The following is a 57,033-nucleotide window of genomic DNA, read 5'->3' on the forward strand; positions in this document are numbered from 1 at the left end:
GCTGGCATGTAAGAAATCCTCGTTCAGGCGCTTTGGAAACTACTGCGAGTAACGCGCGTGATTCGTCATCTATTCAGGCGCACGCTCTTTTGTCGTGCTTATAAGGCCTGGATTGCGCCCTTGTATGCCGGGTTGGCGGCAGCGGGACGCCTATAGTCGTGAGGAGACCTCAGGAAGTCAATTGCATGTGTTACCGCATTGTTACGTCGGGAGTGTTACCGGCGTTACTGATGCGATTCAGCGGGCCGGCGGGCCTGATTTGCGGAGTTTTTGTCCTACAAGAACGCAAAATACGGGAGCAGGTTTGCTCCCGCATCGGCGGTTTGGGTCAGGCGTGGGAGAGGCGTTCGAGGCCGACGAACGGGCAGGCTGCGAGCAGATCGGCAAGGGTGCGGCCGTCGGCCAGGCGCAGATCTTCGGGGGCCAGTTCGGCCAGGGGATAAAGAACGAACGCGCGCTCCTGCATGTGGTAATGCGGGACTTTCAGGCGCGGCTCATTGATCAGACGGTCACCGAACAGCAGGATGTCCAGGTCCAGCGTGCGCGGGCCCCAGCGTTCCAGGCGCTCGCGACCCTGGCCGTTTTCGATGGCTTGCAGGGCATCGAGCAGTTCCAGCGGGGCGAGTGTGCTGTCGAGTGCCGCAACCGCGTTGGTGTAACGCGGCTGACCCGGCAGCAGCGAGTCGCTCTGGAAAAAGGCAGAGACACCGACCAGTGCTGTACTCGGCAGCTGTGACAATGAGTCGACCGCGCTGCGCAGTTGTTCGGCCGGGTCAGCCAGGTTGCTGCCCATGCCGATGTAGATGCGTTCCATGCCTTATTCGCCCGTAGCGCCCGTAGCGCCCGTAGCGCTCGGTGCGCCGGCGCGTTTGCGCTTGGAACCGCTGCTGCGGCGACGCTTGCGCGGAGCACCGCTGGCGCCGTCTTCCTTGCCGCTGAGGTCGCGGATCATGTCGCGGCGCTCGCTGTCGTTGGCGTCCTGATAGTCGGTCCACCATTCGCCCAGGCCATCGGTCTGCTCGCCGGCGCTTTCACGCAGCAGCAGGAAGTCGTAGCCAGCGCGGAAGCGCGGATTGTCCAGCAACAGGTCGGCGCGTTTGCCGCTGCGGCGTGGCAGGCGTTCCTGCATGTCCCAGATCTCGCGGATCGGCATGGTGAAACGTTTTGGAATCGCAATGCGCTGGCACTGTTCGGCGATCAGCTCGTGGGCGGCTTCCTGCATCGCCGGAATCGGCGGCATGCCACGTTCCTGCAGACGCAACACGCGGGCTGGCAGGGCAGGCCACAACAGGGCGGCAAACAGGAACGCCGGGGTCACCGGTTTGTTCTGCTTGATCCGCAGGTCGGTGTTGGTCAGTGCATCGCTGATCAGCGTGTGAGTGTATTCCGGGTTGTATTCCAGCGCATCGGCGCTGGCCGGGAACAACGGCGCAAACAGTTGCAGGTCGACCAGCATCTCGAAGGTGATGGCGCCATGGCCGGAGAGGAACAGCTTGAGCACTTCCTCGAACAGGCGGGCCGACGGAATTTCGCGCAGCATCGGTGCCAGGTCGCGGATCGGCTGGACGGTGTGTTTTTCGATGCCGAAGTTGAGTTTGGCGGCGAAACGCACGGCCCGCAGCATCCGTACCGGGTCTTCCTGGTAGCGCTGTTTCGGGTCGCCGATCAGGCGGATCAGATGATTGCGGATGTCGTGCACGCCGTTGGCGTAATCGAGAATGCGCTCGCTGACCGGATCGTAATACAGGGCATTGATGGTGAAGTCGCGACGTTGCGCGTCTTCTTCCAGGGTGCCGTAGACGTTGTCGCGCAGAATGCGCCCGCTTTCGTTGCGCGAAGACTGGTTGCTGTCTTCGTCGTCTTCGTTTTGCGGGTGGTTGGCGCGGAAGGTCGCGACCTCGATGATTTCGCGACCGAAATGGATGTGCACCAGCTTGAAGCGGCGGCCGATGATCCGCGCATTGCGGAATTCGGCGCGAACCTGCTCGGGAGTGGCGCTGGTGGCGACGTCGAAGTCTTTGGGCGTGATGCCCAGCAGCATGTCTCGCACGCAGCCGCCAACCAGGTAGGCCTGGTAGCCGGCGCCCTGCAGACGTTCGACGATGTTGACCGCGTATCGGCTGAATTGCGCCTTTTGCAGCGAGTGTTGGCCGCTGTTGAGGACTTCAGGCGTGCTACGGATGTGTTGCGTACGACGCAGGGGAGTTCGGAATGACTGGAACAGCTTCTTCAGCATGGGATGCACTGTTTGAAGGAATGTTCGGCCATACCAGAGAATGACCGCATGATGGGCGGGGATTCTAGCATTTAGTCGAGGGATGGTGTAGGACGCTGCCGATTTGCGCTGCAGGCCGCAGGCTAGAGGGGTGAAGATGCGTCAGGAGGGGAGATTTTCCCGGGAGGGAGAAACTACAAGGGGAGCCGAAGCTCCCCAAGAAGTAGTTGCGTGCTCTTTTTATTATTGATTCGGGCTTCTTGTTTTTGTTGAGCGCCCTCGCCATGAAGCTTTTCCTTCATGACCCTCCCAATCGGGAGCCAAGAGCAAACGGATTGCTTTGGTCGCTGAATTGCAGTGATCTCTCGATCCAACCAGTACAGGCTCTGTCTTAGGACAGTTTTTGTTGTTCTCAGCCTGGTCGTGGGGCAAGCCCCAAATACAACGCCTCTCCAAAAGAATCAGTTAGCTGCGCCTCTCGCCGTCTTGTTTTTATTGTGCGTGAGTCGATTCGTCTTATTTTTATTGTCTTGTGCATTGCTTGTTATTGTTCTTGTACCAAACATATAGCAGGGGCCGTGCCAACTTTTGCGAACCCCAATAAAACAAGGGGTTAGGTCGATATAACCGTTTTCGCGGGGCGAAAAAAAGCCGGGGTTTCGTTACCGATAACCCCGGCTTCTGTTACGTGAAAAGACTGAGGTAACAGTTTTTTCACATCCTCAACCGTTACCCGCACACTCGACAGGTATCGTTCAGCTCTCGCTGGCGACCCCGGTCTTGCGCCGTGGAATCCCCAGACGCTGGCGGCGTTCCCACAGGCATTTGCGGCTGACGCCCAGTTTGCGCGCCAGTTCGGTCTCGGTCATGTGGTCCTGGTGCTCGAGCACGAAATGCTGGAAGTAGTCTTCCAGCGACAGGTCTTCGGTCGGCTCATGGCTGCTGTTGCTGGCGTTACCGGCCGGTTGCGCCGGCAGGCCGATGAACTCGTCGTCCTCCAGATCCCCCAGTTCGATGTCGATGCCCAGCAGGTCGGCGGAAATTTCCGGGCTTTCGCTCAGGATGACGGCGCGCTCGACGGCGTTTTCCAGTTCTCGCACGTTACCCGGCCACGAATAGTGCCGGATCGCCTGTTCGGCATCGGCGGCAAATTTCAGGTCGGTGCGGTTAATGCGTGCGCTCTGGCGAGCGAGGAACGCATTGGCGATTTCGTTGACGTCGGCGCCACGCTCACGCAGGGCCGGGAGTTTCAACGCGATCACGTGGAGGCGGTAATACAAGTCCTCACGGAACTGGCCGATTTTCGCCAGGCTCTTGAGATCACGGTGGGTCGCTGCGATCAGTCGGACATCGACTTTCTGTGACTGCACCGAGCCGACCCGGCGAATTTCGCCTTCCTGCAATACGCGCAACAGGCGGGCCTGGGCTTCCAGAGGCAGTTCGCCAATCTCGTCGAGGAACAGCGTGCCGCCGTCCGCCGCTTCCACCAGACCGGCACGACCGGCGCTGGCACCGGTGAATGCACCTTTCTCGTGACCGAACAGCTCGGACTCGATCAGGCTTTCCGGAATGGCGGCGCAGTTCACCGAGATCATCGGTGCCTTGGCGCGTTTCGACAGATTGTGCAGGGCGCGGGCCACCAGCTCTTTACCGGTGCCGGACTCGCCCTGGATCAGGACATTGGAATCGGTCGGGGCGACTTTGCGGATCTTGCCGTAAAGATCCTGCATCGGTGGGCAGGAGCCGATGATGCCGATCTCGCCGTTGCTGTTGTCTGTGGCGGATTTGCCGTTGCCGTTGGCAGTTTTGCCGGTAACGACTTCACCGGCAGCCGGCGCCGACTGGCGATCACGCAGGATCCGGGCGACGGCCTGAAGCATTTCATCGTGGTCGAAAGGCTTGGCGATGTAATCCACCGCGCCCATCTTCATCGAATCGACCGCCGAACGCAGGCTGGCGTAGCTGGTCATGATCAGCACCGGCGTGCCCTGGCCGAGCTTGATCAGCTCGGTGCCCGGAGCACCCGGCAGACGCAAGTCGCTGACGATCAGATCGAATGTGGGAATACTGAAGCGTTCTTGTGCTTCCTGCACTGAACCGGCTTCGCTGACCTGGTACTGGTTGCGCTCCAGCAGGCGGCGCAAGGCGGAGCGGATAATGGTTTCGTCTTCGACGATCAAAATGTGCGGCATTGATTCGATACTCTCGACGGTCTCAGTTCACAGCGGACGTCGCTTCGACATGACGCGGCAATGTCACCCGGATACGGGTGCCGCGCTGGCTCTGAACATCAGCCGGGCTGTCGATGGTGATTTGTCCATAATGCTCTTCAACGATGGAATAGACCAGTGCAAGGCCCAGACCGGTGCCTTCGCCAGGATCCTTGGTGGTGAAGAAGGGTTCGAACAATCGGTCCATGATGCTCGATGGAATACCGCTGCCTTCGTCCTCGACGATCAGATCGACCGTGTGTTCGCCGGCTTCGCTCTTGACCCGCACCGCACTGCCGGCAGGCGAGGCGTCACGGGCGTTGGAGAGCAGATTGATCAGCACCTGAGCGAGCCGCTGCGGGTCGCCTTCGACCCAGTGATCGGGGTCGCACAGGTTGTAGAACTGGACTTCGAAATTGCGCCGGTTCAGGGCCAGCAGACCAATGGCATCCTGAGCCACCTCCGCCAGACAGACGGGCTCGTCACTGTGCTGATGGCTGCCGGCGTGGGCGAAACTCATCAGCGACTGCACGATGCGTGACACGCGTTTGGTCTGTTCGAGGATCTGGCCGCTGATTTCCGTCAGTTCGCCATCTTCTTCGCGTTCTTCCCGAAGGTTTTGCGCAAGGCAGGCGATGCCGGTGATCGGGTTGCCGATTTCATGGGCCACGCCCGCCGCGAGACGACCGATGCTGGCCAGACGTTCGGAGTGCACCAATTTGTCTTCGAGCATCTGGGTTTCGGTCAGGTCTTCCACCAGCAACACAAGGCCGCTGTTGCCCGGTGCCAGCGGCTCGTCGATGGCCGCTTTGTGCAGGTTCAGCCAGCGGGTCTGGCCGTCGAGGGCCAGGTGCTGTTTGTGCAGGTGCTCGTCGGGCAGGTTGATGAAGCCTTGCAGCAATTCTTTCCAAGGATTGGCGATGGTACTCAGACGCGAGCCGACGACTCGTTGCGCGGCAATCCCGGTCAGCTCTTCCATGGCCTTGTTCCACATCAGGATCTCCTGATCCTTGGCCAGCGAGCAGACGCCCATCGGCAGTTCCTGCAAGGTTTGGCGGTGGTAGCGGCGCAGGGCGTCAAGCTCGGCGGCCAGGCCGGTCAGGCGCGAGTGGTAATCCTCAAGGCGACTTTCAATGAAGTGGATGTCTTCGGTGACGTAATTTTCGCCGCCGGCCTTGTACGGCAGGAAGGTTTCCACCATGTCCTGGGCCACGCTCGGGCCCATCAGACCGGAGAGGTTGGCTTCGATCCGGTCGCGCAGTCGACGCAAGGCGTAAGGGCGGCGTTCATCGAACGGCAGATAGAGGTCGCGCAGGGCCTGTTCGACTTCCTTTTGCGCAGCCTTGGCGCCCAATGGCTTGGCCAGTTGCGTGGCGAATTCCTGGGGCGAGGCGGCGTGCAGTTCGCGGCGTTGCGGACGACGCACGTTATCCACAGCGCAGGCTTCGGCGGCGCTGGCTTCTTCGGGGCTGGCATTGGTGAACAGCGAAATCAAAGTGAACATCAAGACGTTGGCCGCCAGCGAGGCGATGGCCGCCATGTGCCAGCTTGTGTCGTCCAGCACGTAGATCATGTTCAGCAGCGGAATGTAGAAACCCTGCAGATTGCCGACCAGCGGCAGCAGCATGGTCACCACCCACACCAGAATCCCCGCCAGCAGCCCGGCGATGAAGCCCCGGCGATTGGCGGTCGGCCAGTACAGAACCGACAGCACGCCGGGCAGGAATTGCAGGGTCGCGACGAAGGCGACGATGCCGAGGTTGGCCAGATCCTGCTCGGCGCCGAGCATCAGGTAGAAGCAGAAGCCGGCCATGATGATTGCGACGATCAGCGCCCGGCGGGTCCATTTCAGCCAGCGATAGATATTGCCTTCGGCCGGTGGCTGGTAGAGCGGCAGCACCAGGTGGTTCAGGGCCATGCCCGACAACGCCAGCGTGGTGACAATGATCAGGCCGCTGGCCGCCGACAGGCCGCCGACATAGGCAAGCAACGCCAGCGACTTGCTGTTGGCGGCGATGCCGATGCCGAGGGTGAAGTATTCCGGATTGGTGGTCGCGCCGAGTTTCAGGCCGGCCCACAGAATCAGCGGCACCGCCAGGCTCATCAGCAGCAGGAACAGCGGCAGGCCCCAGCTCGCGCTGACCAGCGAGCGCGGGTTGAGGTTTTCGGTGAAGGTCATGTGATACATGTGCGGCATCACGATCGCCGAGGCGAAGAACACCAGCAGCAACGTGCGCCACGGGCCTTCCTGCAGCGGCGTGTGCAGGGCGGCGAGGGCGGTCTGGTTCTGCAGCAGCCACAGTTCAAGTTGTTGCGGGCCGTCGAACACACCGTACAAGGCATAGAGGCCGACGCCGCCGAGAGCGGCCAGTTTGATGACCGATTCGAAGGCAATCGCGAACACCAGACCTTCATGCTTTTCACGGGTGGCGATATGGCGCGAGCCAAAGAAGATCGTGAACAGGATGATCAGCGCACAGAACGCCAGGGCCACACGATTCTGCACCGGCTCGCCGGTGAGGATGCCGATGGAATCGGCCACGGCCTGGATCTGCAACGCCAGCAGCGGCAATACGCCGATCAGCATGAAAATCGTGGTCAGCGCACCGGCCCAGGTGCTGCGGAAGCGGAAGGCGAACAGGTCCGCCAGCGACGACAGTTGATAGGTGCGGGTGATCTTCAGGATCGGATACAGCAACACCGGCGCCAGCAGAAACGCGCCGGACACCCCGAGATAGCTGGACAGAAAGCCGTAGCCGTACTGGTAGGCCAGACCCACCGTGCCATAGAACGCCCACGCACTGGCGTAGACCCCCAGCGACAGCGTGTAAGTCAGCGGATGGCGAATGATCGCCCGCGGGATCATGCCCCGTTCACTGATCCACGCCACGCCGAACAACGCGGCCAGGTAGGCGGCGCTGATCAGCAGCATCTGGGTCAGGCTAAAGCTCATCGGCATCTTTTTGGCTCTGCAGGATGAAGGTCACGACGATCAGGATCAGCCAGAGCAGATAAGGGCGATACCAGGCGCCCGTGGCGTCGATCCACCAATCCATGATGGCGGGAGAAAACAGGTAGATCCCCACGACCAGAAGCAGGACCAAGCGATAGATGTACATCCCGGCCTCTCTTTTTTATGCGCGTGCCCGAAAACGTGCGGCGATGGTAACGGATGGGCGCGCCACTGCAAGTGTCGTCACAGCAGTTGCGCTTCGGGCAGGGTCAGTGTGCGCGGGATTTTCGAGGCATCCCAGTGGGCGCAGCCCCATTTCAGCAGCTCCTGCGGCGAGGCGTGGGCCAGCTCAGGTCCCGGCTCTTGGCCCAACGCACGTAAGGCTCTCAGCAACAATGGCGTGGCCTGATCGGCCTCCAGAGGCGGCGAGCGGTAGGACTTGCCGAGCTTGTTGCCGTCCGGCTGGATAATCAACGGCAGGTGCAGGTAGCGCGGCTGGCGCAGGCCCAGCAGTTCTTGCAGGTAGAGCTGGCGCGGCGTCGAGTCGAGCAGATCGGCGCCGCGCACGATGTCGGTGATGCCCTGCCACGCATCGTCCAGCACCACCGCCAGTTGATAGGCGTAGAGGCCGTCGCGGCGGCGGATCACGAAATCCCCCACGTCGCGTCCCAGGTGCTGACGGTATTCGCCCTGCACCCGGTCAATGAAGTGATATTCCAGCTCCGGCACGCGCAGGCGGATCGCGGCGTCTTCCTGACCATGGCCGGCATTGCGGCACAGTCCCGGATATATGCCGTGATAAGGCTCCAGTTGTTTGCGCGAGCAGGTGCAGGCGTACGCCAGACCGTGATTGAACAGGCTGTCGAGCACCTGGGCGTAGGCTTCGTGTCGATCGCTCTGGCGGACCATTTCGCCGTCCCATTCGAAGCCGTAGCTTTCCAGGGCTTTGAGAATCGCGGCTTGCGCCCCCGGTTCTTCCCGGGGCGGATCGAGATCTTCCATGCGCACCAGCCAGCGGCCGTTCACCGAGCGGGCATCCAGATAAGAGGCCAGCGCCGCTACCAGCGAGCCGAAGTGCAGGTGTCCACTGGGAGTCGGGGCGAAGCGGCCGATGTAGGCGGGGGAAGTGTTGGCAGTCATGAGGGCGATGTTACTTGAAGAGTAAAAAACGGCAGAAACAAAAACGGAGCGTTCGCACGCTCCGTTTCTCGTTCAGGTCGGGATTACTTGCCGACCTGCTTTTCCTTGATTTCCGCAAGGTTCTTGCAGTCGACGCACATGTCGGCGGTCGGACGGGCTTCGAGGCGCTTGACGCCGATCTCGATGCCGCAGGAGTCGCACCAGCCGTACTCTTCGTCTTCGATCAGTTGCAGCGTCTTGTCGATCTTCTTGATCAGTTTGCGCTCGCGGTCGCGGGCACGCAGCTCAAGGGCGAATTCTTCTTCCTGGCTGGCACGGTCGGCCGGATCAGGGAAGTTGGCTGCTTCGTCTTTCATGTGATCAACAGTGCGGTCGACTTCCTGCATCAAGTCCAGTTTCCACTTGGTCAGGATCTTGGTGAAGTGCGCGCGCATGGGCTTGCCCATGTACTCTTCGCCTTCGGCCGGAACGTAAGGTTCGAAACCGCTGATCGCCTGTTGCTGCTGTTGCTTTGCTTGGGTGGGCATGAAATGGACCGCCTCTACTCTTGTAATCCATTGCGCAGGATTGCTCCATCACCGACACCTGCCGGCCCTGCGGCTGCAAGCGGGCGAACTTACCAGATCAATTCGGCCCGCGCTACTCCCGGATGTCGAGCCCGCGGCCGGTGGTGCCTGCAAATGTTTGCCAAGCCATGTCTGGTGGTGCTGGAGACCTGACAATCACTGATTTTAGTCAATCCTGGAGCGTACGTTTGCCTTGTTACAGTCCAGCGTTCTTGAGGCTGTGACCGCTGCGGGTTCTCGCTCGTTCCGGCAGATGGGTAGAATCGTTTCTTTTCACTCGTTGAAGGAAGGCCAATGGCTCAGCCCTACAGTGCGCGCAGTCGTGCGATCGAACCGTTCCATGTGATGGCGTTGCTGGCGCGGGCCAATGAATTGCAGGCCGCCGGCCATGACGTGATCCACCTGGAAATCGGCGAGCCGGACTTCACGACCGCTGAACCGATCATCCGTGCCGGCCAGGCTGCGCTGACGGCGGGGAAAACCCGTTACACCGCTGCCCGTGGCATTCCTGAGTTGCGCGAAGCGATTTCCGGCTTCTATCAGACCCGGTATGGCCTGAATATCGATCCGCGGCGGATTCTGATCACCCCTGGCGGCTCCGGGGCGCTGTTGCTGGCCAGCGCGTTGCTGGTGGACCCGGGCAAACACTGGCTGCTGGCCGATCCCGGTTATCCGTGCAACCGGCACTTTCTGCGGCTGGTCGAGGGCGCGGCGCAGCTCGTTCCTGTCGGACCGGACGTACGCTATCAATTGACGCCTGATCTGGTGGAGCGCCATTGGGATCACGACAGTGTCGGCGCACTGGTCGCGTCACCGGCCAACCCGACCGGCACGATTCTGACCCGCGATGAGCTGGCGGGTTTATCCACAGCCATCAAGGCGCGGCACGGGCATCTGGTGGTGGACGAGATCTACCACGGCCTGACTTATGGCACCGATGCCGCCAGCGTGCTGGAAGTCGACGACAGCGCGTTTGTCCTCAACAGTTTCTCCAAATATTTCGGCATGACCGGTTGGCGTCTTGGCTGGCTGGTGGCGCCGGATGCGGCGGTCAGCGAGCTGGAAAAGCTCGCGCAGAACCTCTACATCAGCGCACCGAGCATGGCCCAGCATGCGGCGCTGGCCTGTTTCGAGCCGGATACCATCGCGATCCTCGAAGAGCGCCGTGCCGAATTCGGCCGCCGCCGCGATTTCCTGCTGCCAGCATTGCGGGAGTTGGGATTCAATATCGCCGTGGAACCGGAAGGCGCGTTCTACTTGTATGCCGATATCAGCAAGTTCGGCGGCGATGCCTTCGCGTTCTGCCGTCACTTCCTCGAAACCGAGCACGTAGCGTTTACTCCGGGGCTGGATTTCGGTCGTTATCAGGCCAGTCATCATGTGCGCTTCGCCTACACGCAAAACCTCCCTCGCCTACAGGAAGCAGTGGGACGCATTGGTCGCGGTTTGAAGAGCTGGCAAGGCTGATGCGCTTTTTTCCTCCTCTTGAAGAAGGCCGGTTGATCCGCCGTTACAAGCGCTTTCTCGCTGACATCGAAACCGTTGGCGGCGAACTGCTGACGATTCATTGCCCGAATACGGGCTCGATGCTCAATTGTCAGGTCGAAGGCGGGCAGGTCTGGTTCAGCCGTTCCAATGATCCCAAGCGCAAGCTGCCCGGCACCTGGGAAATCGGCGAAACCCCGCAGGGGCGGTTTTTCTGCGTGAACACCGGGCGCGCCAATGCGCTGGTCGAAGAGGCTTTGCAGGCCGGTGTCATCAGCGAGTTGAACGGTTTTACCGTGCTGAAACGCGAAGTGGCCTATGGACAGGAAAAAAGCCGTATCGACTTCCGCCTCGAATACCCGACCGGGCCGGCGTACGTGGAAGTGAAAAGTGTCACGCTGGGTTTCGACGGTACGGCGGTGGCGGCCTTTCCCGATGCGGTGACCGAGCGGGGCGCCAAGCATTTGCGTGAGCTGGCGCATCTGGCGCGGGACGGGATCCGGGCAGTGCAGCTGTACTGCGTGAATCTGACCGGTATCGAAGCGGTACGCCCGGCCGTGGAAATCGATTCGGCCTACGCCGATGCCTTGCGTGAGGCAGTGGCGTCCGGGGTCGAGGTGCTGGCTTATGGCGTGCGGTTGAGCCATGAGGAAATGTTGATTGATCGACGACTGGACGTATTGCTCGACGGTTAAACGTCGACCCACAGCCCTTGAGCATCTTCACGGCAATCGATGGCTGTCAGCGATTGCCCGGCGCAAGGGCCAGCCACGCATTCACCGCCCTCGATCAGGAAAAGTGCGCCGTGTGTGGCGCACTGGATCAGGCTGTTGCTCGGGTCGAGAAACTGGTCGGGTTGCCATTCCAGCCCGACGCCCCGGTGCGGGCATCGGTTGAGATAGACGTACGCCTTGCCGGCCCGGCGCACGGCGAACAGTTTGTTGCCGTCGATCTCGAACCCGCGGCTGGTGGCTTCGACCAGATCGACGCCCGTGCACAGAAACTTCATGGCTATCCTCAAGTGTCAGCTCGTGTCCGGATATGTCCGAGCTTGACGTTTAAATGCAAACAATTATCAAATGACCGCCTTCGTCCGCCGCGCGGTGGCCGCTGCCGAGGATACTTGGCCTGCCGCCCCGATGCCCGGGAAAATCCTATAAAGGAAGCTGTCTATGCGCCTGAGTACCCGCGTTGCCGTGCTGTGTGTCGGACTTTTTGTCAGCCACCAGGCTGCAGCGGCCCAATTGCCGCAACGCTGGGTCAGTGCCGGCGGTGCGTTGTCGGAATGGGTGAGTGCGTTGGGCGGTGAGGCGAAACTGGTGGGTGTCGACACCACCAGCCAACATCCCGAGGCCCTCAAGTCGCTGCCTAGCATCGGTTATCAGCGCAGTCTGTCGGCGGAAGGCATCCTCAGCCTGCGCCCGGACATCCTGATCGGCACCGAGGAAATGGGCCCACCACCGGTGATTTCACAGGTTCGCAGTGCCAAGGTGCAGGTGGAGTTGTTCTCCGCTCAGCCGGATCTGCCGACGCTGGAAAAGAACGTCACTCATCTGGGCCGATTGCTGGGCGCCGAGACTCAGGCGACTCAGCTGCTGCAAAGTTATCAACAACAACTCGACGCACAGAAGGCGCGCGTGGTGGCGGTGCAGTCGAAACAGAAAGCGCCGGGTGTGCTGTTGCTGCTCGGGCATGCCGGCGGCAAACCATTGATTGCCGGCAAGGACACCGCTGCCGACTGGATGCTGCAACAGGCGGGCGGACACAACCTGGCCACTCACACCGGTTACAAGCCGTTTTCCGTGGAGTCCCTGGCCGGGCTCGACCCGGAAGTGCTGGTGTTTGCTGACCGCGCACTGACCGGCGAAGCGGCGAAGGCGGCATTGTTCAAGGAAAATCCGATCCTCAATTCCAGCCGCGCAGCCAAATCCGGCCGCGTGCTGGAGCTGGACCCAACGCTGCTGGTCGGCGGTCTCGGGCCGCGTTTGCCTGCTGCGTTGAAAACCCTGTCTGACGGTTTCTACCCGACCCAGAGCGGCCAATGACCACGTTGGTCAAACCCCGTGGCTTGTTCATCGGCCTGATTCTGCTGTGTCTGCTGGCGATCTGGTTGTCGCTGGCTTTGGGGCCGGTCAGCCTGCCGCTGTTCGATACCTTGCGCGCGGCATTGCGCATGATCGGCGTGCCGCTGGCACCGGACGGGCTGGAGCAGGCTGAGCTGATTCTCGGGCAGATTCGGCTGCCTCGGACACTGCTCGGGTTGGCGGTCGGCGGTGTGCTGGCGTTGTCCGGCGTGGCGATGCAGGGCCTGTTTCGCAACCCGTTGGCCGATCCCGGGTTGGTTGGCGTATCCAGTGGCGCTGCTTTAGGCGCGGCGGTGGCGATTGTCGGTGGTTCGTTTTTTGGCGGTCTGCCGGAGTGGTTCGGCCCGTATCTGCTGTCTGTGTGTGCGTTTCTCGGCGGTCTTGGGGTGACGGCGCTGGTCTATCGTCTTGGTCGTCGCAACGGGCAGACCAATGTCGCGACCATGTTGCTGGCAGGCATCGCCCTGACTGCGCTCGCCAGTTCGGCAGTGGGACTTTTTACCTATCTGGCGGACGACGCCACCCTGCGAACCCTGACTTTCTGGAACCTTGGCAGCCTCAACGGTGCGAGTTATGCGCGGCTGTGGCCACTGCTGATCATCAGCGCCGGCGTCGCGTTGTGGCTACCGCGCCGGGCGAAGGCTTTGAATGCGTTGTTGCTTGGGGAATCGGAAGCCGGGCATCTGGGGATCGATGTCGAGCGGCTCAAGCGTGAGCTGGTGTTCTGTACGGCGCTGGGCGTCGGTGCCGCGGTAGCGGCGGCGGGGATGATCGGCTTTGTCGGGCTGGTGGTGCCACATCTGGTGCGTTTGCTCGCCGGGCCGGATCATCGGGTGTTGTTGCCGGCCTCGGTGCTGGCCGGGGCCAGTCTATTGTTGCTGGCGGATCTGGTTGCGCGGCTGGCGCTGGCACCGGCGGAGTTGCCAATCGGTATCGTCACTGCATTCATCGGCGCGCCGTTCTTCCTTTATCTGCTGCTGCGAGGACGTGCCTGATGTTGCGTGCGCACAATCTGCACATCCGTCGTGGCCGCAAGACGGTATTGGCCGACGTCAGTCTGCAATTGGAGCCGGGTGAGGTGCTCGGCGTGCTCGGTCCCAACGGTGCCGGCAAGAGCACGTTGCTCGGGGCGTTGTGCGGTGAACTGAGTGCCAGCGAAGGCAGTGTTCTTCTCGACGGTGAAAACCTTGGCCACTGGAGCGGCACTCAGCGTGCTCAACGACTGGCGGTATTGCCCCAGGTGTCGACGCTGGACTTTGCCTTTCGCGTCGAAGAAGTGGTCGGGATGGGGCGCTTGCCTTATCAGAGCGGAAGAGTGCGCGACGACGAGATTGTTGCCGCCGCGTTATCGGCTGCGGATGCCGGTCACCTGAGCGGGCGCAGTTATCTTGCCTTGTCCGGTGGCGAGCGCCAGCGGGTGCACTTGGCCCGCGTGCTGGCGCAGTTGTGGCCAGGGCAGGCCGGGCAGACCTTGTTGCTGGATGAGCCGACTTCGATGCTCGATCCGTTGCATCAACACACCACGCTGCAAGCCGTGCGCGAGTTTGCCGATCGCGGCGCTGCTGTGATGGTAATCCTACATGATCTGAACCTGGCGGCGCGCTATTGTGATCGCATCTTGCTGCTTGAGGGCGGGCGTCCGGTGGCGCTGGACACGCCGCAGCAGGTGCTGCGTCCGGAGTCGCTCAAGGCTGTATTCGGACTGGAGGTGTTGGTGCAGCCACACCCGGAGCGCGGGCATCCGTTGATCATCGCCCGCTGATTTCATCATCGAGGTGAAAGCATGCGTAGGATTTTTCTGTTTGCGGTGTTGTTGCTTGGCGGTTGCCAGCATGTCGCTCCGCCACCGGTCACTGGCGAGATTCGCGACCTGCGTAGCGGAACACTGATTACCCCACAAGAGTTGCTGACGCGTCTGGCCGAGCCGGCGCGGGTGATCGTCGGTGAGCAGCACGACAATGCTGATCACCATGCTGTGCAATTGTGGCTGTTGCAGAACCTGGGGCAGGAGCGGCCTCAGGGCAGTCTTCTGCTGGAGATGCTCACGCCCGATCAACAAGCGCGGGTCAATGTCGTGCGTCGAGCTCCAAAGGCTCCCACTGATCTTCCGGTCGAGTTGGCGTGGCAGGACGGTTGGGACTGGAATCTGTATGGGCCGATTGTCCGGTTTGCTTTCACGCAACCGTATCCGCTGCTGGCGGCCAATCTCGATAACAGTGAAATTCGTGCGTTCTATCGCCAGCCTCCGGTTCTGCAAGGGGAGCGCAGTAACACCGAGTCGGTGAAAAGCGAGTTGGCCGAGCAGATCGGCGATTCGCACTGTGGCTTGCTGCCCCAATCGCAGATGCCGGCGATGCTGGCGGTGCAGCAGCAACGGGATCGACGGATGGCGACAGGGTTGTTGGCGGCGCCTGCGCCGGCGTTGTTGTTCGCGGGTGCGTTCCATGCGCGCAAGGATGTGGGTGTGCCGCTGCATGTGCTGGATCTGGGCGCGCCCGAAGCGCCGACAGTGTTGATGCTGGCGGAGCAGGGCGGCGAGGTCACGACTGCCATGGCCGATTATGTCTGGTTCACACCGTCCACGCCGAAACCGGATTATTGCGCCGAGATGCGTAAACAGTTCGGCCAATGACTTTCTTGCGGGCAAAAAAAGACCCGGAAAAACCGGGTCAAATAACCGTGATTAGCCTGATGAGGAGATAATCTGAGAGTCCGAACCAAGGGCTTTTCAGAATATCGACTGATCTCGCGACCAGTTGTGATAATCATAGCGATTCTCATTAACAAGTCAACGAGTGTTTTTCCATTTCTTCGGTTTTGTTTGGGGAATGGCTGAAAAGCCCTGAAAACACTGGACTTCAGCTTGGACGGTCAATTGCCGTGAGCTGCTTGTTGAGCTGGTCGATGCGCCGCGCCATGCTTTCGATCAGGCTGTGAGCGATTTTCGGATTGCTGCGGGTCATGCTCAGAAACTGATCGCCGGGAATCAGCATCACGGTGCTCGGTTCGCAGGTAACGACGGTTGCGTTGCGGGGTTCACCGGTGAATATCGCCATGGCGCCGAAAATCTCGTCCTTGGGCACTTCGCCGACCTTGTGCCCGTCGACGAACGCTTGTGCATGACCCTCGATGATCACGAACACGTGATCGGCGGGATCGCCTTCGCGGATCAACACTTCTCCGGCCTCGACCCGTTTAAAGCCATTGGTGCTGCGAAACTCCCGTGGCTTCAGCTCGCCAATCGCATGGGCCAGCAGCGCCATTTGGCCCAACAGATAGTGCAGAAACTGTTCCGAGCGCGCAGGTTCTGAATACACATGCTGGAACAAATCACGTCGACGGAAGGGCAGCAAACTCAATGGGCCGTCGGAGCAAAGAATGCAATCCGCCCAGTCAGGACCCTGCTGAAGGCCAACCAGATCACCTTCTTGCCAATAGAACAGCGCTCGGCCTCCGAAGCGGCCATTGATGACGCCGTCCATCAGTAGAAACAGTTGATCGCCCGGCAACCGTGCCATCAGATCATCCGTGGCTTCCAGCTCCAGCACGGGCCCATACGGTGCAAGGTCCCGCAGAAATTGACCGGGCAGGTTCTGCAAACGGTCGATCATTGCTTCGGCCGTTGCCGATTGTTCCCCGAGCAGATACATGAAGGTGGGTGCCCGTCAGTTCTTGTGGCGAGAGGAAATGGCTTCGAGCTGTTTGTTCAGAGCGTCCTTGCGTTCGGCGGGAATGTCGTTCCAGTGCACATCCATCAACGCCCCCTCGATCGCATACAACAACACCTTCGACGCCCGGAACCCGCGCGTGCGCACGGCCCGATAGGCATCCACGGCGCCCAGGCGACGCAGATCCGAGGCGCTGTGGATGCCCACGGCATGCAGCCATTGCGCCGACGTCTTGCCAAGATTCTTCAGGTGTTGCAGTTCATCATTCATCAAGCCTCCTTGCGACGGCCGAATGGTGCGTGGGCGATCATCTCAGGAGTGTAGCCATCAGTAGGAAAAGCGTGGTTGTTTGGTCGGATTCGACGCAAAAGCTTCTAAGAAACGTCAGGTTTTCACTGAAGGATCAGGATATGGAGGACGCGGGAAAACACAAATAGCACGCAGTCCAGTGCAAAGCGGGGGCACTGGACGGGTTAGCCTTTGGCAGGCTTAACGGGTGCGATAGCGCAGGCGGGTGCCGAAATTCATCGACATCAGGATTTCGTCTGCACTCAGCTCCGGCGGGAAGTAAGCACCGGAAATCTGCGCGTGGGCCAGGCTCGCGCCTTCCAGGGATGCGTTGCGAAAGTCGATGCCGCGCAGGTCAGCGGAACGGAAGTAGGCGTCCCGGAAATCCACGCCATCGGCGTTCAATTCACGCAGGTCGAGGCCACGGAAGTCACCGCCGACCATGTCGATCGGGCCGTCTTTCGGACGTTCTTTGTTGAAACCGGTTATGTCGTCTTTGTGCAGCAAGGCATAAAGCGGGGTGTCGAGAAGTTTCGGCTGGCTCATGTCAGATCACCTGTTGGTTTTATGACGCCAGTATAGTGCCACTATTTGACGGCCGTGAAGCGAGCGAGGGCTTCACGGCCGAAATAGTTTCTTACAGACCTGGCAGGCGCTGGCGGATTTGCGCCACGACGGTATCCAGGGTGCCGGATTCGTTAGTCTGCACGCGTTTGCTGCGCAGGATTTCTTCCGGGGTCAGGGCTTCACGATTGGCCTGCTGGGCTTCGATCACTGCCAGTGTGGCGTCGGACGGATCCTTCTTGTCTGCCTGACGAATCGCCAGCCAGCTCTCGATCACCGCTTGTGGCGCGTTGCAGTCGAGGATCAGGAACGGCGTGCCGGTGGCCTCGGCAACCTTGGCTGCGCTGTCACGTTGTTCGCGCTTGAGGTAAGTGGCATCGATCACCACCGGGAAGCCGGCGTGCAGGATTACTTCGGCGATTTCATGCAGGCGAGCGTAGGTCGCGGTGCTGGCGTCGGCGCTGTAAATCCCGGCCTGAACATCATTGGCGACGGTTTGCTCACCGAACAGACGCTTGCGCTCTACATCGGAGCGCAAGCGAATTGCGCCCAGCGCCTCGACCAGACGCATGGCCACGTGGCTTTTGCCTACAGCCGATACGCCGTGGGTGATCGCCATGAAGCGCGAAGGAATGGTGCTGTAGCTTTCCGCCAGGTTGGCGTAGTTGCGGTACTGGCGCAGGGTGGTGGCGCGCTGCACCGGCGTCGCGTCGGCAGGCATGCTGAACAGCGCAACTTTCGCACGCACCAATGCACGGTAAGCCTTGTAGAAGTTCAACACTTCCAGGCCCTGGTAGTCGCCGGTCAGTTCCAGGTATTGGCTGATGAAGCGACGGGCCAGGGATTTCAGGCCGCGGTCTTCCAGGTCCATCGCCAGGAAACCGGTGTCGGCCCAGACGTCGGTGAAGCGGAACGGCTCGTTGAATTCGATGCAGTCGAAGATCACCACTTTGCCGTCGATCAGCGTGGCGTTGCCCAGGTGAATGTCACCGTGGCATTCGCGGGTGAAGCCTTCAGCCTTGCGCTGGGCGAACAGCGGCTTCAAACGTTCGAAGCTGCTTTCGGCCCAGGCTTGCAGGGCATCCAGTTGCAGCAGGTCGGCTTTGTCGCTGAGGAATGGCAGGATTTGTTCGAAGTTCTGGCGAACCGGCGCCATCACGCTTTCAGGCGTGCCGGCATCGTGCTCGGCCGGGACTTTCGGCGCGCTGAGATGGAAACGGGCAATCTGCTCGGCCATTTCGTCGATGTGCGTAGTGGTCAGCTCGCCGTTGGCCTGCAGGGTGCTCAGCAGGCCGATCTGCGGGAACTGGCGCATTTTCAGCACGTATTCGATGGCCGGGCCTTCGCCACCCAGTTGTGGGGCTTCGACAGTGCCGGTGACTGGAATCACTTCCAGATACAAATCGTCGGTCAGGCGCTGGTTGAGGCGTAGCTCTTCGCCGCAGAAGTGCTCGCGGGATTCGAGGCTGGTGAAGTCGAGAAAGCCGAAGTTCACCGGTTTCTTCACTTTATAAGCGTAAGGACCAGTGAGCAGGACCCACGAGATATGGGTTTCGATGACCTGAAACCCTTCGACAGGGTGCGCAAACAGGGCAGGGTTTTGCAGGGCGGCGATCAGGGACTGGCTCACAGGCGATCCTTCAGAGACTGGGGGAATTCGAGGCCGCCATTATGGCTGCTCGCCAGCCCGACGCAAACCTCGGAGCGCTCCTGTTGAGTATGAATAAAGTGCGTATAATCCGCCGCCATGACTCGTACTCGATCCCCCCGCACTCCTAAAAAACCACCTTCCCGGGGCCTGCGCCCATGGTTGGGCTGGGCCCTTAAACTCAGTCTGGTCGGCCTTGTGGTGCTGGCCGGCTTCGCCGTTTACCTCGATGCCGTGGTGCAGGAGAAGTTCTCCGGCAAGCGCTGGACCATCCCGGCCAAGGTATACGCGCGGCCGCTCGAGCTGTTCGTCGGACAGAAGCTGAGCAAGGACGATTTCCTCACCGAGCTCGATGCCCTGGGCTATCGCCGCGAAGCCGTGAGCAACGGCCCCGGCGCGGCGGCGGTCAACGGTAATACCGTCGATCTGAACACCCGTGGTTTCCAGTTCTATGAAGGCCTCGAGAAACCGCAGCCGGTGCGCGTGCGGTTCTCCGGTGATTACGTGGCCGAACTCTCGGCGACGAACGGTTCGAAGCTATCGGTGGTGCGCCTGGAACCGCTGCTGATCGGCGGGATCTACCCGAAAAATCTTGAAGACCGGATTCTGATCAAGCTCGATCAGGTGCCGCCATACCTGCTGGAAACCCTGGTCGCCGTGGAAGACCGGGATTATTACAGTCACTGGGGCGTGTCGCCGAAGTCGATTGCCCGGGCCATCTGGGTCAACACCTCCGGCGGCAAGATGACCCAGGGCGGCAGTACGCTGACGCAGCAACTGGTCAAGAACTTCTACCTCACCAACGAACGCAGCCTGACCCGCAAGCTCACCGAAGCGATGATGGCGATGCTGCTTGAGCTGCATTACGACAAGAAGGAAATTCTTGAGGCTTACCTCAACGAAGTTTTCGTCGGTCAGGACGGTCAGCGTGCGGTGCATGGTTTCGGCCTGGCCAGCCAGTTCTTCTTCGGTCAGCCATTGTCCGAGCTGAAACTGCATCAGGTCGCGCTGCTGGTCGGCATGGTCAAGGGGCCTTCCTATTACAACCCGCGCCGCAACCCGGAGCGGGCGCTGGAGCGACGTAACCTGGTGCTCGACGTGCTTGAGCAACAGGGTGTCGCCACCGCCGAGCAGGTCGAGGCCGCGAAGAAAATGCCGCTGGGCGTGACCTCGCGCGGCAAGCTGGCCGACAGCTCGTTCCCGGGCTTCATCGATCTGGTCAAGCGCCAGTTGCGTGAAGACTACCGCGACGAAGACTTGACCGAGGAAGGTCTGCGGATCTTCACCAGTTTCGATCCGATCCTGCAGATGAAAGCCGAAGCCTCGGTGAATGACACCTTCAAGCGACTGTCCGGGCGCAAGGGGGCCGACGATGTGGAAGCAGCGATGGTCGTGACCAATCCGGAAACCGGTGAAGTCCAGGCGATGATCGGCAGCCGTCAGGCCAGTTATGCCGGGTTCAACCGGGCACTGGATGCGGTGCGACCGATTGGTTCTCTGGTCAAGCCAGCGGTTTATCTGACCGCACTGGAAAAACCGAGCCAGTACACGCTGACCAGTTGGCTGTCGGATGATCCGCTTTCCATCAAGGGCGCGGACGGTCAGGTCTGGAAACCGCAGAACTATGATCGTCGCTCCCACGGTACGGTGTTCCTCTATCAAGGGCTGGCGCATTCCTACAACCTGTCCACTTCGCGTCTCGGGCTGGCGGTGGGTGTTCCGAATGTCCTCAAGACCATCGGGCGCCTGGGTGTGACCCGTGAGTTCCCGGCGTTCCCGTCGATGTTGCTGGGTGCCGGTGGCATGACGCCGATCGAAGTCGCGACCATGTACCAGACCCTCGCCAACGGCGGCTTCAATACGCCGATGCGCGGGATTCGCAGTGTGCTGACTGCCGAGGGCGAGCCGCTCAAGCGTTATCCTTTCCAGATCGAGCAACGTTTCGATCCGGCGTCGATCTACCTGATCCAGAACGCAATGCAGCGCGTGATGCGTGAAGGTACCGGCAGCTCGGTTTACAACGTATTGCCCAAGACCCTGACACTGGCCGGCAAGACCGGTACCAGTAACGATTCGCGCGATAGCTGGTTCGCCGGTTTCAGCCAGGATCTGCTGGCGGTGGTCTGGCTCGGCCGCGACGATAACGGCAAGACGCCGTTCACCGGTGCCACCGGTGCGTTGCAGGTCTGGACCAGTTTCATGCGCAAGGCCGATCCGCTGCCACTCGACATGCCGCAGCCGGACAACGTGGTGCAGGCGTGGGTTGATTCGCGCACTGGCCAGGGCTCCGATGCCAACTGTCCGGGCGCCGTGCAGATGCCGTATATTCGCGGCAGCGAACCGCCACCCGGCGCCTCCTGCGCGGGCGAAAGCCCGGCCTCGAGCGAGTCGGTGATGGATTGGGTCAAGGGCTGGATGAATTAAGCGAAGAGGGTTTCAAGTGAACAAGTGGTTGATTCCAGCGGTGACCGCCGTGGCTTTGCTCAGCGGCTGCTCCACCGTACAGCGTGGTTCGATTCCGGTTGTGGATTCCGGCACTACCGTGTCCAACAGCGAGCGTCTTTCGGCCAATGGCGGCTTCCGCAAGACGACGGTGAAACGACCTGTGCAGGGTCAGGCGCAATCGCAGGCCATCCCGCAAGGCGATACCGGTGTAGTGGTCATGGTTCCTGGTGGCGCTGCGGCTTCGGCACCGATCAGCAGCTCGCCGATCGTGCCGGGCCCGGCGTCCGGCGGTATCACCGCAGGGCCGTACAACCCTTCGCCGGTCGAATCGGCACCGATCAGTTCCGGCAGCTACAGCATGCCTTCGACGCCGAGCGGCATTCCTTCGGCCAGCAGCGGCGGCGGTCTGTCTGCCGACGAGCAACTGGATGGGCCGGTGCTCGCCTTGCTGAGCACGGCGCAGCAACAGCAGGCCGGCGGCGACCTCAACGGTGCGTCCTCCAGCCTTGAGCGCGCCCAACGCGTAGCTCCGCGTGAGCCGCAAGTGCTTTACCGCCTGGCACAAGTGCGCATGGCGCAAGGCGATGCCCCGCAAGCCGAGCAAACCGCCCGCCGTGCGCTGACCATGGCCAATGGTCGTCCGGACTTGCAGGCCAGCCTGTGGGAACTGATCGCTCAGGCCCGTGAGAAACAAGGTGATTCCGCCGGCGCCGCACTGGCCCGTCAGAAGGCCAAGGTTTCGCTGTGATGGACGCTCGCTTCTCGAAAGTCGCCGATCAACTGTTGTTGATCGAGCGAGAACTGCGTGCCCAGGGCTGGTGGGATGAAGTCCAGCCTTCGACCGAAGCCTTGAGCAGTGTCGAGCCGTTTTCGGTCGACACCCTCGATTTCGAGCAGTGGCTGCAATGGATCTTCCTGCCGCGAATGAAGATGATCCTCGAACAGAACCTGCCATTGCCCAACGCCTCGGGCATTCAGGAAATGGCTGAAATGGTCTTCGCCCAACGCAATCTGCAGGGCAAGGACCGGCAGTTGCAGGTGTTGCTCAAAGAGTTCGACCTGCTGATCACCGCTTCTCGCTGAACGGCCGAAAACTGCCAGTGATCACTGGCAGTTTTCGGCGATCTGTTTCTGTGTCTCTGCGATACGCTCCTGACGTTGCGTATCGCTCAGCCGACGCAACTCCCCCTCGGTTTCTTCCCTCAGGCGCGGATTGTTCTGCAACTGCGCCAGGTTCGTGCGCGCCTGTTCACAGAAGGACTTGAGCTGAGCCTGTTGCTCGGCGACCTGTTTCCTGACCTTGTCGTCGATGGCTTTCTGATCGCCCAGCCCGCCGCTACCGGGCATCGCAGTTGGGCGCGGAGCGGGCGAGGGTGGCGTTTGCAGGGTGGTCGCCGATTGCCCCTGCGGCGGCTGCGCATCGAAGTGCGTGACACCTTGGGCATCGACCCATTTGTAGATCTGACCGGCCATGCACCAGGGGCTGAGGCCGATCAGCAGTATGACGAGGAGCGTTCGCATGCTGATTCCTTGGCAAAATTGCGCAATTGACGCTAACAGAGTAGCGCTTTTCAGGTTTTTTCTTGCGTTCTCATGTGCTTACCCACAATTAAGCACATTGACGGCTTGACTTGGAGAGGGCGAAACAGAAGAATCCAAAGTCCGCTGTACAGGGACTGCCAGAAGCAGACCCTCTCGGCAGATCATGAGGCGCATATCCGCGTCGACCTGTTACACCCGCAACGCGTTACCTCGCGCTGGGTGGGAAAGGCCCGCAACACTTGGGACGATCCCAATACTTGCTCAGTCAGTGCTGACGTAGTCGGCGACCACCGTCGCTCATGCTCTGCCGAGAAGTAAACCTATTAAGACCCGTTCGCCTTTTTGTGGACGGTATTCTGGCGTTTTAGAGGTGAACAACGTGGAGCTTTTATCTGGCGGTGAGATGCTCGTCCGCTTCTTGCGTGACGAAGGCGTCAAATATATCTACGGGTACCCGGGTGGTGCTCTCCTTCATGTTTACGATGCCCTGTTCAAAGAACCGGAAGTGACCCACATCCTGGTTCGTCACGAACAAGCGGCTACCCATATGGCTGACGGCTACGCCCGTGCCACCGGTAAAGCCGGCGTGGTATTGGTGACTTCCGGTCCAGGCGCCACAAACGCCATCACCGGTATTGCCACGGCCTACATGGACTCGATTCCAATGGTGATCATCTCCGGTCAGGTGCCAAGCACCATGGTCGGCACCGATGCGTTTCAGGAAACCGACATGATCGGTATTTCCCGGCCGATCGTGAAGCACAGCTTCATGATCAAGCACGCTTCGGAAATCCCGGAAGTCATGAAGAAAGCCTTCTACCTGGCGCAATCCGGTCGTCCGGGCCCGGTCGTGGTCGATATCCCGAAAGACATGACCAACCCGGCCGAGAAGTTCGAATACATCTTCCCGAAGAAAGCCAAACTGCGTTCCTACAGCCCGGCCGTTCGCGGTCACTCCGGGCAAATCCGCAAGGCGGCAGAAATGCTCCTGGCGGCCAAGCGTCCCGTGCTGTACTCCGGCGGTGGCGTGATTCTGGGCAACGGCTCCGCGCCGCTGACCGAACTGGCGCAAATGCTCAATCTGCCAGTTACCAATACCTTGATGGGCCTGGGCGGCTACCCTGGCACTGACCGTCAGTTCATCGGCATGCTCGGCATGCACGGCAGCTACACCGCCAACCTGGCGATGCACCATGCCGACGTGATCCTGGCAGTCGGTGCGCGTTTCGACGATCGCGTGATCAACGGCGCGCCGAAGTTCTGCCCGAACGCCAAGATCATCCACATCGACATCGACCCGGCTTCGATTTCCAAGACCATCAAGGCCGACGTGCCAATCGTGGGTCCGGTTGAGAGCGTCCTGACCGAAATGGTCGCGATCCTCAAGGAAATCGGCGAAACCCCGAACAAGGAAGCGGTCACCAGCTGGTGGAAACAGGTTGATGAATGGCGCGGTGATCGCGGTCTGTTCCCTTATGACAAGGGCGACGGCAGCAAGATCAAGCCACAGACCGTGATCGAAACCCTGTGCGAAGTGACCAAGGGCGACGCCTTTGTGACCTCCGACGTGGGCCAGCACCAGATGTTCGCTGCGCAGTACTACAAGTTCAACAAGCCGAACCGCTGGATCAACTCCGGTGGCCTGGGCACGATGGGCTTCGGTCTGCCGGCCGCGATGGGCATTGCCTTGAGCTTCCCTGAGTCTGACGTTGCGTGCGTCACCGGTGAAGGCAGCATCCAGATGAACATCCAGGAGCTGTCGACCTGCCTGCAATACGGTTTGCCGGTCAAGATCGTGATCTTGAACAACGGTGTTCTGGGCATGGTGCGTCAGTGGCAGGACATGAGTTACGGCAGCCGTCACTCGCATTCGTACATGGAATCGCTGCCTGATTTCGTCAAGCTGGCCGAAGCCTATGGTCACGTCGGCGTGCGCATCACCGAATCGAAAGATTTGAAGTCGAAGATGGAAGAAGCGTTCGCCCTGAAGGATCGCCTGGTCGTGATCGATATTTCGGTCGACACCAGCGAGCACGTCTACCCGATGCAGATCAAAGACGGCTCGATGCGCGATATGTGGCTGAGCAAGACGGAGCGTACCTAATCATGCGGCACATTATTTCCTTGCTTCTGGAAAACGAACCCGGTGCTTTGTCTCGCGTAGTCGGCCTGTTCTCGCAGCGCAACTACAACATCGAAAGCCTGACCGTGGCGCCAACCGAAGACCCGACCCTGTCGCGTCTGACGCTGACCACTGTCGGCCACGATGAAATCATCGAGCAGATCACCAAAAACCTGAACAAGCTGATCGAAGTGGTCAAGCTGGTGGACCTGTCGGAAAGCGCTCACATCGAGCGCGAGCTGATGCTGGTCAAGGTCAAGGCCACTGGCGCCCAGCGCGCCGAGATCAAACGCACCACCGATATCTACCGTGGACAGATCGTCGACGTCAGCGCCAGCGTGTATACCGTTCAACTGACCGGTACCAGCGACAAGCTCGACAGCTTCATTCAGTCCATCGGCACCGCATCGATCCTGGAGACTGTCCGCAGTGGCGTCACCGGTATTGCCCGCGGCGACAAAGTACTCAGCATCTAAACCAAATTAGCGAATGGCCTGAACGGCCTGGATATAAAGGGGAAATTCATGAAAGTTTTCTACGATAAAGACTGCGACCTGTCGATCATCCAGGGCAAGAAAGTTGCCATCATCGGTTACGGCTCCCAGGGCCACGCTCAAGCGTGCAACCTGAAAGACTCCGGTGTCGACGTTACCGTCGGTCTGCGTAAAGGTTCGGCCACCGTTGCCAAGGCAGAAGCCCACGGCCTGAAAGTGACCGACGTGGCTGCCGCTGTTGCCGGCGCCGACCTGGTCATGATCCTGACCCCGGACGAGTTCCAGTCCCAGCTGTACAAGAACGAAATCGAGCCGAACATCAAGAAAGGCGCCACCCTGGCCTTCTCCCACGGCTTCGCGATCCACTACAACCAGGTTGTTCCGCGTGCTGACCTCGACGTTATCATGATTGCGCCGAAAGCCCCGGGCCACACCGTACGTTCCGAGTTCGTGAAGGGCGGCGGTATCCCTGACCTGATCGCGATCTACCAGGACGCCTCGGGCAACGCCAAGAACGTTGCACTGTCCTACGCCGCCGGCGTGGGTGGCGGTCGTACCGGCATCATCGAAACCACCTTCAAGGACGAGACCGAAACCGACCTGTTCGGCGAACAAGCCGTTCTGTGCGGCGGTACCGTTGAACTGGTAAAAGCCGGTTTCGAAACCCTGGTTGAAGCTGGCTACGCGCCGGAAATGGCCTACTTCGAGTGCCTGCACGAACTGAAACTGATCGTTGACCTCATGTACGAAGGCGGTATCGCCAACATGAACTACTCGATCTCCAACAACGCTGAATACGGCGAGTACGTGACCGGTCCGGAAGTGATCAACGCCGAATCCCGTCAGGCCATGCGCAACGCCCTGAAACGTATTCAGGACGGTGAATACGCCAAAATGTTCATCAGCGAAGGCGCAACCGGCTACCCTTCGATGACCGCCAAGCGTCGTAACAACGCCGCTCACGGTATCGAAATCATCGGCGAGCAACTGCGCTCCATGATGCCGTGGATCGGTGCCAACAAGATCGTCGACAAAGCCAAAAACTAAGTCGTCGACCCTTGTATGAAAAAACGCGGCCTCGGCCGCGTTTTTTCGTATGGGCGGGCGGTTCTGGTATAAAGCTGCATCGTTTGCGGCCGAACCGTCGTCCCAGACACCTGTCGAAAATGTCCAATCCGTTGCAAGGTAATGTCCATGAGCGAACGTCCCGAAGAGCCGAACCAGGCTTCAGACGCCGAAAGCCTGCTGCCCATCGATGAACATGTCGAAGAAGGGCATGACGCAGAAGGTCGTAAAGTCCGGCATCGTGGTATCTATCTGCTGCCGAACCTGTTCACCACTGCGAACCTGTTCGCGGGGTTCTATTCCATCATCAATTCGATGAGTGCCCAGGCCGCCTTGAGCGCCGGGGACTCGGCGAATGCGAGCAAATACTTCGCTTTCGCGGCCATCGCGATCTTCGTTGCCATGGTGCTCGACGGCCTCGATGGTCGTGTGGCGCGTATGACCAACACGCAAAGTGCATTCGGTGCCGAGTACGACTCGCTGTCGGACATGGTTGCCTTTGGCGTCGCGCCGGCATTGCTGGCATTCGGCTGGGCCCTGGGTGACATGGGCAAGGTCGGCTGGATGGTCGCCTTCATCTATGTGGCGGGTGCGGCGTTGCGTCTGGCGCGCTTCAACACTCAGGTCGGCACTGCCGACAAGCGCTACTTCATCGGCCTGGCCAGCCCGGCAGCTGCCGGTGTGGTGGCGGGGATTGTCTGGGCATTCAGCGACTACGGAATCCAGGGTTCGAAGATGTCGTTCCTCGTTGCGTTGATGGTAGCGGCTGCCGGCATGCTGATGGTCAGCAACATCAAATACAACAGCTTCAAGGAGCTGGATCTGAAAGGGCGCGTGCCATTTGTTGCGATCCTGGCGGTGGTGCTGGTGTTCGCCGTGGTGTTCAGTGATCCTCCGCGTATCCTGCTGCTGGTGTTCCTCGCCTATGCGGCTTCGGGCCCGGTGCAGTACCTGTTGCATCTTCGTCGCCACAAAAACGTCGAGTGATGTAATTTCCCTCATACTCCGCAGTCTATGGGTGCATCTGTCCTCCAAAACTGCGGAGTTGTCATGCTGATCAAAATCCCCAAAGCGTCCGACTGCCACGAGTCGGACGTCACGCCTGAATCCATTTATCTCTCTCGCCGACAATTGCTCGGAGCGACTGCGGCCGGTCTGGCCATGAGCAGTCTGCCGCGTTGGGCCAGTGCCGAAGAGGCTGCCCGTTATGCCGATGTCGAGTCTGGCAATGCGCCCGCCTGGTTTGCCGAGAAGCAGCCTTCCATTAAATGGGGGGCCGTGAACGTCAAGGATGAGGCGATCACGCCCTATAAGGACGCGACCCACTACAACAACTTCTATGAGTTCGGTACCGACAAGGGTGACCCGGCGGCGAATGCCGGATCGCTGAAGACCGAACCGTGGAGTGTGGTGGTGGACGGGGAGGTGGGTAAGCCGGGGCGTTATGCACTGGAAGACTTCATGAAACCTTACCAGTTGGAGGAGCGCATCTATCGCCTGCGTTGTGTCGAGGCGTGGTCGATGGTGATTCCCTGGATCGGCTTTCCCATTTCGGCGCTGCTCAAGCAGGTCGAGCCAACGTCCAACGCCAAATACATCCGTTTTGAAACCTTGCAGGATCCCAAGAGCATGCCGGGACAGCGTTCAGGATTTGCCCTGATCGACTGGCCTTATGTAGAAGGGTTGCGTCTGGATGAGGCGATGAATTCGTTGGCGATCCTGGCTGTGGGCATGTACGGCCGCGAATTGCCGAATCAGAACGGCGCGCCGTTGCGTCTGGTGGTGCCGTGGAAGTATGGCTTCAAGAGTGTCAAATCCATCGTGCGGATCAGTCTTGTCAGTGAGCAGCCAAAGACGACCTGGCAGAGCATTGCGGCGGATGAATACGGTTTCTATGCGAATGTGAACCCGACGGTTGATCATCCTCGCTGGACTCAGGCCCGGGAGCGGCGACTGCCTAACAGTCTGTTCAAGCCGAATGTGCGTGATACGCAGATGTTCAACGGCTACTCGGACGAGGTCGCTTCTTTATATACAGGGCTCGATCTGCGGAAGAACTACTGATGCGATATCCGTTTTGGCGTGTGAGCGTTTTTATTGCGGCGGCTATCTGGCCGTTGTGGTGGTTCTATCAGGCCTTCGAGGATCTGCTCGGGCCGGATCCCGGAAAAGTGCTGGTCGATCGGCTTGGGCTTGGGACACTGGTGTTGCTGTTGATTACTTTGAGTATGACGCCGTTGCAGAAGCTTACCGGGTGGGCAGGCTGGATAGCCGTACGCCGGCAGTTGGGGCTCTGGTGTTTTGCGTATGTGGTTCTGCATTTATGCAGCTATATGGCATTCATCCTGGGTTTCGACTGGTCGCAACTGGGTGTGGAGTTGCGCAAGCGTCCGTACATTATTGTCGGCACGCTCGGGTTTCTGGGGTTGCTGGCATTGGCGGTGACGTCCAATCGTTATAGTCAGCGTCGATTGGGTGCGCGCTGGAAGAAGTTGCATCGGTTGGCGTATGTGATTCTCGGGTTGGGACTGCTGCATATGTTGTGGATTGTGCGCGCCGATCTTAAAGAGTGGGCGGTCTATGCCTCCATCGGCGGGCTGCTTCTTGTGCTGCGACTACCGCCGGTGGCCCGCCGAATCCCGCGTTTGCCGGGTAAAAGGCAGGTTTTGCAAGAAAAGCGAAATTAAGGGTTGACGGCAGATTCTGAGTCTCTATAATTCGCCCCACTTCCGGCGCAGTCGAAACGGAAAATTCCTTGAGATTCAATGAGTTATGTAGGTTTCGATGGCGGGCTGCTTCAGATCATCGAAGCCTGGAAGGAGTTGGAAATGCCGGTCTTCTGGCGCTTTCAACGGTTCGGTCTTCTGGCGCTTTCAACGGTTCGGTCTTCTCGATCGAAAGCGGAGAAAAAGAGGTGTTGACAGCAGCGTGTAACGCTGTAGAATTCGCCTCCCGCTAACGAGAGATCGGAAGCGCAAGTGGTTGAAGTTGTTGAAGAAATCTTCGAAAACTTCTGAAAATAATCACTTGACAGCAAATGAGGCTGCTGTAGAATGCGCGCCTCGGTTGAGACGAAAGATCTTGACCAACCGCTCTTTAACAACTGAATCAAGCAATTCGTGTGGGTGCTTGTGGAGTCAGACTGATAGTCAACAAGATTATCAGCATCACAAGTTACTCCGCGAGAAATCAAAGATGTAACCAACGATTGCTGAGCCAAGTTTAGGGTTTCTTAAAAACCCAAAGATGTTTGAACTGAAGAGTTTGATCATGGCTCAGATTGAACGCTGGCGGCAGGCCTAACACATGCAAGTCGAGCGGATGAAGGGAGCTTGCTCCTGGATTCAGCGGCGGACGGGTGAGTAATGCCTAGGAATCTGCCTGGTAGTGGGGGACAACGTTTCGAAAGGAACGCTAATACCGCATACGTCCTACGGGAGAAAGCAGGGGACCTTCGGGCCTTGCGCTATCAGATGAGCCTAGGTCGGATTAGCTAGTTGGTGAGGTAATGGCTCACCAAGGCGACGATCCGTAACTGGTCTGAGAGGATGATCAGTCACACTGGAACTGAGACACGGTCCAGACTCCTACGGGAGGCAGCAGTGGGGAATATTGGACAATGGGCGAAAGCCTGATCCAGCCATGCCGCGTGTGTGAAGAAGGTCTTCGGATTGTAAAGCACTTTAAGTTGGGAGGAAGGGTTGTAGATTAATACTCTGCAATTTTGACGTTACCGACAGAATAAGCACCGGCTAACTCTGTGCCAGCAGCCGCGGTAATACAGAGGGTGCAAGCGTTAATCGGAATTACTGGGCGTAAAGCGCGCGTAGGTGGTTCGTTAAGTTGGATGTGAAATCCCCGGGCTCAACCTGGGAACTGCATCCAAAACTGGCGAGCTAGAGTATGGTAGAGGGTGGTGGAATTTCCTGTGTAGCGGTGAAATGCGTAGATATAGGAAGGAACACCAGTGGCGAAGGCGACCACCTGGACTGATACTGACACTGAGGTGCGAAAGCGTGGGGAGCAAACAGGATTAGATACCCTGGTAGTCCACGCCGTAAACGATGTCAACTAGCCGTTGGGAGCCTTGAGCTCTTAGTGGCGCAGCTAACGCATTAAGTTGACCGCCTGGGGAGTACGGCCGCAAGGTTAAAACTCAAATGAATTGACGGGGGCCCGCACAAGCGGTGGAGCATGTGGTTTAATTCGAAGCAACGCGAAGAACCTTACCAGGCCTTGACATCCAATGAACTTTCCAGAGATGGATTGGTGCCTTCGGGAACATTGAGACAGGTGCTGCATGGCTGTCGTCAGCTCGTGTCGTGAGATGTTGGGTTAAGTCCCGTAACGAGCGCAACCCTTGTCCTTAGTTACCAGCACGTTATGGTGGGCACTCTAAGGAGACTGCCGGTGACAAACCGGAGGAAGGTGGGGATGACGTCAAGTCATCATGGCCCTTACGGCCTGGGCTACACACGTGCTACAATGGTCGGTACAAAGGGTTGCCAAGCCGCGAGGTGGAGCTAATCCCATAAAACCGATCGTAGTCCGGATCGCAGTCTGCAACTCGACTGCGTGAAGTCGGAATCGCTAGTAATCGCGAATCAGAATGTCGCGGTGAATACGTTCCCGGGCCTTGTACACACCGCCCGTCACACCATGGGAGTGGGTTGCACCAGAAGTAGCTAGTCTAACCTTCGGGAGGACGGTTACCACGGTGTGATTCATGACTGGGGTGAAGTCGTAACAAGGTAGCCGTAGGGGAACCTGCGGCTGGATCACCTCCTTAATCGACGACATCAGCTGCTCCATAAGTTCCCACACGAATTGCTTGATTCATTGAAGAAGACGAAAGAAGCAGCCCGAAATTGGGTCTGTAGCTCAGTTGGTTAGAGCGCACCCCTGATAAGGGTGAGGTCGGCAGTTCGAATCTGCCCAGACCCACCAATTTTGTGTGGGAAACGCCTGTAGAAATACGGGGCCATAGCTCAGCTGGGAGAGCGCCTGCCTTGCACGCAGGAGGTCAGCGGTTCGATCCCGCTTGGCTCCACCACTACTGCTTCTGAAGTAAGAGCTTAGAAATGAGCATTCCATCGATTTGATGGTGAATGTTGATTTCTAGTCTTTGACTAGTTCGTTCTTTAAAAATTTGGGTATGTGATAGAAAGATAGACTGAACGTTACTTTCACTGGTAACGGATCAGGCTAAGGTAAAATTTGTGAGTTCTCTTAGTTGAGAAATTCGAATTTTCGGCGAATGTCGTCTTCACAGTATAACCAGATTGCTTGGGGTTATATGGTCAAGTGAAGAAGCGCATACGGTGGATGCCTTGGCAGTCAGAGGCGATGAAAGACGTGGTAGCCTGCGAAAAGCTTCGGGGAGTCGGCAAACAGACTTTGATCCGGAGATGTCTGAATGGGGGAACCCAGCCATCACAAGATGGTTATCTTGCACTGAATACATAGGTGCAAGAGGCGAACCAGGGGAACTGAAACATCTAAGTACCCTGAGGAAAAGAAATCAACCGAGATTCCCTTAGTAGTGGCGAGCGAACGGGGACTAGCCCTTAAGTGGCTTTGAGATTAGCGGAACGCTCTGGAAAGTGCGGCCATAGTGGGTGATAGCCCTGTACGCGAAAATCTCTTAGTCATGAAATCGAGTAGGACGGAGCACGAGAAACTTTGTCTGAATATGGGGGGACCATCCTCCAAGGCTAAATACTACTGACTGACCGATAGTGAACTAGTACCGTGAGGGAAAGGCGAAAAGAACCCCGGAGAGGGGAGTGAAATAGATCCTGAAACCGTATGCGTACAAGCAGTGGGAGCAGACTTTGTTCTGTGACTGCGTACCTTTTGTATAATGGGTCAGCGACTTATTTTCAGTGGCGAGCTTAACCGAATAGGGGAGGCGTAGCGAAAGCGAGTCTTAATAGGGCGTCTAGTCGCTGGGAATAGACCCGAAACCGGGCGATCTATCCATGGGCAGGTTGAAGGTTAGGTAACACTGACTGGAGGACCGAACCGACTACCGTTGAAAAGTTAGCGGATGACCTGTGGATCGGAGTGAAAGGCTAATCAAGCTCGGAGATAGCTGGTTCTCCTCGAAAGCTATTTAGGTAGCGCCTCATGTATCACTGTAGGGGGTAGAGCACTGTTTCGGCTAGGGGGTCATCCCGACTTACCAAACCGATGCAAACTCCGAATACCTACAAGTGCCGAGCATGGGAGACACACGGCGGGTGCTAACGTCCGTCGTGAAAAGGGAAACAACCCAGACCGTCAGCTAAGGTCCCAAAGTTATGGTTAAGTGGGAAACGATGTGGGAAGGCTTAGACAGCTAGGAGGTTGGCTTAGAAGCAGCCACCCTTTAAAGAAAGCGTAATAGCTCACTAGTCGAGTCGGCCTGCGCGGAAGATGTAACGGGGCTCAAACCATACACCGAAGCTACGGGTATCACGTAAGTGATGCGGTAGAGGAGCGTTCTGTAAGCCTGTGAAGGTGAGTTGAGAAGCTTGCTGGAGGTATCAGAAGTGCGAATGCTGACATGAGTAACGACAATGGGTGTGAAAAACACCCACGCCGAAAGACCAAGGTTTCCTGCGCAACGTTAATCGACGCAGGGTTAGTCGGTCCCTAAGGCGAGGCTGAAAAGCGTAGTCGATGGAAAACAGGTTAATATTCCTGTACTTCTGGTTATTGCGATGGAGGGACGGAGAAGGCTAGGCCAGCTTGGCGTTGGTTGTCCAAGTTTAAGGTGGTAGGCTGAGATCTTAGGTAAATCCGGGATCTTAAGGCCGAGAGCTGATGACGAGTTGCCTTTAGGCGACGAAGTGGTTGATGCCATGCTTCCAAGAAAAGCTTCTAAGCTTCAGATAACCAGGAACCGTACCCCAAACCGACACAGGTGGTTGGGTAGAGAATACCAAGGCGCTTGAGAGAACTCGGGTGAAGGAACTAGGCAAAATGGCACCGTAACTTCGGGAGAAGGTGCGCCGGTGAGGGTGAAGGACTTGCTCCGTAAGCCCATGCCGGTCGAAGATACCAGGCCGCTGCGACTGTTTATTAAAAACACAGCACTCTGCAAACACGAAAGTGGACGTATAGGGTGTGACGCCTGCCCGGTGCCGGAAGGTTAATTGATGGGGTTAGCTAACGCGAAGCTCTTGATCGAAGCCCCGGTAAACGGCGGCCGTAACTATAACGGTCCTAAGGTAGCGAAATTCCTTGTCGGGTAAGTTCCGACCTGCACGAATGGCGTAACGATGGCGGCGCTGTCTCCACCCGAGACTCAGTGAAATTGAAATCGCTGTGAAGATGCAGTGTATCCGCGGCTAGACGGAAAGACCCCGTGAACCTTTACTATAGCTTTGCACTGGACTTTGAATTTGCTTGTGTAGGATAGGTGGGAGGCTTTGAAGCGTGGACGCCAGTTCGCGTGGAGCCATCCTTGAAATACCACCCTGGCAACTTTGAGGTTCTAACTCAGGTCCGTTATCCGGATCGAGGACAGTGTATGGTGGGTAGTTTGACTGGGGCGGTCTCCTCCTAAAGAGTAACGGAGGAGTACGAAGGTGCGCTCAGACCGGTCGGAAATCGGTCGTAGAGTATAAAGGCAAAAGCGCGCTTGACTGCGAGACAGACACGTCGAGCAGGTACGAAAGTAGGTCTTAGTGATCCGGTGGTTCTGTATGGAAGGGCCATCGCTCAACGGATAAAAGGTACTCCGGGGATAACAGGCTGATACCGCCCAAGAGTTCATATCGACGGCGGTGTTTGGCACCTCGATGTCGGCTCATCACATCCTGGGGCTGAAGCCGGTCCCAAGGGTATGGCTGTTCGCCATTTAAAGTGGTACGCGAGCTGGGTTTAGAACGTCGTGAGACAGTTCGGTCCCTATCTGCCGTGGACGTTTGAGATTTGAGAGGGGCTGCTCCTAGTACGAGAGGACCGGAGTGGACGAACCTCTGGTGTTCCGGTTGTCACGCCAGTGGCATTGCCGGGTAGCTATGTTCGGAAAAGATAACCGCTGAAAGCATCTAAGCGGGAAACTTGCCTCAAGATGAGATCTCACTGGAACCTTGAGTTCCCTGAAGGGCCGTCGAAGACTACGACGTTGATAGGTTGGGTGTGTAAGCGCTGTGAGGCGTTGAGCTAACCAATACTAATTGCCCGTGAGGCTTGACCATATAACACCCAAGCAATTTGCGTCGAAAGGCCAGATTGCGGTGTGTGAAGACGCAAGAACCGAAAGTTCGAGTTCACAAAACACCGAAAACTATCCATACCCAATTTGCTGAAGCGAGGCCATCCGGCCACGAGTCAGTACCCGAATTTCTTGACGACCATAGAGCGTTGGAACCACCTGATCCCATCCCGAACTCAGAAGTGAAACGATGCATCGCCGATGGTAGTGTGGGGTTTCCCCATGTGAGAGTAGGTCATCGTCAAGATTAAATTCCGAAACCCCAATTGCGAAAGCAGTTGGGGTTTTGTTTTGCCCGCAGGAAAGTTTTTTGCCCGCGACGGCGAACAAATTTGCACAGTTATTTTCGAATCAGAACACTAGAATAGTCCCCATCTTTTTCGGAGCCAGAGCCCTTATGTCAGATTCGGTTGACGCCCCCGGGCTGTCAGATTTACCGCTGGATGACTTGGTGGCCTGCCATGAGTGCGATCTGCTGATGCGCAAGCCCAAGCTTGCCCACGGTGAGAAAGCGCTCTGTCCACGCTGCGGTTACGAACTGTATGCACACCGTCATAATGTGGTGCAGCGTAGTCTTGCCCTGGTCATTGCCGCACTGTTGCTCTATGTGCCGGCGAACTTTTTACCCATCATGCAGCTCAATGTTCTCGGGCAATCGTCGCAGGACACTGTCTGGAGCGGCGTTGTCGGTCTGTTCAATACCGATATGCGCGGTGTTTCAGTCGTCGTATTCCTGTGCAGCATGGCGATCCCCCTGCTGAAACTGCTGTGTCAGTTGATCGTGTTACTGACCATCCGTTTCAACATCGGTCGTAGCTACGGCCTGTTGCTCTACCGCATTTATCACCACCTCAAAGACTGGGGCATGCTTGAGGTCTACCTCATGGGCGTCCTGGTGGCGATCGTCAAACTGGCGGACATGGCGGCCATCACCGTCGGTCTCGGTCTGGCATGTTTCATCGGTTTGTTATTGGTTCAGGTCTGGCTCGAAGTGGTGATGTCACCGCACCAGATCTGGCAGGCGTTATCAGGAGAGGATGCCCATGCGGGCGATTGATGCGGGCATTCTGATCTGTACCGAATGCCACGAACTGAACAAGCAGGATGCCGACAGCGACGTGCAGACCTGCACCCGATGCGGTGCGTTGGTTCACGCCCGACGGCCCAACAGCCTCGCGCGTACCTGGGCACTGCTGATCACGGCTGCAATTGTCTACATTCCGGCCAACGTCCTGCCGATCATGACGGTCAGTTCGCTGGGCCAGGGTGATCCGAGCACGATCATGTCCGGCGTCATCCAGTTGGTGCAGCACGGCATGATTCCGATCGCTGCCGTGGTGTTCATCGCCAGCATCCTGGTGCCGACCTTCAAACTGGTGGGCATCGCGCTGCTGCTGTTTTCGGTTCAGCGGCGTCAGCCACTGTCCGCGCGCCAACGAATCTGGATGTACCGCTTCATCGAGTTCATCGGCCGCTGGTCAATGCTCGATATATTCGTGATCGCCATTCTGGTGGCGGTCGTCAACTTCGGCCGGCTTGCCAGCGTCGAAGCCAATCTGGGCGCCATCGCCTTCGCCAGTGTGGTGATTCTGACGATGCTCGCCGCTGTCACTTTCGATCCCCGACTGATTTGGGATAACACGGAGTCGGACGCCGACCATGACTGATTTGCCTGTAGCGAAAACCCGACCGGCTTCAAACTGGTCTGCCATTTGGGTACTGCCCCTGATTGCCCTGATCATCGGCGGCTGGCTGGGATGGCGTGCCTACAACGAAACCGGCATCGAGATTCAGGTGCGTTTCGAAAGTGGTGAAGGCATCCAGGCCAACAAGACCGAAGTGGTCTACAAAGGCATGTCTGTCGGTAAGGTCAAAGCCCTCAAGCTCGATGACGAAGGTGCTACCAAAGGGGTGATCGCCACCATCGAGATGAACAAGGATGTCGATCAATACCTGAAGACCAGCACCCGCTTCTGGCTGGTCAAACCGAGCGTTACCCTGGCGGGTATTACCGGTCTGGAAACCCTGGTGTCGGGCAACTATGTCGCGATAAGCCCGGGTGAAGGCGAGCCGACCCGCAAGTTCAAGGCCCTGGCCGAAGAGCCCCCACTGTCGGACTCCAAACCCGGCCTGCACCTGACGATCAAGGCTGATCGCCTGGGTTCGCTGAACCGCGGCAGCCCGGTGTTCTACAAGCAGATCAAAGTCGGCCAGATCAAAAGTTACGTGCTGTCGGAAGACCAGAGCACTGTCGAACTCAAGGTGTTCATCGAGCCGACCTACGCCAAACTGGTGCGCAAACACACGCGTTTCTGGAACGCCAGCGGCATCAGCATCGACGCCAACTTGTCCGGAGTGAAAGTACGCAGCGAGTCTCTGGCCAGCATCGTCGCCGGCGGTATTGCCTTCGCCACGCCAGAGAACCGCAAGGACAGCCCGCCCACCGATCCGAGCCTGCCGTTTCGCCTCTACGAAGACTTCGACGCGGCCGCCGCCGGCATCCGTGTGAAGGTCAAACTCAGCGATTTCGAAGGCCTGCAGGCCGGGCGCACCCCTGTGATGTACAAGGGTATTCAGGTCGGTAATCTCAAAGCCCTGAAGATCGACCCGGATCTGTCCAGCGCCACCGCCGAACTGACCCTCGATCCATTGGCCGAAGAATATCTGGTCACCGGTACCCAGTTCTGGGTGGTCAAACCGTCGATTTCCCTTGCCGGCATCACCGGTCTGGAAGCACTGGTCAAAGGTAACTACATCGCCGTGCGCCCGGGCGACAAGGGCGGAGCGCCACAACGTGAGTTCGAGGCCCGGCCGAAGGCGCCACCTCTGGATCTGAAGGCGCCGGGCCTGCACCTGGTGCTGTTCACCGATAGCCTCGGTTCGATCGAGGTCGGCAGTCCGATTCTCTACAAACAGGTCAAGGTCGGCTCGGTGCAGAGTTATCAGTTCTCCAAGACCCGGAAGCAACTGGTGATCGGCGTCCACATCGAGAAGGAATACGAAAACCTGGTCAACGCCTCGACCCGGTTCTGGAACGTCAGCGGCATCACGTTGACCGGCGGTCTGACTGGCGGAATTCAGGTCAAGAGCGAATCGTTGCAGACCCTGATGGCCGGCGGCATCGCCTTCGAAACGCCGCAAGCCAAGGCGCCGCTGCAGAAGCGGATTCCGCGCTTCCGTCTGTTCGCCAATCATGATGACGCGAATCAGAAGGGTGAGGTGGTGACCATCAAGGTCGATCGCGCCGACGGTTTGCGCAGCGGCACGCCGGTTCGCTTCAAGGGACTGGATGTCGGCAAGATCGAAAGCGTCGACCTGACCGATGACCTACAATCGGTGATCCTCACTGCGCGCATCACCGAAGTACCGGAGAAGATTGCCCGGGTCGGCAGTCAGTTCTGGGTGGTCAAGCCGGAACTGGGGCTGATCAAGACCTCGAACCTGGAAACCCTGGTCACGGGGCAGTACATCGAAGTTCAGCCGGCTGCGAAGAGCCTTGGCCCGCAGAAGAACTTCGTGGCATTGGCCAATCCGCCGGAAGTGAGCAAACAAGAGGCCGGCCTCAGTCTGGTATTGAGCGCCGCCCGTCGCGGCTCGTTGAAACCCGGCGTGCCGGTGACCTATCGCGAAATCACGGTCGGTAAAGTCACTGGTTACGAACTGGGCCAGACGGCGGATCGCGTCCTTGTACACATCCTGATCGAACCGAAGTACGCGCCGCTGGTTCGCAGTGGCAGCCGCTTCTGGAACACCAGCGGTGTCGGTTTCGATATTGGCCTGTTCAATGGCCTGACCGTACGCACCGAGTCACTGGAAACGGCGATTCAGGGCGGTATCGCCTTCGCCACACCGGATGGCGAGCGGATGGGCAACCCGGCCCGCGCCGAGCAGACTTTCCCGCTGTTCGACAAGTTCGAAGACGAGTGGCTGACCTGGGCGCCGAAAATCCCCCTCGGCAAATAATCCCGCCCAATGAAAAGGGCCGCGATCCAATGGATCGCGGCCCTTTTTTGTGCCCGTCAGCTACGCATCAAACCGCATCCAGCTCCGGTTCATCCGCTTCGACATTGATCGTGGCTTTCACCACATCGTGGCGGCGGATGTACTTCCAGTCCGCCTCGTCGATGTAGATGCCGGCCGGGCCGCTGCCGCCTTCCAGGTCGATGGCGACACTGGCGCAGACCTGCGGCTTCACGCTCGCCAGGATCGGCACGAAGCCCAGTTGCAGGCTGGTTTCCAGCAGGGCGGCCTGGTTCCTTTCATCGATGTCTGCCGCCTCGTCGAGGTAGTACGGCAGGCGAACACGACCGGCCAGATCGCGATCCATCAAGTGCAGCAACAAGTACATGTTGGTCAGCGCCTTGATGGTCATCGTGGTGCCGTTGGACGCCGCGCCATCGATGTCGGTGTGGATAACCGGCTGGCCGTTGACCTTGGTGATCTCGAACGCCAGTTCGAACAAGTCCTTGAGGCCGAGCTGGTTGTGGTTCGCCGCCACCAGCCGTGCCAGGTATTCCTTGGCCTCTTCGTTCTTGTTGTCCTGCTCGGCGCTCTGGCTCAGGTCGAACACCGACAAGGTTTCGCCTTCTTCGTACTGACCGGCGCTGTGGATGATCTGGTCGATGTGCTTGAGCGCTTCCTTGTTCGGTGCAAGGACGATACGGAAGCTCTGCAGGTTGGACACCTGACGCTTGTTGATCTCGCGGTTGAACAGCGCCAGTTGGTGCTCGAGGCTGTCGTAGTCGCTGCGGATGTTGCGCAGGGTCCGCGCGATATCGGTGACCGCCGCGCGACGGGCCTTGCCCAGGGTCAGAGCTTCGTCGGTGCGATGCGCGTAAGCGTTGATCAACAGCGACAGGCGTCGCTCCATGTCGTCTTCGCTGTCGAACTTGGCCACGCCTTTGAGGCGCACCTGCGCGTACAGCGCTTCGATCTGGCCATCGGCACGCAGCAGGCCTTGCCAGCTGTCCTGATAGTCATTGAGCAGCGGTAGCAGGTTGTCCATGGAATCGTCGACCGGATCCATGAACGGTGTGCCGAACGGCAGATCTGCCGGCAGCAACTGACGACGGCGCAGGGCATCGTCGAGAGTGCGTTGCTTGGCTTCCATGTCGGCGATCTGCCGACCGACCAGTTGCAGCTTGGCCGACAGTTGCTGGACGCGCTCGGTGAACGCATCGCTGGAGCGCTTGAGTTCGTCCTGCGCGGCTTCCATCTGCGCCAGTTGCTCCAGCTTGTCGCCTTCTTCGGCGCTCAGGGTCTGGGTGCGGCGGAAGTCTTCCAGCGCTTTCTGAGCATCCAGCACCAGCTGGTACAGCGCTTCGGTCTGGGTCTTGCTCGCGGCGCGGTCGGCGGCCACGGCTTGTTGGGTTTTCAGTTGCTTGAGTTCTTTTTCCAGACGCTCTTTCTGATCGCGCAGCGCAGCACGGTCAGCCAGCGCTTGCAGGGCCGGCGGCTCGATGTGCGAGATGTCGATCGACAGGCCCGGCACTTCGAAACGCTCGCCCTTGAAGCCGTCGAGGATCAACTCGACCGATTTCACCCACTCGCCTTCCTCGTCGAGGGTGATGCCGTGCTCGCCCAGCGGCAGGCTGAACAGCGCGCTGTTGAACAGACGCATCAGACGCTCGACGTCCTGTTGCGAAAACTCTTCGCGCAGACGGGCGTAGCTGTTGTTGTCGGCGTGATCGAGTTGCTGCTTCACCGACTTCAAGCGTTTTTCCAGATCCCGCAGACGTTCTTCGAGATCCTCGGCGCTGAACTGACGGGACTGCGCCAGCGCACCGGCCAGTTCATCGTGAGCGTCCTTGGCGGCTAGCAGTTGCTGCTCGAGCACTTTCACGTCATCGATCAGCGCAAAGCGATTCTTAAGCACCGACAACTCACCCAGCCAGCGCTGGATACCGGAGATTTCACGCTCCAGACGCATCAGCTCCTGAGTACCGCCGCGCTGATCGTTCTGCAGGTCGTCCTGTTCGCGGCGGTAGTGCTCGGCCTGAATGGTCAGCTCTTCCTTGCGCGCCGTGGCGTAGTCCGACCAGGTGCCGAGCAGCGAGTCGAGCAGCGGCGACAGGCGATGCAGCTTGCCGCGCAGCACGTCGCGCTGTTTCACGCCATTGGCCAAGGCTTCGACCAACGGGCCGGCGGCCACCAGCGAGTTGTAGTCCTGTTCCATGCGACGCACGTCGCGGAAGGCTTCTTCGCACGCCGCGATGTAGTCGACGCTGCCGGAACGCAGGCTGTGTTCGAAGGCATCTAGGAACAGCTGCTTGAGCTTGGCGGCGGTGATTTCGCGCATGTGCAGCAGGTTGATGAACAGTGCGCGGAACGTCTTCAGGCTCTGCTCGCTGGTGGAGCGCAGCGGGATCAGGGTCAGGTCGAGCGGGATCGACGTATGACCGCCAACCAGCAAGCGCCGCAGTTCATCAGGCTTGAGTTCGTAGGCTTTCAGGCCTTCTTTCTCAAGGTTGCTGAACAGCTCTTTCTGCCGCAGGCAGGTGTCGTTCTTCTGGTAATGCGCCAGATCGAGCTTGCCGGCATAGGCAAAGAACTGGTGACCGAAACCACCGCCGGGGCCGCGACCGACCACGCCGATCACGTGCGGGCCATGAGGCAGGTTCACTTCGACGAGGATGTAGCTGGTGTCGGAGGCAAAGTAGAAACGCCGGGATTGTTCCAGGCTGTACTTGCCGAAACTCATGTCCGACATGCGTGCAAGGATCGGGAACTGCAAGGCGTTGATCGACGCGGATTTACCGAGGTTGTTCGCGCCGTAGACCGACAGCGGCTCTTCCAGCGGGAACAGGCCGAGGCTGTAGCCGGCGGTGTTCAAAAGGGCAAAGCGGCGGATGCCGTAGCGTTCCTGGCTCATGCGTCGGACTCCTGTTCTTCGGCAATGGCGCGGGCCAGTGCGTCTTCTTCGCTTTCTTCTTCAAATTCGGAAAGATCGAGCGGATCGTCGGTTTCCAGCATTCGGGCTTCGGCCTCTTCGTCGATCAGCACCGGTGCCGGCAGCGGCAGCACGCTGTGGACGCTGGCCGCCAGATCGCGGTCCTGCTGCACCGACAGGCACACGTCGAGGAAGCGGTGCATCGGCGGCAGGAAGCGGTACACGCCGTTTTCTTCGCCGGCGAAGCCGAGCTGGGTCATGCGGCGCATGATTTTCTCTTCCAGCTCATCAACGGTCTGCACTTCGGCCTGGATGAACAGGTCGCGGTACTTTTCCAGCAGCGATGGCAGTTCGTCGCGGCCGAGGCTGCCGCCGTCCAGCACGGCGATCGGGTCGCGGCCCTGGTCAGCCAAGTGCTCGACAAGGATGAAGGTGAACAGCGCCAGACGCTGGGCGGTCTTGTTTACTGCGGCGGCGGCCATGTCCGGCACGAAGTAGTAGAAACCACGGGTATCGCAGACCAGTTCGAAACCCAGGGCCTTGAACAGCGTGCGGTACTGGTCCTGGAAGTTCGACAGCTGCGCGTACAGCTCAGGATCGCGGCGGCTGACGTGGTAGCCCTTGAACAGTTCGCGGAAGATCGGCGCCAGTTGAGACAGTTCGGAGAGATCAAGATGCATGTGGAGTGCTCGCAGAATCCTCGGCGGCGGGGTCGCGGGCCGAGAGCAGGGCGAAGGAGCGCAGGCTGACCTGGTGCTCGTGAGTGTGGTATTCGCGGCGTTCCAGACGCTCGCGCTTGAAGCGTTTTTCCCGCGACAGGCGCGAGAACCAGTACAGCAATTCGTCGGTGGCGCCGTCCGGCTCCTGTTCCAGCAGCCAGGTCATCAGATCCGGCATCGGCAGGGACTCTTCGCAGCGGTCGACCATTTCGCGCACGGTGCGCGGTGCACGCGGGGCATCGCCGGTCTTTTGCGACTTGTGCGCCTTGGGGAAGCGCGCCGGTTTCGGTTCGAAACGGGCCAGGGCGTAGACGTAGGCTTCAACCTGACTGGCGCTGCCGAGGAAGGTGCTTTGCGGCCGGGTGAACAGCGGCATCGCGGCTTGCGGCACGGCGTCGATGCCTTTGCGGCGGATCGCCGCCAGGGCGAGCGCAGCACCACGGGTCACGGCGTTGTGCCGGCGTGCTTCTTCGCGCAGCGGCAGCAGCAGTTCCCGGGCGTGACGCAGGGTCAACTGGGCGCTGGTCTGCATTTCGAGGATGCGCGCGTGGGTGCGCAGCAGCATGTCGTCATCGACCAGATGGCCGAGGCGTTGCTGTTCGCTGAGCATCTTCAACAGCACGGTTTCGACCTTGCGCACGCCTTGTTCGAAGGCGCCGTCGGCGTTCACCAGATCAATCATCGGCTCGACGTATTCGTCCCAGGTTGCCAGTACTTCGGCGTAACGCTGACGCAGGGGGATCTGCCGGTCGCTGGTCTTGGCCCGTTCGGCCACCGCCACCAGCGCCTGTTCGTCGTTGTCGAGTTTCTTCAGAACGTCGCGCACGCGCATGTCGAGCAGGCGCAACTGACGGGCCAGGTCATTGCCGTCGCGGATGTCGAACGCATCCTGGATATAACCGGCCAGACGCTCGAGGTGACGCAGGTAGGCTTCAATCTCCAGGCACAAGCCCAGACGGTGTTCCCGGCGCAGGTAGGCGAGGAAGTCATGGATTTGCGCGTTGAGCTCGAAGCGGTTCGGGCTTTTCGCCACGGGGACCAGAATGTCGAGGCGAATCCACACGTCGAGCAGGCTGGTGATGTCCTGCGGCGTGCTTTCCAGTTGTTGGGCGGCCAGTTGCGTGCGCAGTTCGTTGAGGCTCAGAGTGCCCTGGTCGAAGTGCTCGCACAGTGGCTCCAGAAGTGCCCAGTGTTCAGCGAGGGCGCGCAAGACGCGCTTGGGTTCGATCATCGGAATGGCCGGCTGGTTGGCGATTAAAAGCCGCGATTGTACTGCATCACGCGGGATGCGATTCACTCTCGGGACGGGCTGTCGCTTTTCTTTGCGTCAAGGTATCGCTCAAGACTATCGATCAACAGCGGGCGATCTTGAGCGAAGGGCGGTAGAATCAGCGCACTTCAGTTATCCACAAGTGGCCGACCCTTGCTAATCGAGTCCCGCCGCCGCGCCTATTTGAACGCCATGCAGGTGGTCAACTGGCTGCCGCGCACCGAATTGCCCTTCGCCGCACCGTCGCGGCCCGAGCTGCTGGAGCCGCTGGAGCCAGAGCCCGAGGTTTTGCTGTCCGTCGCACCGGCATCCCCGGCTGAAGCGCCGGCTCAGCCGGCTGCGCGCGTGGTTGAACGGCCGAAGATCGAGGTCCCGCGACCAACGCCCGCCAGCGGCCGCCTTGCCACCAAACCGGTGGAGGAAGCCGAAGAGGCGCCGGTGGTCGCACGGCCCGCGCCGGTGCCGCCACCGCGTTTCGCCCTGCAATTGCTGCGCGCCGGTCGTTGCCTGTTGCTGGTGGAGTTACCCACAGGCGAATCGTTCCAGAGCCGGGATCCGGCCTATCTGCTGCTCAAGGACATGCTGCGGGCCGCCGGTCTGCCGGATGCGCCGCAGATCGTCGGCGATCCGGTGCGTTGGCCACTGCTGGTGCGCGGAACCATGGATCAGGGGCCGGATGCGGCCCGGGATTTCGTCCAGGGTTTCCTTTCGGTGCAAATGGAAGCCGCGCCGTGCGCCTGCCTGTGGCTGATCGGTCTGCCGGCGGTGCGCTTCGCCGGTGAGAAGGACGCCGAGGCGTTCAACAGTGAATTGCAGATCGAGGGTCTTGGCCTGGCCTGGGCCGTGCCGGGACTGGAATTGTTGATGGAAGAGCCACAGCGCAAAGCCGCCGTGTGGCAAGCCATGCGTCGGCTGATGGCGCGCTGGAAAGAATCGAATGAGTGATGCGGTAACCTTCCGTCCGATGGTCGAAGCCGATCTGGACGCCGTGCTGAAAATTGAATTCGCGGCCTACAGCCATCCCTGGACCCGCGGGATTTTTCTCGACGGGCTGGGCAAATACCAGATCTGGCTGATGTTCGAAGGCGAGCAACAGGTCGGCCACGGGGTGGTGCAGATCATTCTGGATGAGGCGCACCTGCTCAACATCACGGTCAAGCCGGAGAACCAGGGGCGCGGCCTTGGGCTGACATTGCTCGAATACCTGATGTCCCGTGCCTATGCGGCCGATGCCCGGGAGTGCTTCCTGGAAGTGCGCGACAGCAACACAGCGGCGTTCCGCCTGTACGAGCGCTACGGTTTCAATGAGATCGGCCGTCGTCGCGACTACTACCCGGCAGTGGGCGGGCGTGAAGACGCCGTGGTCATGGCCTGCACTTTGGTTGACTGATCGCCGTTGGAAGCTGCTTCAAACTGAGGCAGCTTCCAACGAACATCTCAGCGTTTGCCGTCCATCGGGTCGCGCCGCGCCATTTCCGCCTCATCCAGCCCGTCGCCGCCGCCAATGTCGTCCTCATCGACAATGCTCAAATCCCAATCCGCCTGATTGCCTGACCCCAACTCATCGGCATCACGGGCGCCGTCTTCGCGGATCAGGGTTTCCGGGCTCAGGTCATCGTCGGTCGGCTCATGATCGGCCACTGAAGCGCCGGTCAGGCCCGCCTCCCGTACCCGTTCCCGAGGCATCCGTTGCTCACGTTCACGTTCCGGCAGTTCATCACCGATCTTTGCACTGGGCTGTTCGTCGTCGAAATCCAGCTCATGCACCGATCCCATGCGGTCTTCGTTATCATCGATGGGCTCCGGCTGCACCGCGTCGAAGGGACGTCGTGAATCAGTCATGGCAAATCCTCATACTGTGGGCCTTACTCAGGTGGACTCACCCGGCACACGAGAAATTCCAATGAAATCACTTGCGATCCTTTCGTGACCCCGACGGACGGTTGTCTGTCATAGCAGCGCATCTTTCTTGAGGCCTTACAGCATGCATGACTTACAAGACCTGATTGATAACAACGAGCGTTGGGCTGACGCGATCACCAAGGAAGACCCGGATTTCTTCGCCAAACTGGCCCGCCAGCAGACGCCTGAATACCTGTGGATCGGTTGCTCCGACGCGCGGGTTCCGGCCAACGAAATCGTCGGCATGCTGCCGGGCGATCTGTTCGTTCATCGCAACGTGGCCAACGTGGTTCTGCACACCGACCTCAATTGCCTGTCGGTGATCCAATACGCCGTGGACGTGCTCAAGGTCAAACACATTCTGGTCACCGGCCACTACGGTTGCGGCGGTGTGCGGGCGTCGATGCAGGACCGTCAGTTCGGCCTGATCGATGGCTGGCTGCGGTCGATCCGCGATCTGTATTACGAAAAGCGCGAAGAGCTCGCCAAACTGCCGACCGAAGAGGAACAGGTCGATCGTCTGTGCGAACTCAACGTGATCCAGCAAGTGGCCAACGTCGCTCACACCAGCATCATCCAGAACGCCTGGCATCGCGGGCAGAGCCTGTCGATCCACGGTTGCATCTACGGCATCAAGGATGGCCGCTGGAAAAGTCTGAACACCACCATCAGCGGTTTCGAGCAACTGCCGCCGCAATATCGCTTGCGGCCGGTCGGCACTCCTTGATCCGTCGTTCAGCGTAAACCCTGCCGCCGCCAGCTCATTAAATAGCGCTGGCCTTCAAGATTGGGGGATTCGTCATAACCGGTGATCCACCCACGGCAACGTGAGGAGCCGCACCCGCAGGCGAACTGTCGCAGCAGTTTGTCTTCGGTGGCGGTGTAATCCACGGTCAGCCGTTCTCCCGCGACAATGTCGCGCAATGCCCACAGCCATAACTCGCTCATGTCGAGAAAAGTGTTCGGATCGCAAGAGTGCTCGAACGCACCGCAGAAGCGTGGATCGTAAAGATGGATGCCGGCCAGCAGTTGCCGGGTCTGTCGGCATCGATAGGGCAGTAACTGCCCTGAAACGCGGCACATTCGGGTGATACGCAGGAAGTCCCGACACGCGACGACGGCGCAGGCAACTCCCTGAGGATCATGAACGATCTCGAAGTCGTGCTTTGACGGAAACCCCAGACGGATCGGGAGTCCGGCAAAGGGATAGATGCCTTCGGTATCGTTCGGTGGTAATCCTTGTCGCGCATAAGTGTTCATAACAGTCCCTGTTGGCCCGAGTGTCGCGACTTCTCCGGGCTGGCATCCTGTCAGTCCCGCAACACAATGATTGGATCCAAGATCCATCAAATGACCCTGACGGTCTACTGTCAGATCTGACAGGCGAGATAGACGCTTTCCCGAGTCAGCCAAGGCTGACACGGGAATTCTCGCGTTCGTTCAGAGGTGGGGAGTCGGTGCGGCCATGGCCGGCAGCGGACTCTTCAGCTGTTGTAGCTGGGTCTGGATCGTCGGGGTCGAACAGGTGGTAGCTGCCTGCGCCGCAGTTTCGTTACGGATCGAGGTGTAGAACAACTCGCAGGTCTTGACCTTCTGCGTCACTTGCCAGGTCTGGGTGCAGCTGTTCAACAGGGTTTTCGGGTCGGTGCCCGGCTTGCTGCCCATGCCGGCCTGCCAGCAGGCGGCGCTCAAGTCCTGGCCCATCACTTTTAGCCCCGCCGCGTCAGCCTTGGCCTGGGCGTCGTCACCGGTGTAGCTCTTTGGATCGGCGGCGTACCAGATGTAGCTCGGGTGGTTGGAGCCCAGTACCGGCACGTTCACCCCGGCGCTCGGAGTGATGGTTGCCAGGCCCAGAACATCCACCGTCTGCCCGTATTGTTTCTTGATCCAGTTACGCACCGGTGCACCGAAGGCCACCATCGGCAGAGCAGCACCGCTGGCGCTGACGCTGACCTGTTTGACCATGGTGGTCTGGTAGTCCTTGAAGTAGTCGTAGACACCTTCAAGGTCGCTGCCGGCGCTGGCGGGGGCGGCAATCGGCGCGATGTCGACGATGGTCTGGTAACCCGGCGTCTGGTCGGCCGGGATACCGTTATCGGTCAGCAGCGCAGCCCAGCGGTCGGTGGTGTTGGAGCGCAGGTAGTCCTGGGCCTGGGTCAGCGAGTAATCCGGCGGGAAGTGCAGCAGTTCGACGCTTTTACGGTTTTCCAGGGCCATGCCCAGCGGCAGGAACAGATACCAGCTGTACGCCCACTTGCCATCGGCGTTGAGCTTGCTGGCGCCGGTGTAGGCCAGGTCCCCGGCATCCAGCAGCGCGGTCAGCGGTTTGTCGTAACCTTTCGGCACACCGCTGATCTCGGCGTAGATCTGACCGTTGTCATTCTTCACCAGCACCTTGGCACCGGTATAACCATCGCGTTGCACGCTCTGGCTCAGGTAATGGGCGACGGTCTGCTCAAGCGTCCAGTTGCGAAAGCAGATCACGCTGCAATTGTTGGGATAAGCGAAGAGGCGGGTGACGCGTTCGGTGCTGCCCAGTTTCAGGTCGACATCGGCGTGGGCGGCTGCGCTCAATGTGAGCGCAGCGAGGGTGAGTCCTGCGAGTTTGAACATGCTCAGATCCTTTTCAGCGTGGGTTCCCCGTTGCTCGGGTGCGCCACATATTGGATCAGCCGGGTGATGGCGAGAAGCCGTCAGCCACAGTTTTTTGGGCCGTATCGCAGGACTCGTCCTCAGGCCTTGAAATGCAGGGCGTTGGTCAAGTCACCCATGGGTTTCTGGCCCCGGCCGGTCATCGCATCGTCACGCTGCTTGATCCCCGCCAGGGTCTCCAGCTGGAAGACTCGGGTGATCAGGCGCAGGATCGAAGCGGTGTCATAGACCGTGTGATCCACCGTGCCCTTGCGGGCGAACGGCGACACCACCAGCGCCGGCACCCGCGAACCCGGCCCCCAGCGATCGCCCTTGGGCGGTGCGACGTGGTCCCACCAGCCGCCGTTTTCATCGACGGTCACGATCACCACCATGTTTTTCCATTGCGGACTTTCCCGCAGCACTTTCAACGCGCGGACGATGTGCCGATCACCGGAAGCCACGTCGGCGTAACCGGCGTGCATGTTCAGGTTGCCCTGGGGCTTGTAGAAACTCACGGCCGGCAGCTTGCCGGCCTCGGCATCGGCGAAGAATTTGTTGGTGCTCGATTCGTCTCCCAGACCGGCGTCGCGCAGGCGTTTGTTGCGCTCTTCGGGATGCTCCGGGCCTTGTTGCTGGAAGTAGTTGAACGGCTGGTGGTGATACTGGAAGTTGGGGATCTTCGGAATGCCGCCGGAATCCTTGAACTGATCCAGCGTCGCCTGCCAGGCACCGGCGTACCACGCCCAGTCGATGTTTTTCTTCGACAGCTTGTCGCCAATGTGCTCGTGGGTCTGCGGCACCATGACGTTCGGCAGATCGGCTTTGGAATACGCCGGGCGCTCCGGGTCACGGATCCAGGTCGGCCAGTACGGCGGGGCGAGGGTGTTGACCCCGTAACCGTCCGGGGTCAGCGCGCTCGGGCCGAACTGCGGCGGGCCGGTCATGGCGCTGGCCGGGGACTGATCCAGCGGCTTGAGGCGCGGGTCGGCCGGGTCATCGCTTTGCAGCGCCGCGATCTGGCTCTTGGCGACAGAGTTGGCGACATTCGGGTAGAACGGCGCGGTGGCGCTGATCAGGTATTGGTGGTTGAGGAACGAACCACCGAAGGCGCCCTGGAAGAAGTTGTCGCACAGCACGAACTCCTGGGCCACGTCCCACAGGCGCAGGGAGTAGCGACTCTGGGCGTAGTGACCCATGGTCAGGCCGCCGGAATCGGCCCAGGCCACGAAGCCATCGTTCTTGCCGCCGTTGATCTGCATCTGGTTCTGATAGAACACGTGCCAAAGGTCGCGGGTGACCAGGCCAAGTGGCAGGTCCTCGGCATTCGGGCCTTTCAGAGCGAAAGGCGCGTTGGGCAGGTTTTCCTGAAACTGCACGGCGTTGGGATAGGTCACGCCATCGAGGGTTTGCGGGCCGATCTGCAACACACCGCCCCAGGCCGGCGGCAGGGTCTGCAGCAGGCTGCCGTCGCGGTCGCGCTGTTGGTATTCCTCGGGCTTGAGTGCAGACAGCGGTTTCTCGACACCCGGGAAATCACCGAACAGGTTATTGAAGCTGCGGTTCTCGGCGTAGATCACCACGACGGTCTTCACCTGATCGTGCAGGGCCTTGTCCAGCTCGGCGGGCGAGAGCGGACGCTCCTCGGGTTCGCCCGGTTGATCACCGGCATTCCCGCACCCGGCCAGCGTGGCGCCCACACCCAGCACGGCGACACCGCCGAGAAAACGGCGGCGGCTGGTATCGGTGGGATTGTCGGATTCAGGCGATGAGGGGGCTTTGCCGTCGGTGTCGTCGTTCATGTAGAAGTCCGTTTATGCTTAATTGTTTCAGTATGTTTCGGGCGGACGCTAGCAAGGGAATGTGACGGTTGGGTGACATTTCCAAGGCGCAGAAACAAATGAGGGAGCCAGTACGCTAGCTCCCTCATGAGAATCACGCCTGGAGAGGATTCCGCGTCATGGCATCACCGGCGGCGTATACGCCAACGTCGTCCCCAGCGCCCACAGCAACAACAGCACCAGCGGCGTGTGCACCAGCAGTTGCACGAACGAGAAACCGATCAGATCCCGCGCCTTCAACCCCAGCACGCCAAGCAGCGGCAGCATGTAGAACGGGTTGATCAGGTTCGGCAGGGCTTCGGCGGCGTTGTAGATCTGCACGGCCCAGCCCAGGTGGTACTTCAGATCGGTGGCCACTTGCATCACGTACGGCGCCTCGATGATCCACTTGCCGCCCCCGGACGGAATGAAGAAGCCGAGAATCGCCGAGTACACGCCCATCAGCAGCGCATAGGTGTCGTGGGAAGCGATGCTGACGAAGAACGTCGAGATGTGGTGAGCCAGAGTCTGGGCATCGGTGCCTTTGACGGTGGTCATCAGCGCCGCGATCGAGCCGTACAGCGGAAACTGGATCAGCACACCAGTGGTGGTTGGCACTGCCCGCGCCACCGCATCGAGGAAGCTGCGCGGCCGCCAGTGCAGCAATGCACCGAGCATGATGAACAGGAAGTTGTAGGTGTTGAGCCCGGAAATCGCGGTGATCGCCGGTTTGGTCGAGAACTCGTGGAACAGCCATCCGGCCGCCAGCAGCACCAGCACGATGATCAGCAGCGGGCTGTGCTCCAGCCATTCGCCGGGGCGGGTGCGCGGTTGCAGCGGCGGCAGGTTGAAGGCCGGGTCGATGCCGCAGGCCTTGGCGTCACGCGCCGAGTTCGGGCCGGGTGCGGTGGCGTAGGCGATGATGATCGAGATCACCACTAGCGCCAGCAGCATCACGCCCGACTGCCAGAGAAAAATCGTCTGAGTGAACGGAATCACCCCGGTGATCGACAGGATCGACGGCGGCAGGCTGGCGGGGTTGGCCTGCAACTGCGCAGCGGACGACGACAGGCCCAGTGCCCATACGGCGCCAAGCCCCAGATAGGCCGCGGCTCCGGCGGCGCGGTAATCCATTTTCAGGTCGGTGCGGCGGGCGAGGGCGCGCACCAGCAGACCGCCGAACACCAGCGACAGGCCCCAGTTCAGCAACGATGCGACCATCGAGATCAGCGCGACCCAGGCCACGGCGGAGCGGCCGTTCTTCGGGATCCGTGCCAGGCGATCAATCAGTTTCACGGCGGGCGGCGAGCTGGCGACTACATAACCACCAATCACCACGAAGGCCATCTGCATGGTGAAGGGGATCAGGCTCCAGAACCCGTCCCCGAAAGCCATGGCAGCATCGGTGGGCTTGGCGCCCATGGCCAGGGTGGCCAACGCCACAATGATCACGGCGAGCGCGGCGAACACCCAGGAGTCGGGAAACCAGCGTTCGGCAAAACTGGAGCAGCGCAAGGCAAAGCGCGCAGAGCGGCTATCTTCGATATCAACGGCCACGGGAGTACCTCGGATTTTTATGTTTATTGTGGTCTTCGGGGCTTGGCCGGCCCGTCTGGACAGGTGCCAACAGTAAATCAACCGGCGGATTTATGTGACCGTGTTTCGCTGAATCAGACTATGGTCTAACGGGTTGTCGATCGGCCCGTTTGCGTAGACCATGGGCGCCTTGGTTTTTTGCCTGCCAGAGTTCTTTGCCATGACTGCCCATTCCACTGCCCGACCGGCGCCGTTCAGCCGTTCCGACTACAAGACCCTCGGCCTTGCGGCCCTGGGTGGGGCGCTGGAGATCTACGATTTCATCATTTTCGTGTTCTTCGCCTTGACCCTCAGCCAGTTGTTCTTCCCGCCGGAAATGCCCGAGTGGCTGCGTCTGCTGCAAAGCTTCGGGATCTTTGTCACGGGCTATCTGGCACGGCCGCTGGGCGGGATCCTGATGGCGCATTTCGCCGACCGGCTGGGGCGCAAGAAGGTCTTCAGCCTGAGCATCCTGATGATGGCGCTGCCGTGCCTGCTGATCGGAATCATGCCGACCTACGCCCAGATCGGCTATTTCGCACCGCTGTTGCTGCTGGCGCTGCGCATCCTGCAAGGCGCGGCGGTCGGCGGTGAAGTGCCAAGCGCCTGGGTCTTCGTCGCCGAGCACGCACCGGCCGGGCATCGCGGTTATGCATTGGGCTTCCTGCAGGCCGGACTGACCTTCGGTTACCTGATCGGCGCATTGACTGCGACGTTTCTCGCACAGGTGTTTACCCCGGCGGAAATCCTTGATTACGCCTGGCGTTATCCGTTCCTGCTCGGCGGCGTGTTCGGCGTGATCGGCGTGTACCTGCGCCGCTGGTTGAGTGAAACCCCGGTGTTCATGGCCATGGAAGCGCAGCGTGAGGCTCGGATCGAACTGCCGTTGCGCACGGTCTTGCGCGAGCATCGTCTGGCGATGCTGCCGGCCATGCTGCTGACCTGCGTGCTGACTTCGGCGGTGGTGGTGTTCGTGGTCATTACCCCGACCATGATGCAGAAGACCTTCGGCATGACTGCCAGCCACACCTTTGCCCTGAGTGCGCTGGGCATCGTGTTCCTGAACATCGGCTGCGTGATTGCCGGGTTGCTGGTGGATCGCCTCGGCGCCTGGCGCACAGTCATGCTCTACAGTCTGCTGCTGCCATTGGGCATCGGCGTGCTTTACAGCTGTTTGATCATGGGCGGCGATTGGGTCGGCCTGGCCTACGCCATCGCGGGACTTGGCTGTGGCGTGGTCGGCGCGGTGCCATCGGTGATGGTCAGCCTGTTTCCCGCACGGATTCGCGTTTCGGGCATCTCCTTCACCTACAACATTGCCTACGCCGCATGGGCAAGCATCACACCGCTGCTGCTGATCGGTCTGATGCCTTGGAGTCCGTGGATCTGTGTGATGTTCTGCGCGGTGATGGGCGCGGTCGGCATCGTCAGCGCGGTGTACTTCGGTGTGCGCATGCCCGGTGGCGGGCGCCGTTCGGTGGCGCCCTGTTCCTGAAGGCTGGTTGACAGCCTCTGCGCAAGTTCGCGTCGTCGTTACGTCAACCAGTGCCACCACAGCAAGGTCCCCACCAGACCCACCACCGAGACAATGGTTTGCAGGACCGACCAGACCCAGATCGTCTGTTTCAGTTGCAGGCCGAAGTACTCGCGAACCATCCAGAAGCCGGCGTCGTTCACGTGGCAGAAAAACACTGAGCCGGCGCCAATCGCCAGCGCCACCAGCGAACTTTGCGTCGCGGCGAGGCCCGCCATCATCGGCGCCAGAATCCCCGCCGTCGTGGTGGTGGCCACCGTCGCCGAGCCTGTGGCCTGACGCAGTGCCACGGCAATCAGCCAGGCCAGCAGCAGATACGGCATGTGCGCGCCTTCGGCGACTTTGCTGATGGTCTGGCTGACACCGGCATCCAGCAAGGTCTGCTTCAAGCCGCCACCGGCCCCGATGGTCAGCAGCAGCACGGCAATCGGCGCGAGGCTTTTGCGCAGGGTGCCGCCGACGTGTTCACGCGGCATGCCGTTGGCCCAGCCGAGGCAAATCACCGCCGCCATGACGGCAATGCCCAGCGCCACCAAGGGTTCTCCGAGAAACTTCAGGGTCAGGGCGACGCCGCTTTCCGGGCTCATCGCGACTTTCGCCAGCGTGCTGCCGAGCATCAGCAACACCGGCAACAGAATGATCAGCAGCGACATGCCGAAGCTCGGCTGGCGGGGCGCTTTCGGCGGGGCGCTGAACAGCGCGCCAAGTTCTGCCGGCTCATCGACGTGCATGCGTTTCGACAGCCAGTTGCCGTAGATCGGTCCGGCAAGGATCACCGCCGGGATGGCGATGCTGAAGCCCAGCAACATGGTCAGCCCAAGGTCGGCATGCAATGCGCTGACCGCGATCAACGGTCCGGGATGCGGCGGCATCAGGGCATGCAGCGTGGTCATGCCGGCCAGCGCCGGAATCGCGATTTTCAACAGTGGCTGACCGGAGCGGCGGGCCATGACGAAGATGATCGGAACCATCATCACCAGCCCCACTTCGAAGAACAGCGGCAGGCCGATCACCATCGCCACCAGCGCCATGACCCACGGCAGGGACTTGCCTTTGCCCAGCCCGAGCAAGGTCGACGCAATGCGGTCTGCGGCACCGGACTCGGCCATCAGCGCGCCAAGCATCGAGCCCAGCGCGATGATGATCCCCGCTTCACCGAGAATCGCCCCGGCACCTTTGCTGAACGCCTTGGCCACGTCCTCTGGCGGTAAACCCGCGCCGACGCCGGCAATGAACGTACCGATCAGGATCGATAGAAAGGGCGGTAGCTTGCTGGCGCTGATCAACACGATAATTGTCGCAATCGCCAGCAGGCAGCAGAGAATCAGGCGGGTGTCGTGAACCATCCAGGCAGCGGTCGATAAATCCAAAACGGCACTCCTTATCGGGCGGATACCTGCAACATATTGTTGCAATTCGCCCCGAGAATACCTGATATGGCCGGGCCAGAGCGCCGGGTTTTGTATCCGTTCTGCGCGGGCGGATAAGACCAATGGCCAATTGAGATTATTTTTGACTGGCCGGTCTCGATCGCTCTTCAGAAAAGATTTCCAAGGCCGATGGTTAGGGCTGCAACCCCGCTTTCCATACAGTCCATCGGTGCTTTCCCATGTTCAACAAACGCCTCAAGCAAGAGCTGGCGGCTCTTCGTGAAGAACTCTCCAGCCTTCTGCAAGTGAAGGAGAGCCTGGAAAGCGAGATGCTGGTGCTGACCCTTGAGCCCGACGGACGGATTCAATCGGTCAACCAGAACTTCCTCAATGAAATGCTCTACAAGAGCCACGACCTGATCGGCCGCGCCATCGAAGACATCGTGCCGGCTCATGTGAAGTCCGACGAATTTCATCACCGCTTCCGGGCCGCACTGAGCCGGGGCGAGCACTTCGCCGGCGCCGTGCGCCTGTCGCGCGGCAATGGCGAAGAGGCGTGGTTGCGTTCGATCGTCCAGCCGGTCCGCTCTTCGGACGGGCGCATCAAGCATTTCTCGATTTTCTCCAGCGACCTGACCCGTACCATCGAAGCCTCACGCGAACACGAGAACCTGATCGGCGCACTGGTGCGTTCGACGGCGGTGATCGAGTTCGACCTCAACGGTAACGTGCTGAGCGCCAACGACCGCTTCCTTCAGGGCATGGGTTACAGCCTGGCGCAGATCAAGGGTAAACATCACCGTATGTTCTGTGACTCGGGCGAGGCCAACAGCGCCGAGTACCAGAACTTCTGGCGCCGTCTGAACAATGGTGAGTTCGTCGCCGGTCGCTTCAAGCGGATCGACGCCCATGGTCGCGAGGTCTGGCTGGAGGCTTCCTACAACCCGGTGCTCGACGCCAACGAAAAGCTCTACAAAGTGGTGAAATTCGCCACCGTGATCACCGATCAGGTCAATCAGGAGCAAGCCGTCGCCGAGGCTGCGAACATTGCCTACAGCACATCCTTGCAGACCGACAGCACTGCCCAGCGCGGGACCCGTGTGGTCACCGAAGCGGTCAATGTGATGCGCGACCTGTCGCGGCACATGCAGACTGCCGGCGAAGGCATCGAGGCGCTGAACGAGCAATCCCAGGTGATCGGCACCATCGTCAAGACCATCAGCGGCATTGCCGAGCAGACCAACCTGCTGGCGCTCAACGCCGCCATCGAAGCCGCCCGTGCAGGCGAGCAGGGCCGTGGTTTTGCGGTGGTGGCCGACGAAGTACGGCAGCTGGCCTCGCGCACCAGCCAGGCGACCGAGGAAATCGTCGGCGTGGTGCGTCAGAACCAGGACATGGCGCGCAACGCCGTGGCGCTGATGACCGACGGCAAGCTTCAGGCCGAGCAAGGGCTGGCGCTGGCGGCGGAGGCGGGCACGGTGATCGTCGAGATCCAGGATGGCGCGCAGAAAGTGGTGGACGCGGTCGGCCAGTTCGCCAACCAGCTATCCAACTGATGCTTGTCAGGCGAAGGGATTGTCCATGGCAATCCCTTCGCTGTTTTTATCCCGCTACAATCGGCTCTTTTTCCCGGAGCAGATCCCATGAGCGAGTCCTTCCGTCGCCCGGTTCCCCTGAACAAAGCCTACCGTTTGCTCAACCACGGGCCGACCGTGCTGGTCAGCGCCGCTCACGACGGGCAGCGCAACATCATGGCTGCGGCCTGGGCCATGCCGCTGGATTTCGAGCCGCCGAAAGTCGCGGTGGTCCTCGATAAATCCACCTGGACCCGACAACTGCTCGAGGCCTCGGGCACCTTTGTCCTCAACGTCCCTTGCGTGAATCAGGCCGACATCGTGCAGACCGTCGGCTCGACTTCAGGCCTGGAAATCAATCGCGAACAAGGGCAGGACAAGTTCCAGGCCTATGGCTTGCAGACCTTCACTGGCGAGCAGGTCGAGGCACCGATGCTCGACGGTTGCGTCGCGTGGCTCGAATGCCGGCTGCTGCCGGAGCCGCGTAATCACGAACAGTACGATCTGTTTCTGGCCGAGGTGATTGCGGCGCAGGCGGATTCGCGGGTGTTCAGCGACGGGCGTTGGCATTTTGAAGGGCATGATGAGCTGCGTACGCTGCATCACGTGGCCGGGGGCAACTTCCTGAAGATTGGTGATCCGGTGGTCGGTAAGAGTCTGGATATCTGAAATTATTAATGTTTTGCAGCAATTAATTATTGTTATTCGATAATTTTAATCGCTACTGTGGCGCTCACATTCATTCTTGTGAGGCTTTCCCATGACCACCAACGGGCTCGTGCAATTCAGTCGGCGCATGGCGACGATGACGTTAATCCTGATCGTCGTGATGCTGCTGCTCAATGCTGTGTTGTGGGTTTACCCACCCTTGGCGGAAAGGGAAGGCTGGGGACTGGGGTTTGCGCTGACCGAGCGCCAACTGTCGCAAATGGCTGACACCGCAACGCTGTTTCCGTGGTGGCAGAAGCTGGGCGGGATGGTGCTGTCGAGTATTCCCCTGCTGGCGCTGGCGTCTGGCCTGAACCATTTGCGCCTGCTGTTTCAGAGCTATGGG

The 57,033-nt window shown here is 59.7% G+C and carries 48 protein-coding genes, 2 tRNA genes and 3 rRNA genes (2 of these 53 running past the window's edge); 30 read left to right on the forward strand and 23 right to left on the reverse strand.

The window, feature by feature from the left end; genetic code table 11:
- The 8 genes from panB to dksA form a co-directional block, all read right to left on the reverse strand.
- A protein-coding gene (gene panB / locus OQ248_RS15145) for a 3-methyl-2-oxobutanoate hydroxymethyltransferase (RefSeq protein WP_085712154.1) crosses the window boundary here: on the reverse strand, positions 1 to 8 show its start. 793 nt of this gene lie to the left of the window's left edge; only the first 8 of its 801 coding nucleotides appear in the window; it begins with the start codon at positions 6 to 8; its stop codon lies off the left edge, out of view.
- A 320-nt stretch (positions 9 to 328) separates the two neighbouring features.
- Positions 329 to 814, reverse strand: coding sequence for a 2-amino-4-hydroxy-6-hydroxymethyldihydropteridine diphosphokinase (gene folK / locus OQ248_RS15150; RefSeq protein WP_265813218.1), 486 nt, complete (start codon positions 812 to 814; stop codon positions 329 to 331).
- 3 nt (positions 815 to 817) lie between these two features.
- Positions 818 to 2,236 (reverse strand): polynucleotide adenylyltransferase PcnB, encoded by a 1,419-nt coding sequence (locus OQ248_RS15155; protein ID WP_265813219.1) that lies wholly within the window; start codon positions 2,234 to 2,236, stop codon positions 818 to 820.
- A 734-nt stretch (positions 2,237 to 2,970) separates the two neighbouring features.
- Entirely contained in the window at positions 2,971 to 4,407 is a 1,437-nt protein-coding gene (locus OQ248_RS15160; RefSeq protein WP_085712150.1) for a sigma-54 dependent transcriptional regulator, read from the reverse strand.
- Between the two features lie 22 nt (positions 4,408 to 4,429).
- Positions 4,430 to 7,384, reverse strand: a complete 2,955-nt coding sequence (locus tag OQ248_RS15165) for a sensor histidine kinase (protein WP_248740426.1) — start codon at positions 7,382 to 7,384, stop codon at positions 4,430 to 4,432.
- A complete protein-coding gene (locus tag OQ248_RS15170) occupies positions 7,368 to 7,544 on the reverse strand; it encodes a hypothetical protein (protein WP_003176118.1) in 177 nt (58 codons plus the stop codon). Before OQ248_RS15170 ends, OQ248_RS15165 begins: the two co-directional genes overlap by 17 nt.
- A 77-nt stretch (positions 7,545 to 7,621) precedes the next feature.
- Positions 7,622 to 8,518, reverse strand: a complete 897-nt coding sequence (gene gluQRS / locus OQ248_RS15175; protein WP_265813220.1) for a tRNA glutamyl-Q(34) synthetase GluQRS — start codon at positions 8,516 to 8,518, stop codon at positions 7,622 to 7,624.
- An 83-nt stretch (positions 8,519 to 8,601) separates the two neighbouring features.
- Positions 8,602 to 9,045 (reverse strand): RNA polymerase-binding protein DksA, encoded by a 444-nt coding sequence (gene dksA / locus OQ248_RS15180; protein WP_085712147.1) that lies wholly within the window; start codon positions 9,043 to 9,045, stop codon positions 8,602 to 8,604.
- A gap of 333 nt (positions 9,046 to 9,378) precedes the next feature.
- Here dksA and OQ248_RS15185 point away from each other — a divergent pair, with 333 nt between their 5' ends.
- Both OQ248_RS15185 and sfsA read left to right on the forward strand, forming a co-directional pair.
- Positions 9,379 to 10,551 (forward strand): pyridoxal phosphate-dependent aminotransferase, encoded by a 1,173-nt coding sequence (locus OQ248_RS15185; RefSeq protein WP_265813221.1) that lies wholly within the window; start codon positions 9,379 to 9,381, stop codon positions 10,549 to 10,551.
- Positions 10,551 to 11,264 carry a DNA/RNA nuclease SfsA gene (sfsA, locus tag OQ248_RS15190; protein WP_265813222.1) on the forward strand — a complete coding sequence of 238 codons (714 nt, stop codon included), beginning with the start codon at positions 10,551 to 10,553 and terminating at the stop codon, positions 11,262 to 11,264. The genes OQ248_RS15185 and sfsA overlap by 1 nt, the downstream gene beginning before the upstream one ends.
- On the opposite strand, the gene OQ248_RS15195 is transcribed toward sfsA, so the two are convergent.
- On the reverse strand, positions 11,261 to 11,578 hold the full coding sequence (locus tag OQ248_RS15195) for a Rieske 2Fe-2S domain-containing protein (protein WP_265813223.1): 318 nt from the start codon (positions 11,576 to 11,578) through the stop codon (positions 11,261 to 11,263). The two genes, sfsA and OQ248_RS15195, sit on opposite strands and share 4 nt — an antisense overlap.
- Before the next feature lie 163 nt (positions 11,579 to 11,741).
- On the opposite strand from OQ248_RS15195, the gene OQ248_RS15200 reads away from it, so the two are divergent.
- The 4 genes from OQ248_RS15200 to OQ248_RS15215 are packed head-to-tail and all read left to right on the forward strand — an operon-like array spanning position 11,742 to position 15,285.
- On the forward strand, positions 11,742 to 12,614 hold the full coding sequence (locus OQ248_RS15200) for an ABC transporter substrate-binding protein (RefSeq protein WP_265813224.1): 873 nt from the start codon (positions 11,742 to 11,744) through the stop codon (positions 12,612 to 12,614).
- Between the two features lie 50 nt (positions 12,615 to 12,664).
- Positions 12,665 to 13,648 (forward strand): iron ABC transporter permease, encoded by a 984-nt coding sequence (locus OQ248_RS15205; protein WP_170931651.1) that lies wholly within the window; start codon positions 12,665 to 12,667, stop codon positions 13,646 to 13,648.
- On the forward strand, positions 13,648 to 14,415 hold the full coding sequence (locus OQ248_RS15210) for a heme ABC transporter ATP-binding protein (protein WP_265813225.1): 768 nt from the start codon (positions 13,648 to 13,650) through the stop codon (positions 14,413 to 14,415). Before OQ248_RS15205 ends, OQ248_RS15210 begins: the two co-directional genes overlap by 1 nt.
- A gap of 21 nt (positions 14,416 to 14,436) precedes the next feature.
- Positions 14,437 to 15,285, forward strand: a complete 849-nt coding sequence (locus OQ248_RS15215; RefSeq protein WP_265813226.1) for a ChaN family lipoprotein — start codon at positions 14,437 to 14,439, stop codon at positions 15,283 to 15,285.
- Positions 15,286 to 15,511: 226 nt separating this feature from the next.
- Here the strand turns inward: OQ248_RS15215 and OQ248_RS15220 are convergent, their stop codons facing one another.
- From OQ248_RS15220 to OQ248_RS15235, 4 genes are all read right to left on the reverse strand, one after another.
- Positions 15,512 to 16,303, reverse strand: a complete 792-nt coding sequence (locus OQ248_RS15220) for a Crp/Fnr family transcriptional regulator (protein WP_265813227.1) — start codon at positions 16,301 to 16,303, stop codon at positions 15,512 to 15,514.
- A 15-nt stretch (positions 16,304 to 16,318) separates the two neighbouring features.
- Positions 16,319 to 16,591 carry a TfoX/Sxy family protein gene (locus tag OQ248_RS15225; protein ID WP_003228231.1) on the reverse strand — a complete coding sequence of 91 codons (273 nt, stop codon included), beginning with the start codon at positions 16,589 to 16,591 and terminating at the stop codon, positions 16,319 to 16,321.
- A 219-nt stretch (positions 16,592 to 16,810) separates the two neighbouring features.
- Positions 16,811 to 17,155, reverse strand: a complete 345-nt coding sequence (locus tag OQ248_RS15230) for a pentapeptide repeat-containing protein (RefSeq protein WP_085712138.1) — start codon at positions 17,153 to 17,155, stop codon at positions 16,811 to 16,813.
- 91 nt (positions 17,156 to 17,246) lie between these two features.
- A complete protein-coding gene (locus OQ248_RS15235) occupies positions 17,247 to 18,803 on the reverse strand; it encodes a bifunctional aminoglycoside phosphotransferase/ATP-binding protein (RefSeq protein ID WP_265813228.1) in 1,557 nt (518 codons plus the stop codon).
- A gap of 117 nt (positions 18,804 to 18,920) precedes the next feature.
- Here OQ248_RS15235 and mrcB point away from each other — a divergent pair, with 117 nt between their 5' ends.
- Genes mrcB through OQ248_RS15250 form a run of 3 tightly spaced genes read left to right on the forward strand, consistent with a single transcriptional unit; the run spans position 18,921 to position 22,349 of the window.
- Positions 18,921 to 21,245, forward strand: a complete 2,325-nt coding sequence (gene mrcB / locus OQ248_RS15240) for a penicillin-binding protein 1B (RefSeq protein WP_085712136.1) — start codon at positions 18,921 to 18,923, stop codon at positions 21,243 to 21,245.
- 16 nt (positions 21,246 to 21,261) lie between these two features.
- Positions 21,262 to 22,014 (forward strand): tetratricopeptide repeat protein, encoded by a 753-nt coding sequence (locus OQ248_RS15245; protein ID WP_134828124.1) that lies wholly within the window; start codon positions 21,262 to 21,264, stop codon positions 22,012 to 22,014.
- Complete coding sequence (locus OQ248_RS15250; protein WP_265813229.1) at positions 22,014 to 22,349, forward strand: YqcC family protein; 336 nt, start codon at positions 22,014 to 22,016, stop codon at positions 22,347 to 22,349. The genes OQ248_RS15245 and OQ248_RS15250 overlap by 1 nt, the downstream gene beginning before the upstream one ends.
- Positions 22,350 to 22,370: 21 nt before the next feature.
- On the opposite strand, the gene OQ248_RS15255 is transcribed toward OQ248_RS15250, so the two are convergent.
- Entirely contained in the window at positions 22,371 to 22,787 is a 417-nt protein-coding gene (locus tag OQ248_RS15255; RefSeq protein WP_265813230.1) for a DUF4124 domain-containing protein, read from the reverse strand.
- A 400-nt stretch (positions 22,788 to 23,187) separates the two neighbouring features.
- On the opposite strand from OQ248_RS15255, the gene OQ248_RS15260 reads away from it, so the two are divergent.
- The 14 genes from OQ248_RS15260 (at position 23,188) to OQ248_RS15325 (ending at position 38,658) form a co-directional block, all read left to right on the forward strand.
- Positions 23,188 to 24,912 (forward strand): acetolactate synthase 3 large subunit, encoded by a 1,725-nt coding sequence (locus OQ248_RS15260; protein ID WP_085712358.1) that lies wholly within the window; start codon positions 23,188 to 23,190, stop codon positions 24,910 to 24,912.
- Positions 24,913 to 24,914: 2 nt separating this feature from the next.
- Positions 24,915 to 25,406, forward strand: coding sequence for an acetolactate synthase small subunit (gene ilvN / locus OQ248_RS15265; RefSeq protein WP_003205610.1), 492 nt, complete (start codon positions 24,915 to 24,917; stop codon positions 25,404 to 25,406).
- Positions 25,407 to 25,454: 48 nt separating this feature from the next.
- Positions 25,455 to 26,471 carry a ketol-acid reductoisomerase gene (gene ilvC, locus OQ248_RS15270; protein WP_007959661.1) on the forward strand — a complete coding sequence of 339 codons (1,017 nt, stop codon included), beginning with the start codon at positions 25,455 to 25,457 and terminating at the stop codon, positions 26,469 to 26,471.
- A 147-nt stretch (positions 26,472 to 26,618) separates the two neighbouring features.
- The gene (gene pssA / locus OQ248_RS15275) at positions 26,619 to 27,476 is read left to right on the forward strand and encodes a CDP-diacylglycerol--serine O-phosphatidyltransferase (RefSeq protein WP_085712132.1); all 858 of its coding nucleotides are present in this window, start codon (positions 26,619 to 26,621) and stop codon (positions 27,474 to 27,476) included.
- Positions 27,477 to 27,539: 63 nt separating this feature from the next.
- Positions 27,540 to 28,553 (forward strand): protein-methionine-sulfoxide reductase catalytic subunit MsrP, encoded by a 1,014-nt coding sequence (gene msrP / locus OQ248_RS15280; protein WP_265813231.1) that lies wholly within the window; start codon positions 27,540 to 27,542, stop codon positions 28,551 to 28,553.
- On the forward strand, positions 28,553 to 29,176 hold the full coding sequence (gene msrQ / locus OQ248_RS15285; RefSeq protein WP_265813232.1) for a protein-methionine-sulfoxide reductase heme-binding subunit MsrQ: 624 nt from the start codon (positions 28,553 to 28,555) through the stop codon (positions 29,174 to 29,176). The genes msrP and msrQ overlap by 1 nt, the downstream gene beginning before the upstream one ends.
- Positions 29,177 to 29,741: 565 nt before the next feature.
- Positions 29,742 to 31,278: ribosomal RNA gene (locus OQ248_RS15290) — 16S ribosomal RNA — on the forward strand.
- A gap of 81 nt (positions 31,279 to 31,359) precedes the next feature.
- Positions 31,360 to 31,436: transfer RNA gene (locus OQ248_RS15295), tRNA-Ile, on the forward strand.
- A 30-nt stretch (positions 31,437 to 31,466) separates the two neighbouring features.
- Positions 31,467 to 31,542 (forward strand) — tRNA-Ala (locus tag OQ248_RS15300).
- 245 nt (positions 31,543 to 31,787) lie between these two features.
- Positions 31,788 to 34,678: ribosomal RNA gene (locus OQ248_RS15305) — 23S ribosomal RNA — on the forward strand.
- Positions 34,679 to 34,826: 148 nt separating this feature from the next.
- Positions 34,827 to 34,942: ribosomal RNA gene (gene rrf, locus OQ248_RS15310) — 5S ribosomal RNA — on the forward strand.
- Together the 16S, 23S and 5S rRNA genes with 2 tRNA genes alongside form the textbook arrangement of a ribosomal RNA operon.
- Before the next feature lie 150 nt (positions 34,943 to 35,092).
- Positions 35,093 to 35,752 (forward strand): paraquat-inducible protein A, encoded by a 660-nt coding sequence (locus OQ248_RS15315; protein ID WP_085709260.1) that lies wholly within the window; start codon positions 35,093 to 35,095, stop codon positions 35,750 to 35,752.
- Complete coding sequence (locus tag OQ248_RS15320) at positions 35,739 to 36,362, forward strand: paraquat-inducible protein A (protein ID WP_085709261.1); 624 nt, start codon at positions 35,739 to 35,741, stop codon at positions 36,360 to 36,362. Before OQ248_RS15315 ends, OQ248_RS15320 begins: the two co-directional genes overlap by 14 nt.
- Complete coding sequence (locus tag OQ248_RS15325) at positions 36,355 to 38,658, forward strand: MlaD family protein (RefSeq protein WP_265813233.1); 2,304 nt, start codon at positions 36,355 to 36,357, stop codon at positions 38,656 to 38,658. The genes OQ248_RS15320 and OQ248_RS15325 overlap by 8 nt, the downstream gene beginning before the upstream one ends.
- A 67-nt stretch (positions 38,659 to 38,725) precedes the next feature.
- Here the strand turns inward: OQ248_RS15325 and mksF are convergent, their stop codons facing one another.
- The 3 genes from mksF to mksB are packed head-to-tail and all read right to left on the reverse strand — an operon-like array spanning position 38,726 to position 43,534.
- Entirely contained in the window at positions 38,726 to 41,566 is a 2,841-nt protein-coding gene (gene mksF / locus OQ248_RS15330) for an Mks condensin complex protein MksF (RefSeq protein ID WP_265813234.1), read from the reverse strand.
- A complete protein-coding gene (mksE, locus tag OQ248_RS15335) occupies positions 41,563 to 42,264 on the reverse strand; it encodes an Mks condensin complex protein MksE (protein ID WP_248739400.1) in 702 nt (233 codons plus the stop codon). The genes mksF and mksE overlap by 4 nt, the downstream gene beginning before the upstream one ends.
- Positions 42,254 to 43,534, reverse strand: coding sequence for an Mks condensin complex protein MksB (mksB, locus tag OQ248_RS15340; RefSeq protein WP_162803512.1), 1,281 nt, complete (start codon positions 43,532 to 43,534; stop codon positions 42,254 to 42,256). Before mksB ends, mksE begins: the two co-directional genes overlap by 11 nt.
- Before the next feature lie 231 nt (positions 43,535 to 43,765).
- On the opposite strand from mksB, the gene OQ248_RS15345 reads away from it, so the two are divergent.
- A complete protein-coding gene (locus OQ248_RS15345; RefSeq protein WP_265815096.1) occupies positions 43,766 to 44,518 on the forward strand; it encodes an energy transducer TonB in 753 nt (250 codons plus the stop codon).
- The gene (gene rimI, locus OQ248_RS15350; RefSeq protein ID WP_085709267.1) at positions 44,511 to 44,963 is read left to right on the forward strand and encodes a ribosomal protein S18-alanine N-acetyltransferase; all 453 of its coding nucleotides are present in this window, start codon (positions 44,511 to 44,513) and stop codon (positions 44,961 to 44,963) included. Before OQ248_RS15345 ends, rimI begins: the two co-directional genes overlap by 8 nt.
- Positions 44,964 to 45,010: 47 nt before the next feature.
- On the opposite strand, the gene OQ248_RS15355 is transcribed toward rimI, so the two are convergent.
- Entirely contained in the window at positions 45,011 to 45,415 is a 405-nt protein-coding gene (locus OQ248_RS15355; protein WP_114885535.1) for a serine kinase/phosphatase, read from the reverse strand.
- Between the two features lie 142 nt (positions 45,416 to 45,557).
- On the opposite strand from OQ248_RS15355, the gene can reads away from it, so the two are divergent.
- Positions 45,558 to 46,202, forward strand: coding sequence for a carbonate dehydratase (gene can, locus OQ248_RS15360; RefSeq protein WP_265813235.1), 645 nt, complete (start codon positions 45,558 to 45,560; stop codon positions 46,200 to 46,202).
- Positions 46,203 to 46,210: 8 nt separating this feature from the next.
- Here the strand turns inward: can and OQ248_RS15365 are convergent, their stop codons facing one another.
- The 4 genes from OQ248_RS15365 to OQ248_RS15380 form a co-directional block, all read right to left on the reverse strand.
- A complete protein-coding gene (locus tag OQ248_RS15365) occupies positions 46,211 to 46,735 on the reverse strand; it encodes an SET domain-containing protein-lysine N-methyltransferase (RefSeq protein WP_265813236.1) in 525 nt (174 codons plus the stop codon).
- 180 nt (positions 46,736 to 46,915) lie between these two features.
- Positions 46,916 to 48,088, reverse strand: a complete 1,173-nt coding sequence (locus OQ248_RS15370; protein WP_265813237.1) for a hypothetical protein — start codon at positions 48,086 to 48,088, stop codon at positions 46,916 to 46,918.
- Positions 48,089 to 48,207: 119 nt separating this feature from the next.
- A complete protein-coding gene (acpA, locus tag OQ248_RS15375; protein ID WP_265813238.1) occupies positions 48,208 to 49,908 on the reverse strand; it encodes an acid phosphatase in 1,701 nt (566 codons plus the stop codon).
- Between the two features lie 156 nt (positions 49,909 to 50,064).
- Positions 50,065 to 51,483, reverse strand: a complete 1,419-nt coding sequence (locus OQ248_RS15380) for a TIGR00366 family protein (RefSeq protein ID WP_085709272.1) — start codon at positions 51,481 to 51,483, stop codon at positions 50,065 to 50,067.
- A 199-nt stretch (positions 51,484 to 51,682) separates the two neighbouring features.
- On the opposite strand from OQ248_RS15380, the gene OQ248_RS15385 reads away from it, so the two are divergent.
- Positions 51,683 to 52,996 carry an MFS transporter gene (locus OQ248_RS15385; protein WP_265813239.1) on the forward strand — a complete coding sequence of 438 codons (1,314 nt, stop codon included), beginning with the start codon at positions 51,683 to 51,685 and terminating at the stop codon, positions 52,994 to 52,996.
- 38 nt (positions 52,997 to 53,034) lie between these two features.
- On the opposite strand, the gene OQ248_RS15390 is transcribed toward OQ248_RS15385, so the two are convergent.
- Positions 53,035 to 54,405, reverse strand: a complete 1,371-nt coding sequence (locus OQ248_RS15390; protein ID WP_114885528.1) for a gluconate:H+ symporter — start codon at positions 54,403 to 54,405, stop codon at positions 53,035 to 53,037.
- A gap of 239 nt (positions 54,406 to 54,644) precedes the next feature.
- Between OQ248_RS15390 and OQ248_RS29020 the strand changes: the two genes are divergently transcribed.
- The 3 genes from OQ248_RS29020 to OQ248_RS15410 all read left to right on the forward strand — a co-directional run.
- Entirely contained in the window at positions 54,645 to 55,961 is a 1,317-nt protein-coding gene (locus OQ248_RS29020; protein ID WP_134828103.1) for a PAS domain-containing methyl-accepting chemotaxis protein, read from the forward strand.
- 87 nt (positions 55,962 to 56,048) lie between these two features.
- Positions 56,049 to 56,648 carry a flavin reductase family protein gene (locus tag OQ248_RS15405; RefSeq protein WP_265813240.1) on the forward strand — a complete coding sequence of 200 codons (600 nt, stop codon included), beginning with the start codon at positions 56,049 to 56,051 and terminating at the stop codon, positions 56,646 to 56,648.
- Positions 56,649 to 56,739: 91 nt separating this feature from the next.
- Positions 56,740 to 57,033, forward strand: the 5' portion of a protein-coding gene (locus tag OQ248_RS15410) for a DUF2975 domain-containing protein (protein WP_265813241.1). It continues 267 nt past the right edge of the window; 294 of the gene's 561 nt are visible here — the first part of the coding sequence; the start codon lies at positions 56,740 to 56,742; its stop codon lies beyond the right edge, outside the window.

It is taken from the genome of Pseudomonas sp. COW5 (assembly GCF_026240005.1).
Taxonomy (GTDB): domain Bacteria; phylum Pseudomonadota; class Gammaproteobacteria; order Pseudomonadales; family Pseudomonadaceae; genus Aquipseudomonas; species Aquipseudomonas kribbensis.

Coding starts and splice junctions, on each gene's coding strand:
- OQ248_RS15185 (WP_265813221.1), top strand. CDS start 9,379: ATGGCTCAGCCCTACAGTGCGCGCAGTCGTGCGATCGAACCGTTCCAT.
- OQ248_RS15220 (WP_265813227.1), bottom strand. CDS start 16,303: ATGTATCTGCTCGGGGAACAATCGGCAACGGCCGAAGCAATGATCGAC.
- OQ248_RS15250 (WP_265813229.1), top strand. CDS start 22,014: ATGGACGCTCGCTTCTCGAAAGTCGCCGATCAACTGTTGTTGATCGAG.
- OQ248_RS15345 (WP_265815096.1), top strand. CDS start 43,766: ATGCAGGTGGTCAACTGGCTGCCGCGCACCGAATTGCCCTTCGCCGCA.
- OQ248_RS15370 (WP_265813237.1), bottom strand. CDS start 48,088: ATGTTCAAACTCGCAGGACTCACCCTCGCTGCGCTCACATTGAGCGCA.
- ilvC (WP_007959661.1), top strand. CDS start 25,455: ATGAAAGTTTTCTACGATAAAGACTGCGACCTGTCGATCATCCAGGGC.
- sfsA (WP_265813222.1), top strand. CDS start 10,551: ATGCGCTTTTTTCCTCCTCTTGAAGAAGGCCGGTTGATCCGCCGTTAC.
- OQ248_RS15405 (WP_265813240.1), top strand. CDS start 56,049: ATGAGCGAGTCCTTCCGTCGCCCGGTTCCCCTGAACAAAGCCTACCGT.
- OQ248_RS15195 (WP_265813223.1), bottom strand. CDS start 11,578: ATGAAGTTTCTGTGCACGGGCGTCGATCTGGTCGAAGCCACCAGCCGC.
- acpA (WP_265813238.1), bottom strand. CDS start 49,908: ATGAACGACGACACCGACGGCAAAGCCCCCTCATCGCCTGAATCCGAC.
- msrQ (WP_265813232.1), top strand. CDS start 28,553: ATGCGATATCCGTTTTGGCGTGTGAGCGTTTTTATTGCGGCGGCTATC.
- OQ248_RS15165 (WP_248740426.1), bottom strand. CDS start 7,384: ATGCCGATGAGCTTTAGCCTGACCCAGATGCTGCTGATCAGCGCCGCC.
- OQ248_RS15210 (WP_265813225.1), top strand. CDS start 13,648: ATGTTGCGTGCGCACAATCTGCACATCCGTCGTGGCCGCAAGACGGTA.
- OQ248_RS15200 (WP_265813224.1), top strand. CDS start 11,742: ATGCGCCTGAGTACCCGCGTTGCCGTGCTGTGTGTCGGACTTTTTGTC.
- OQ248_RS15230 (WP_085712138.1), bottom strand. CDS start 17,155: ATGAGCCAGCCGAAACTTCTCGACACCCCGCTTTATGCCTTGCTGCAC.
- OQ248_RS15320 (WP_085709261.1), top strand. CDS start 35,739: ATGCGGGCGATTGATGCGGGCATTCTGATCTGTACCGAATGCCACGAA.
- OQ248_RS15215 (WP_265813226.1), top strand. CDS start 14,437: ATGCGTAGGATTTTTCTGTTTGCGGTGTTGTTGCTTGGCGGTTGCCAG.
- can (WP_265813235.1), top strand. CDS start 45,558: ATGCATGACTTACAAGACCTGATTGATAACAACGAGCGTTGGGCTGAC.
- OQ248_RS15255 (WP_265813230.1), bottom strand. CDS start 22,787: ATGCGAACGCTCCTCGTCATACTGCTGATCGGCCTCAGCCCCTGGTGC.
- OQ248_RS15170 (WP_003176118.1), bottom strand. CDS start 7,544: ATGTACATCTATCGCTTGGTCCTGCTTCTGGTCGTGGGGATCTACCTG.
- rimI (WP_085709267.1), top strand. CDS start 44,511: ATGAGTGATGCGGTAACCTTCCGTCCGATGGTCGAAGCCGATCTGGAC.
- OQ248_RS15355 (WP_114885535.1), bottom strand. CDS start 45,415: ATGACTGATTCACGACGTCCCTTCGACGCGGTGCAGCCGGAGCCCATC.
- dksA (WP_085712147.1), bottom strand. CDS start 9,045: ATGCCCACCCAAGCAAAGCAACAGCAGCAACAGGCGATCAGCGGTTTC.
- OQ248_RS15385 (WP_265813239.1), top strand. CDS start 51,683: ATGACTGCCCATTCCACTGCCCGACCGGCGCCGTTCAGCCGTTCCGAC.
- OQ248_RS15325 (WP_265813233.1), top strand. CDS start 36,355: ATGACTGATTTGCCTGTAGCGAAAACCCGACCGGCTTCAAACTGGTCT.
- pssA (WP_085712132.1), top strand. CDS start 26,619: ATGAGCGAACGTCCCGAAGAGCCGAACCAGGCTTCAGACGCCGAAAGC.
- msrP (WP_265813231.1), top strand. CDS start 27,540: ATGCTGATCAAAATCCCCAAAGCGTCCGACTGCCACGAGTCGGACGTC.
- ilvN (WP_003205610.1), top strand. CDS start 24,915: ATGCGGCACATTATTTCCTTGCTTCTGGAAAACGAACCCGGTGCTTTG.
- mrcB (WP_085712136.1), top strand. CDS start 18,921: ATGACTCGTACTCGATCCCCCCGCACTCCTAAAAAACCACCTTCCCGG.
- gluQRS (WP_265813220.1), bottom strand. CDS start 8,518: ATGACTGCCAACACTTCCCCCGCCTACATCGGCCGCTTCGCCCCGACT.
- OQ248_RS15315 (WP_085709260.1), top strand. CDS start 35,093: ATGTCAGATTCGGTTGACGCCCCCGGGCTGTCAGATTTACCGCTGGAT.
- OQ248_RS15155 (WP_265813219.1), bottom strand. CDS start 2,236: ATGCTGAAGAAGCTGTTCCAGTCATTCCGAACTCCCCTGCGTCGTACG.
- folK (WP_265813218.1), bottom strand. CDS start 814: ATGGAACGCATCTACATCGGCATGGGCAGCAACCTGGCTGACCCGGCC.
- mksE (WP_248739400.1), bottom strand. CDS start 42,264: ATGCATCTTGATCTCTCCGAACTGTCTCAACTGGCGCCGATCTTCCGC.
- OQ248_RS15225 (WP_003228231.1), bottom strand. CDS start 16,591: ATGAATGATGAACTGCAACACCTGAAGAATCTTGGCAAGACGTCGGCG.
- mksF (WP_265813234.1), bottom strand. CDS start 41,566: ATGAGCCAGGAACGCTACGGCATCCGCCGCTTTGCCCTTTTGAACACC.
- mksB (WP_162803512.1), bottom strand. CDS start 43,534: ATGATCGAACCCAAGCGCGTCTTGCGCGCCCTCGCTGAACACTGGGCA.
- OQ248_RS15365 (WP_265813236.1), bottom strand. CDS start 46,735: ATGAACACTTATGCGCGACAAGGATTACCACCGAACGATACCGAAGGC.
- OQ248_RS15160 (WP_085712150.1), bottom strand. CDS start 4,407: ATGCCGCACATTTTGATCGTCGAAGACGAAACCATTATCCGCTCCGCC.
- OQ248_RS29020 (WP_134828103.1), top strand. CDS start 54,645: ATGTTCAACAAACGCCTCAAGCAAGAGCTGGCGGCTCTTCGTGAAGAA.